At 64.9% G+C, this 55,787-nt stretch carries 54 protein-coding genes and 1 pseudogene (1 of these 55 running past the window's edge); 18 read left to right on the top strand and 37 right to left on the bottom strand.

Annotation, left to right across the window (positions count from 1 at the left end):
- Window positions 1–145: 145 nt before the first annotated feature.
- The 4 genes from AB4037_RS15595 to AB4037_RS15610 all read right to left on the bottom strand — a co-directional run bounded on the left by AB4037_RS15595 (window position 146) and on the right by AB4037_RS15610 (window position 4,848).
- Complete coding sequence (locus AB4037_RS15595; protein ID WP_434959008.1) at window positions 146–1,186, bottom strand: ABC transporter ATP-binding protein; 1,041 nt, start codon at window positions 1,184–1,186, stop codon at window positions 146–148.
- Between the two features lie 13 nt (window positions 1,187–1,199).
- Window positions 1,200–2,693, bottom strand: a complete 1,494-nt coding sequence (locus AB4037_RS15600) for an ABC transporter permease (protein WP_441772270.1) — start codon at window positions 2,691–2,693, stop codon at window positions 1,200–1,202.
- A 184-nt stretch (window positions 2,694–2,877) separates the two neighbouring features.
- The gene (locus AB4037_RS15605) at window positions 2,878–3,903 is read right to left on the bottom strand and encodes an iron ABC transporter substrate-binding protein (RefSeq protein WP_441772136.1); all 1,026 of its coding nucleotides are present in this window, start codon (window positions 3,901–3,903) and stop codon (window positions 2,878–2,880) included.
- A 435-nt stretch (window positions 3,904–4,338) separates the two neighbouring features.
- Window positions 4,339–4,848: a GNAT family N-acetyltransferase gene (locus AB4037_RS15610; RefSeq protein WP_434959006.1), complete on the bottom strand. Its 510-nt coding sequence runs from the start codon at window positions 4,846–4,848 to the stop codon at window positions 4,339–4,341.
- A gap of 236 nt (window positions 4,849–5,084) precedes the next feature.
- Between AB4037_RS15610 and hemH the strand changes: the two genes are divergently transcribed.
- Window positions 5,085–6,128 (top strand): ferrochelatase, encoded by a 1,044-nt coding sequence (gene hemH / locus AB4037_RS15615; RefSeq protein ID WP_441772137.1) that lies wholly within the window; start codon window positions 5,085–5,087, stop codon window positions 6,126–6,128.
- A gap of 32 nt (window positions 6,129–6,160) precedes the next feature.
- Here the strand turns inward: hemH and AB4037_RS15620 are convergent, their stop codons facing one another.
- Window positions 6,161–6,697: an invasion associated locus B family protein gene (locus AB4037_RS15620; RefSeq protein ID WP_434959004.1), complete on the bottom strand. Its 537-nt coding sequence runs from the start codon at window positions 6,695–6,697 to the stop codon at window positions 6,161–6,163.
- A gap of 247 nt (window positions 6,698–6,944) precedes the next feature.
- On the opposite strand from AB4037_RS15620, the gene AB4037_RS15625 reads away from it, so the two are divergent.
- Entirely contained in the window at window positions 6,945–7,157 is a 213-nt protein-coding gene (locus AB4037_RS15625; RefSeq protein WP_434959003.1) for a hypothetical protein, read from the top strand.
- Between the two features lie 45 nt (window positions 7,158–7,202).
- Here the strand turns inward: AB4037_RS15625 and AB4037_RS15630 are convergent, their stop codons facing one another.
- Window positions 7,203–8,387, bottom strand: coding sequence for a cytochrome-c peroxidase (locus tag AB4037_RS15630; protein WP_434959743.1), 1,185 nt, complete (start codon window positions 8,385–8,387; stop codon window positions 7,203–7,205).
- A gap of 185 nt (window positions 8,388–8,572) precedes the next feature.
- Here AB4037_RS15630 and AB4037_RS15635 point away from each other — a divergent pair, with 185 nt between their 5' ends.
- Window positions 8,573–10,144, top strand: a complete 1,572-nt coding sequence (locus tag AB4037_RS15635; protein WP_441772271.1) for an acid phosphatase — start codon at window positions 8,573–8,575, stop codon at window positions 10,142–10,144.
- Window positions 10,145–10,363: 219 nt separating this feature from the next.
- Here the strand turns inward: AB4037_RS15635 and AB4037_RS15640 are convergent, their stop codons facing one another.
- Together AB4037_RS15640 and AB4037_RS15645 are read right to left on the bottom strand one after the other, a co-directional pair.
- A complete protein-coding gene (locus AB4037_RS15640) occupies window positions 10,364–11,425 on the bottom strand; it encodes a threonine aldolase family protein (protein WP_441772138.1) in 1,062 nt (353 codons plus the stop codon).
- 67 nt (window positions 11,426–11,492) lie between these two features.
- Window positions 11,493–12,776, bottom strand: a complete 1,284-nt coding sequence (locus AB4037_RS15645; RefSeq protein WP_441772139.1) for an MFS transporter — start codon at window positions 12,774–12,776, stop codon at window positions 11,493–11,495.
- 172 nt (window positions 12,777–12,948) lie between these two features.
- On the opposite strand from AB4037_RS15645, the gene AB4037_RS15650 reads away from it, so the two are divergent.
- On the top strand, window positions 12,949–13,560 hold the full coding sequence (locus AB4037_RS15650) for a CGNR zinc finger domain-containing protein (protein ID WP_441772140.1): 612 nt from the start codon (window positions 12,949–12,951) through the stop codon (window positions 13,558–13,560).
- A gap of 16 nt (window positions 13,561–13,576) precedes the next feature.
- Here AB4037_RS15650 and AB4037_RS15655 read toward each other — a convergent pair whose 3' ends face one another.
- The 4 genes from AB4037_RS15655 to AB4037_RS15670 form a co-directional block, all read right to left on the bottom strand.
- Window positions 13,577–14,071 (bottom strand): DoxX family protein, encoded by a 495-nt coding sequence (locus tag AB4037_RS15655; protein WP_441772141.1) that lies wholly within the window; start codon window positions 14,069–14,071, stop codon window positions 13,577–13,579.
- A gap of 20 nt (window positions 14,072–14,091) precedes the next feature.
- Window positions 14,092–14,847, bottom strand: coding sequence for an HvfC/BufC family peptide modification chaperone (locus tag AB4037_RS15660; RefSeq protein ID WP_434958998.1), 756 nt, complete (start codon window positions 14,845–14,847; stop codon window positions 14,092–14,094).
- Complete coding sequence (gene bufB, locus AB4037_RS15665; RefSeq protein ID WP_441772142.1) at window positions 14,847–15,710, bottom strand: MNIO family bufferin maturase; 864 nt, start codon at window positions 15,708–15,710, stop codon at window positions 14,847–14,849. Before bufB ends, AB4037_RS15660 begins: the two co-directional genes overlap by 1 nt.
- Window positions 15,711–15,781: 71 nt before the next feature.
- Entirely contained in the window at window positions 15,782–16,063 is a 282-nt protein-coding gene (locus tag AB4037_RS15670; RefSeq protein WP_149252839.1) for a BufA1 family periplasmic bufferin-type metallophore, read from the bottom strand.
- A 330-nt stretch (window positions 16,064–16,393) separates the two neighbouring features.
- Here AB4037_RS15670 and argC point away from each other — a divergent pair, with 330 nt between their 5' ends.
- Entirely contained in the window at window positions 16,394–17,353 is a 960-nt protein-coding gene (gene argC, locus AB4037_RS15675) for an N-acetyl-gamma-glutamyl-phosphate reductase (protein WP_441772143.1), read from the top strand.
- 357 nt (window positions 17,354–17,710) lie between these two features.
- Here argC and AB4037_RS15680 read toward each other — a convergent pair whose 3' ends face one another.
- From AB4037_RS15680 to AB4037_RS15690, 3 genes are read right to left on the bottom strand one after another with little or no spacing between them, the layout of a single operon-like run.
- Window positions 17,711–18,262, bottom strand: a complete 552-nt coding sequence (locus AB4037_RS15680; protein ID WP_441772144.1) for an AAA family ATPase — start codon at window positions 18,260–18,262, stop codon at window positions 17,711–17,713.
- Window positions 18,259–19,152 carry an ROK family protein gene (locus tag AB4037_RS15685; RefSeq protein WP_441772145.1) on the bottom strand — a complete coding sequence of 298 codons (894 nt, stop codon included), beginning with the start codon at window positions 19,150–19,152 and terminating at the stop codon, window positions 18,259–18,261. The genes AB4037_RS15680 and AB4037_RS15685 overlap by 4 nt, the downstream gene beginning before the upstream one ends.
- Window positions 19,153–19,162: 10 nt before the next feature.
- On the bottom strand, window positions 19,163–20,074 hold the full coding sequence (locus AB4037_RS15690) for a tagatose-bisphosphate aldolase (protein WP_441772146.1): 912 nt from the start codon (window positions 20,072–20,074) through the stop codon (window positions 19,163–19,165).
- A 211-nt stretch (window positions 20,075–20,285) separates the two neighbouring features.
- Here AB4037_RS15690 and AB4037_RS15695 point away from each other — a divergent pair, with 211 nt between their 5' ends.
- Complete coding sequence (locus AB4037_RS15695; RefSeq protein ID WP_441772147.1) at window positions 20,286–21,179, top strand: sugar-binding transcriptional regulator; 894 nt, start codon at window positions 20,286–20,288, stop codon at window positions 21,177–21,179.
- 92 nt (window positions 21,180–21,271) lie between these two features.
- On the top strand, window positions 21,272–22,075 hold the full coding sequence (locus tag AB4037_RS15700) for a hypothetical protein (protein ID WP_434958991.1): 804 nt from the start codon (window positions 21,272–21,274) through the stop codon (window positions 22,073–22,075).
- 47 nt (window positions 22,076–22,122) lie between these two features.
- Here AB4037_RS15700 and AB4037_RS15705 read toward each other — a convergent pair whose 3' ends face one another.
- Genes AB4037_RS15705 through AB4037_RS15720 form a run of 4 tightly spaced genes read right to left on the bottom strand, consistent with a single transcriptional unit; the run spans window position 22,123 to window position 27,320 of the window.
- The gene (locus tag AB4037_RS15705) at window positions 22,123–22,686 is read right to left on the bottom strand and encodes a sarcosine oxidase subunit gamma (RefSeq protein WP_441772148.1); all 564 of its coding nucleotides are present in this window, start codon (window positions 22,684–22,686) and stop codon (window positions 22,123–22,125) included.
- Entirely contained in the window at window positions 22,679–25,684 is a 3,006-nt protein-coding gene (locus AB4037_RS15710) for a sarcosine oxidase subunit alpha family protein (RefSeq protein WP_441772149.1), read from the bottom strand. Before AB4037_RS15710 ends, AB4037_RS15705 begins: the two co-directional genes overlap by 8 nt.
- Window positions 25,681–26,016, bottom strand: a complete 336-nt coding sequence (locus tag AB4037_RS15715) for a sarcosine oxidase subunit delta (protein WP_434958988.1) — start codon at window positions 26,014–26,016, stop codon at window positions 25,681–25,683. Before AB4037_RS15715 ends, AB4037_RS15710 begins: the two co-directional genes overlap by 4 nt.
- Window positions 26,017–26,024: 8 nt before the next feature.
- Window positions 26,025–27,320: a sarcosine oxidase subunit beta gene (locus AB4037_RS15720; RefSeq protein ID WP_149255412.1), complete on the bottom strand. Its 1,296-nt coding sequence runs from the start codon at window positions 27,318–27,320 to the stop codon at window positions 26,025–26,027.
- Window positions 27,321–27,725: 405 nt separating this feature from the next.
- On the opposite strand from AB4037_RS15720, the gene AB4037_RS15725 reads away from it, so the two are divergent.
- Together AB4037_RS15725 and AB4037_RS15730 are read left to right on the top strand one after the other, a co-directional pair.
- A complete protein-coding gene (locus AB4037_RS15725; protein ID WP_434958987.1) occupies window positions 27,726–28,724 on the top strand; it encodes a GlxA family transcriptional regulator in 999 nt (332 codons plus the stop codon).
- Window positions 28,725–28,744: 20 nt separating this feature from the next.
- Complete coding sequence (locus AB4037_RS15730; RefSeq protein ID WP_441772150.1) at window positions 28,745–29,200, top strand: hypothetical protein; 456 nt, start codon at window positions 28,745–28,747, stop codon at window positions 29,198–29,200.
- 39 nt (window positions 29,201–29,239) lie between these two features.
- Here AB4037_RS15730 and AB4037_RS15735 read toward each other — a convergent pair whose 3' ends face one another.
- The 4 genes from AB4037_RS15735 to AB4037_RS15750 form a co-directional block, all read right to left on the bottom strand.
- On the bottom strand, window positions 29,240–29,899 hold the full coding sequence (locus tag AB4037_RS15735; protein ID WP_434958985.1) for a DUF1345 domain-containing protein: 660 nt from the start codon (window positions 29,897–29,899) through the stop codon (window positions 29,240–29,242).
- Window positions 29,900–29,945: 46 nt separating this feature from the next.
- On the bottom strand, window positions 29,946–30,857 hold the full coding sequence (locus AB4037_RS15740) for a polyprenyl synthetase family protein (protein ID WP_434958984.1): 912 nt from the start codon (window positions 30,855–30,857) through the stop codon (window positions 29,946–29,948).
- A 280-nt stretch (window positions 30,858–31,137) separates the two neighbouring features.
- Window positions 31,138–31,863, bottom strand: a complete 726-nt coding sequence (gene phbB, locus AB4037_RS15745) for an acetoacetyl-CoA reductase (RefSeq protein WP_441772151.1) — start codon at window positions 31,861–31,863, stop codon at window positions 31,138–31,140.
- 244 nt (window positions 31,864–32,107) lie between these two features.
- Window positions 32,108–33,280, bottom strand: a complete 1,173-nt coding sequence (locus AB4037_RS15750; RefSeq protein ID WP_434958982.1) for an acetyl-CoA C-acetyltransferase — start codon at window positions 33,278–33,280, stop codon at window positions 32,108–32,110.
- Window positions 33,281–33,918: 638 nt separating this feature from the next.
- Here AB4037_RS15750 and phaR point away from each other — a divergent pair.
- Window positions 33,919–34,530, top strand: coding sequence for a polyhydroxyalkanoate synthesis repressor PhaR (gene phaR / locus AB4037_RS15755; protein ID WP_434958981.1), 612 nt, complete (start codon window positions 33,919–33,921; stop codon window positions 34,528–34,530).
- Between the two features lie 45 nt (window positions 34,531–34,575).
- Here phaR and AB4037_RS15760 read toward each other — a convergent pair whose 3' ends face one another.
- From AB4037_RS15760 to AB4037_RS15775, 4 genes are all read right to left on the bottom strand, one after another.
- Entirely contained in the window at window positions 34,576–36,294 is a 1,719-nt protein-coding gene (locus tag AB4037_RS15760) for a bifunctional diguanylate cyclase/phosphodiesterase (protein WP_434958980.1), read from the bottom strand.
- A gap of 305 nt (window positions 36,295–36,599) precedes the next feature.
- Window positions 36,600–37,202: a TetR/AcrR family transcriptional regulator gene (locus tag AB4037_RS15765; protein WP_322432528.1), complete on the bottom strand. Its 603-nt coding sequence runs from the start codon at window positions 37,200–37,202 to the stop codon at window positions 36,600–36,602.
- A 135-nt stretch (window positions 37,203–37,337) separates the two neighbouring features.
- Entirely contained in the window at window positions 37,338–38,516 is a 1,179-nt protein-coding gene (gene zapE / locus AB4037_RS15770) for a cell division protein ZapE (RefSeq protein WP_441772272.1), read from the bottom strand.
- A gap of 21 nt (window positions 38,517–38,537) precedes the next feature.
- The gene (locus AB4037_RS15775; protein ID WP_441772152.1) at window positions 38,538–39,170 is read right to left on the bottom strand and encodes a glutathione S-transferase family protein; all 633 of its coding nucleotides are present in this window, start codon (window positions 39,168–39,170) and stop codon (window positions 38,538–38,540) included.
- A 200-nt stretch (window positions 39,171–39,370) separates the two neighbouring features.
- Here AB4037_RS15775 and ykgO point away from each other — a divergent pair, with 200 nt between their 5' ends.
- From ykgO to AB4037_RS15790, 3 genes are all read left to right on the top strand, one after another.
- Window positions 39,371–39,496: a type B 50S ribosomal protein L36 gene (gene ykgO, locus AB4037_RS15780; protein WP_068283257.1), complete on the top strand. Its 126-nt coding sequence runs from the start codon at window positions 39,371–39,373 to the stop codon at window positions 39,494–39,496.
- A gap of 103 nt (window positions 39,497–39,599) precedes the next feature.
- Window positions 39,600–40,157, top strand: coding sequence for a tetratricopeptide repeat protein (locus AB4037_RS15785; RefSeq protein WP_434958978.1), 558 nt, complete (start codon window positions 39,600–39,602; stop codon window positions 40,155–40,157).
- Between the two features lie 243 nt (window positions 40,158–40,400).
- The gene (locus tag AB4037_RS15790; protein ID WP_441772153.1) at window positions 40,401–41,393 is read left to right on the top strand and encodes an alpha/beta fold hydrolase; all 993 of its coding nucleotides are present in this window, start codon (window positions 40,401–40,403) and stop codon (window positions 41,391–41,393) included.
- A 197-nt stretch (window positions 41,394–41,590) separates the two neighbouring features.
- On the opposite strand, the gene pyk is transcribed toward AB4037_RS15790, so the two are convergent.
- The 3 genes and pseudogenes from pyk to AB4037_RS15805 form a co-directional block, all read right to left on the bottom strand.
- Window positions 41,591–43,027 carry a pyruvate kinase gene (gene pyk / locus AB4037_RS15795; RefSeq protein WP_434958976.1) on the bottom strand — a complete coding sequence of 479 codons (1,437 nt, stop codon included), beginning with the start codon at window positions 43,025–43,027 and terminating at the stop codon, window positions 41,591–41,593.
- Between the two features lie 438 nt (window positions 43,028–43,465).
- Window positions 43,466–44,020 (bottom strand): annotated as a pseudogene (locus AB4037_RS15800) (DUF1036 domain-containing protein); the annotation flags it as partial.
- A gap of 218 nt (window positions 44,021–44,238) precedes the next feature.
- The gene (locus AB4037_RS15805) at window positions 44,239–45,153 is read right to left on the bottom strand and encodes a DMT family transporter (RefSeq protein ID WP_441772154.1); all 915 of its coding nucleotides are present in this window, start codon (window positions 45,151–45,153) and stop codon (window positions 44,239–44,241) included.
- A 218-nt stretch (window positions 45,154–45,371) separates the two neighbouring features.
- Here AB4037_RS15805 and AB4037_RS15810 point away from each other — a divergent pair, with 218 nt between their 5' ends.
- Window positions 45,372–46,193 carry an N-formylglutamate amidohydrolase gene (locus tag AB4037_RS15810; RefSeq protein ID WP_441772155.1) on the top strand — a complete coding sequence of 274 codons (822 nt, stop codon included), beginning with the start codon at window positions 45,372–45,374 and terminating at the stop codon, window positions 46,191–46,193.
- A gap of 197 nt (window positions 46,194–46,390) precedes the next feature.
- Window positions 46,391–46,636, top strand: coding sequence for a DUF2312 domain-containing protein (locus tag AB4037_RS15815; protein WP_149252861.1), 246 nt, complete (start codon window positions 46,391–46,393; stop codon window positions 46,634–46,636).
- A gap of 238 nt (window positions 46,637–46,874) precedes the next feature.
- Here AB4037_RS15815 and soxR read toward each other — a convergent pair whose 3' ends face one another.
- The gene (soxR, locus tag AB4037_RS15820; protein ID WP_434958973.1) at window positions 46,875–47,321 is read right to left on the bottom strand and encodes a redox-sensitive transcriptional activator SoxR; all 447 of its coding nucleotides are present in this window, start codon (window positions 47,319–47,321) and stop codon (window positions 46,875–46,877) included.
- Window positions 47,322–47,506: 185 nt separating this feature from the next.
- Between soxR and AB4037_RS15825 the strand changes: the two genes are divergently transcribed.
- A complete protein-coding gene (locus AB4037_RS15825) occupies window positions 47,507–48,094 on the top strand; it encodes an NADPH-dependent FMN reductase (RefSeq protein ID WP_434958972.1) in 588 nt (195 codons plus the stop codon).
- A 3-nt stretch (window positions 48,095–48,097) separates the two neighbouring features.
- On the opposite strand, the gene AB4037_RS15830 is transcribed toward AB4037_RS15825, so the two are convergent.
- The 3 genes from AB4037_RS15830 to AB4037_RS15840 form a co-directional block, all read right to left on the bottom strand.
- Window positions 48,098–48,343 carry a hypothetical protein gene (locus AB4037_RS15830; protein ID WP_434958971.1) on the bottom strand — a complete coding sequence of 82 codons (246 nt, stop codon included), beginning with the start codon at window positions 48,341–48,343 and terminating at the stop codon, window positions 48,098–48,100.
- Window positions 48,344–48,436: 93 nt separating this feature from the next.
- Window positions 48,437–48,787: a DUF3088 domain-containing protein gene (locus AB4037_RS15835; protein WP_441772156.1), complete on the bottom strand. Its 351-nt coding sequence runs from the start codon at window positions 48,785–48,787 to the stop codon at window positions 48,437–48,439.
- Window positions 48,788–48,800: 13 nt separating this feature from the next.
- Window positions 48,801–50,405 carry an ABC transporter substrate-binding protein gene (locus tag AB4037_RS15840; protein WP_434958969.1) on the bottom strand — a complete coding sequence of 535 codons (1,605 nt, stop codon included), beginning with the start codon at window positions 50,403–50,405 and terminating at the stop codon, window positions 48,801–48,803.
- 162 nt (window positions 50,406–50,567) lie between these two features.
- On the opposite strand from AB4037_RS15840, the gene AB4037_RS15845 reads away from it, so the two are divergent.
- The gene (locus AB4037_RS15845) at window positions 50,568–51,434 is read left to right on the top strand and encodes a sulfurtransferase (RefSeq protein WP_434958968.1); all 867 of its coding nucleotides are present in this window, start codon (window positions 50,568–50,570) and stop codon (window positions 51,432–51,434) included.
- Between the two features lie 38 nt (window positions 51,435–51,472).
- Here the strand turns inward: AB4037_RS15845 and AB4037_RS15850 are convergent, their stop codons facing one another.
- From AB4037_RS15850 to AB4037_RS15860, 3 genes are all read right to left on the bottom strand, one after another.
- Window positions 51,473–53,440 carry a family 2A encapsulin nanocompartment cargo protein cysteine desulfurase gene (locus tag AB4037_RS15850; RefSeq protein WP_441772157.1) on the bottom strand — a complete coding sequence of 656 codons (1,968 nt, stop codon included), beginning with the start codon at window positions 53,438–53,440 and terminating at the stop codon, window positions 51,473–51,475.
- Between the two features lie 323 nt (window positions 53,441–53,763).
- On the bottom strand, window positions 53,764–54,711 hold the full coding sequence (locus AB4037_RS15855) for a family 2A encapsulin nanocompartment shell protein (RefSeq protein WP_434958966.1): 948 nt from the start codon (window positions 54,709–54,711) through the stop codon (window positions 53,764–53,766).
- Window positions 54,712–54,869: 158 nt separating this feature from the next.
- Entirely contained in the window at window positions 54,870–55,280 is a 411-nt protein-coding gene (locus AB4037_RS15860) for a hypothetical protein (protein ID WP_441772158.1), read from the bottom strand.
- Window positions 55,281–55,537: 257 nt separating this feature from the next.
- Here AB4037_RS15860 and epsC point away from each other — a divergent pair, with 257 nt between their 5' ends.
- Window positions 55,538–55,787, top strand: the start of a protein-coding gene (epsC, locus tag AB4037_RS15865; protein ID WP_441772159.1) for a serine O-acetyltransferase EpsC. 713 nt of this gene lie beyond the right edge of the window; only the first 250 of its 963 coding nucleotides appear in the window; its start codon is at window positions 55,538–55,540; the stop codon falls past the right edge of the window.

Genomic DNA, 55,787 nt, shown 5'->3' on the forward strand with positions numbered 1-55,787 from the left:
CGATCAGACTGCAGCCTTATGCGGAACGCGGATGCGTTTCAACCCGAAGATCACAAGAATATGATGCCGGTTTCACGGGAAACACTGACGGAAGCCCCTTCCGTCACGGCAGTGTCACAACGGAAGCTGCCGCGGCAGCATCCCTCTATGCTTCGAAAACATGGGCCGGCCCCGCCACGCTCAGGCGCACGCGCGTGCCGGTCGGCGGCAGATCGAGGCCGGTGCCGGTGATGCGAAGCCGATTGCCATCGGCCAGTTGCACCGTCACGGCCCGCAGAGCACCGCCGAATTCCACGTCCACCACGCTTGCAAAACAGCCCTGCGCGGCCTCGTCCGTGCTCGGCGTGAACTTGACCTGCTCGGGGCGCAGCATCAACTCGACATCGCCGCGCCGGCCATGCGTGCCGGCAGCGAGCCGGCCGAGCACGCAATCGACCCAACCGACCCCGGCCTCCCCCTTCAGCAGGATAGCCTCGCCCAGAAACAGCGCCGTCTCGCGATCGCATGGCCGGCGGTAGAGATCGTGCGGCGCACCGGCCTGCACCAGCCGGCCCTCGCGCAGCACGGCAACCTGGTCGGCGAAGGACAGCGCCTCGGTCTGGTCGTGGGTGACGAGGATGGTGGTGACGCCGGCCTCCTGCAGCAGGGCTGCCACCGCCTTGCGGGTCGCCTCGCGCAGGCCGGTATCGAGGGCGGAGAAGGGCTCATCCAGCAGCATCAGCTTGGGCTGGCGCGCCAGTGCCCGAGCCAGGGCCACGCGCTGCTGCTGCCCGCCGGAAAGCTGGTGCGGCCGGCGCTCCAGCAGGCGCGGATCTAGATCGACGGTGCGCATCAAGGCGCGGATACGCTCGTCCCGATCCCTGGCACCCCGTTCCAGGCCGAAACCGATATTGTCGGCGATGGTGAGGTGGGGAAACAGCGCCCCGTCCTGGGTGACGAAGCCGATGCCGCGGCGATGGGCGGGCACGATGGCAGGGCCATCCGCCAGGACGGTACCGTTCAGGGCGATGCGGCCGGCATCCGGCCCCTCGAAACCGGCGATCAGGCGGAGCAGCGTGGTCTTGCCGGATCCGGAGGGGCCGACGATGGCGGTGCGGCTGCCGGACGCAACCTCCAGGCTGACGCCATCGAGCGCCACCATGGCGCCATAGCGCTTGCCGGCCTTGTCTATGGTCAGGAAACTCATTGGCTCGGGAAACTCATTGGCCGATCGATCGCCTGGACTGATAGTGAAGCAGGAGGGTGAGAGGCAGCGACAGCAGCACCATCAGGAGCGCGAAGGGCGCCGCCGCCACATAGTCGATGTCGTTGGTCAGCGACCAGAACCGCGTCGACAGGGTGACCGTGCCGTTGGGGGCCAGCATCAGGGTCGCCGTCAGCTCCGTGGTGATGCCGAGGGCGACCAGCGCCATGCTTGCAGCGACGCCCGGGGCCGACAGGCGCATGGTCACCTGCCAGATCGCCTTGAGCGGCGGGCGCCCCAGTGCCATCGCGGCCCGTTCGAGCTCGATGGGTGCCTGCGCCAGACTGGCCCGCAGCCCGACCACGGCCCGTGGCAGGAACATCAGGCCATAGGCCAGCAGCAAGGTCGTCATGGTCTGATAGAGCGGCAGGGCGACCCGCACGGTGATCGTCACTAGCGCCAACGCCACCACCACGCCCGGGAGTGAGCCGACATAATAGTGGCAGGCCTCCAGCACCTTCTGCAGGCGGCCCGGTGCGCGGACCGACAGCCAGGCCATCGGCAGGGCGGCCAGCGTGGTCGCGGCCCCGCCGAGCAGGGCGAGGCCGAGGGTCTGGCCGAGGGCTGTGCCGATATCGCCGGACGCCCAGGCCGCCGCGCCGCCGATAGTGAGCCAGCGCGAGAGCGTCAGCAGCGGCACGCCCAGCGAAAGGAGAGCGAGGCCGAGCGGCAGCGCCAGCCAGATCGGAGTGGCCAGGCCGAGCCGCGCACGCGCCGCCGGACGGGCAGCCCCGGAGCCGACGCGGGCATAGCGCTCCTGGCCACGCAGACGGCTTTCCAGCCCCAGCAACACGAGGCAGGCGAGCACCAGCACGCCGGCGAGCATGTTGGCGGCCGGGCCGTTATAGGCCGACTGGAACTGGTCGACGATCGCGGTCGAAAAGGTGTCGAACTCGATCATGGCATAGAGGCCGTATTCGGCGAGGAGATGCAGGCCGACCAGCAGCGAACCGCCGCAGATCGCCAGCCGCAATTGCGGCAGGATCACCCGGAAGAACACGCGCGAGGGCGACTGGCCCAGGCTCGCCGCCACGTCCTCGAGTGCCGGGTCGAGCCGCCGCATCTGGGCAGCCACCGGCAGATAGAGGAAAGGCAGATACGCCATGATCGAGACCAGGACACCGCTCCACAGGCCGCGCATGCCCGGCACCAAGCTGATCCAGGCATAGGAATGCACGAAGGCCGGCACGCCGAGCGGCGCCACCGCGAGCCAGGACCAGATGCGCGCGCCCGGCAGGTCGCTGCGCTCGGTCAGCCAGGCCAGAGCCACCGCCAATACGATGGCGATGGGAATGGTGACGGCCTCGAGCAGGACGGTATTGACCAGCAATTCGCCGACGCGCGGGCGTACCACCAGTTCATAGACGGTCTGCCAGCCGGTCTGAAGAGTGATGAAGATCACGAAGCCGAGCGGCAGCAAGGCGAGCAGGGACACCAGTACCGCAGCCATGGCGACCGCATTGCGCCCGGTGAAGCCGGGTGAAGATACGCGCAAACTGCCGATTTCGGGCTGAGGTGACGTCGATGACACGAGGTGTCCTGAAAAGCGAAGGCCTCCGGCGCAGAGCCGGAGGCGCGATGATGTCAGGTTTATGTCGGCAGCGCCATATCGGCGCGGCGCGGTGTACGGTCGCTCAGAGCAGGCCGGCCGCCGTCATCAGGTCGCTGACCTTCTTGCTGTTGAGCTGGGCCGGGTCGATCTTGGGAGCATTCAGATCGGCCAGCGGCACCAGCTTGGCATTGGAAGCGGCATCCTTGCCGACCGCATATTCGAAGGAATTGCCGGTCTTCAGGATTTCCTGGCCGCCCTTGCCGGCAACCCACTTCACGAAGGCCTCGGCTTCCTTCTTGTGCTTGCTGGAAGCGAGCACGCCACCACCCGAGATGCTGACGAAAGCGCCCGGATCCTGGTTGCGGAAGTAATGCAGCGCAACGTTCTTGGAGTTCTCGCCGGTCTTGGCCTGGTCGCCGAACCAGTAGTACTGGTAGATGATCGCGCCTTCGACCTCACCGTCATTCACACCCTTCATGGCGATACCGTTCTTCTTGAACGGCTTGACGTTGGCCTTCATGCCCTTCAGCCAGGTCGCGGTGGCCTCCTCGCCCTTCAGGGCCAGCAAGGCGCTGACGATGGCCTGGAAGTCGGCGCCGGCCGGCGCTGCACCCCAGCGGCCCTTCCAGGACGGATCGGCCAGATCGAGCAGGGACTTCGGCAGCTTGTCCTCGGTCAGCTTGGTCTTGTTGTAAGCGAACACCGTGGTGCGCGCGGCGATGCCGATCCAGCGACCATGCGAGGGCTTGAAGGCCTCGGGCACCTCGCCCAGCGTCTCGGCCGATAGCGGCGCGAACAGCTTGGCGTTGTCGACCAGCACCATGGCCGGCGAATTCTCGGTGAGGAAGACGTCGGCGGGCGATTTGTCGCCTTCCTGCACCAGCTGGTTGCCGAGTTCGGTGTCTCCGCCATTGCGGAGCGTCACCTTCACGCCGGTTTCCTTGGTGAAAGCCTCGGCCCAGGCCTTGGTCAGGCTTTCATGCTGCGCATTATAGACCGTGATGCCCGCATCCTCGGCCTGGGCGCCCAGGGGAGCAGCGAACAAAGCAGCGGCAAGGGCGACGGCCCCCGCGAGGGCTGCACGGCGATGCGGCAGGAAAACTCTCATCAGAACCTCTATCGGTTGGCTTCAGCCAAGGGATTGATTGAACACCCGATCTCTAGGCTCGCCGAGAAGTTCCCGTCAAACACTTTAGATTAAAATTAGAATTATTAAAAACTAGATATTCATACCATTTATTATAGAAATGGTATCGGTCATCTGAGGAATCTCGAAAGGAGGACTTGCGCCTCTACACGTCCGCAGAACTATACGCTGGATTTTTTATCGACCGCCATGATGATACCGAGGATTACAAATGCGTAACCGGCACCTCGGGCTACCTGATGCCTCGCTCGCACATCCCTGGGCGGTCGTGCCTTCCGGCAATGAAGAAAGTCGACCGCCATCGAATTGATGACCGCGCTCGGAAGGTGATGGGAAACAAGAGGGTCATCGACCGATCGGACCGCTGGCAAAAATGCAAACCAGCCCAGGCCTCGTTCAGGCGGCCCAGCCGAAGGCGATCTTCTGCAGCTTCACGTCGCCGAAGCGCTCCACCATGCTGTCGACGGACTGGCCGCCGAGGCGCCGGTAGAAATCGCAGGCCCGCACATTGTCGGCCAGCGCCCAGACCACCATGCCCTTGACGTCATGGCCGTTGAGATCGCGGCGCACCGCGTTGAACAGCCGCTTGCCCAGGCCGATGCCCTGATATTCCGGACGCAGGTAAAGCTCGAAGATCTCACCCTGATAGGGCAGTCCAACGGCCCGGTTGCGGCCATAGGTGGCATAGCCGGCGATTACGCCGCCAAAGGCCATCACCACGATGCGGGTCTTGCGATCGATGGCATAGCGCCACCATTTGGCACCACGCCGCTCGACCAGGCGCTCGAGCTCACGGCCGGGAATGACGCCACGATAGGCGTAACGCCAAGCGACGTCATGCACATCGGCGATGGCATGGGCGTCGTCCGGGCGAGCCAGACGGATTTCGATGGCGTCGGTCCTCATGGCAGAAAGATAAGCGGGCCTGGCCGGTTCCTGCAAGTGAATTGCTCGTAGGAATGCGGCCGCCAGCGCAATGCGCGTCGGAGCGGCCACGCTGTTTCGCTTCAGCGCCTTGTTTGGACAGGTGTTTGCGATTCCCAGTGGTTTTCACCGGGTCGCCAGGCGCATGGCGTCGCGCCCGCACAAATCTGTTGCAAGCCAGACGCCCAGCCTGTTGAAAGGCCTGGAAAGGATCCGGCATGACTTCTCACCTAGCAAGCGCTCTTCCAGTTCCGGCGGATCATCCCGTCAGGGCCAGCGGAAGGATCGGTGTTCTCCTGGTCAATCTCGGCACCCCGGACGCGCCGACCTACTGGCCGATGCGGCGCTACCTCAAGGAATTCCTGTCCGACCGGCGGGTCATCGAGGTCTCGCGCCTGCTATGGTGGCCGCTGCTCAACGGCATCATCCTGACGACGCGGCCCGGCAAGAGCGGCGCCAAATATGCCTCGATCTGGGACAAAACCGAGAACGCCTCGCCGCTCCTCGTGATCACACGGCGCCAGACCGAAAAGCTGGCCGAGACCTTCGCCGCCGATTCCCGCCTGACGGTGGATTTTGCCATGCGCTACGGCAATCCCTCCATCGCCTCGCGCATCGATGCCCTGCGCGCCAGGGGCTGCGACCGCATCCTGATCGTGCCGCTCTACCCCCAATATGCGGCGGCAACCAGCGCCACGGTGTGCGACAAGGCCTTCGAACATCTGATGACCCTGCGTTGGCAGCCGGCCGTGCGCATCGCGCCGCAATGGCATGACGACCCCGTCTATATCGAGGCCCTGGCCAGCTCCGTGCGCCAGAATCTCGCCAAGCTCGACTTCGAACCGGAGGTGCTGCTGGCCTCCTTCCACGGTGTGCCCAAGACCTATCTGATCCAGGGCGACCCCTATTACTGCTTTGCCATGAAGACGGGGCGGCTCCTGCGCGAGGCGCTCGGCTATGACGAGGCCCGTTTCAAGATCACCTTCCAGTCCCGCTTCGGCAAGGAGGAGTGGCTCAAGCCCTATACGGACGAGACCGTGGAAGGGCTGGCCAAATCCGGCGTGAAGCGCCTCGCCATCGTGGCGCCTGGCTTCGTGGCCGACTGCCTGGAAACGCTGGAAGAGCTCGGCGAGGAGAACAAGGAGATCTTCCAGCACAATGGCGGCGAGCACTTCGCCTATCTGCCCTGCCTCAACGACAGCCCCGAGGGCCAGCGCGTGCTGGAACATGTGGTCACGCGCGAATTGCAGGGCTGGGTCTGACGGGAAAATAGTCGCCCCAATGCGGGCTGGTACTACTTCAAGATGGTAGCCGCCCGATCGAGTGCCGGGCCGAATCCCTTGAGCGAAACCGTGAAGACGAGCGGCTTCACGCTGTCGTCGACCGACTTGGCCGTGAGCTTGAGCTGCTTGCCGGCCTTGAGCGCCGTGATGGTGTTGGCATCGAGTGCCAGGGGCACCAGGCAGCCCGCGGGGATGCAGGTCTTGTAGTTCAGCGGCTTGCCGCTGATCCCGGCATCCAGGGCGAGGGACACGCCGGCATCGAATTGCAGGCCGAACGGCATCACGAGATTGCCGGTGGTACCGCCGTCCGCCGTGGGGTTCAGCTCGACCGCCAGCACGCGCTGGCCGGTCTTGGTATCGCTCTGGACCTGCTGAACCGCGCATTGCTTGGCATTGTTGACGACATTGCAGAGCACGCGCCAGTCCTCATAGCTCTCCTGGATGGAGGAGGCCCCGCCGGGCAGCGGCGATTTGGCAGGCGCTGCATCCTGGGCCTGGGCGGCACTTACCAGAAGGGCAAAAGCGAGACTAAGGCTGGTCTTCAGCATCGATTCCTCACGGCAGAAAGGCGTCATGCCCGGATGAGGGCAATGGCCGCAGCCATGACACGAATATCGCCTTCTGGCGATAGGGCCCTGCCGAAAAACCCGATGCTTTCGACACTTGATATGCCGTTACGGTAGGATGGCACGCCCCAAGCCTCCCAAGGCCGACCCTTTCTCCTTGACTTGCCGCGGCTTCGCGATCCAACTGACCGGGGGAAAGATCCGGGGCATCTTGCACGAGGTGACGACCATGGACATCGACAAGGCCATTGCATTGGTTTCCGCGGCCGGTATCGAACTCACCGACCGACGCCGCAACGACAGCGATGACGGCTGGTCCCTCAGCTTCTCCAACGGCGCAGCGCTGGAAATCCGGGACAATGGCGAAGTCTCCGCCTCCGGCAAGGGCGCCGAGGCGGTCACGGGCCTGCTGGGTCTGCCGGGCCAGTCCGCGGGAAGCTGAACCGCATGAAGCGCAGGCCAGAGGGCCGTCGCTTCGATCCGATACTCACTTTGCCGGCTCATAGCCGTCGGTGAGCGTGCCTAGGAAGACCACGACATCGTCGATCTCCGCCGGTGTCAGCGCCGGTTCGTCGCCGGCCTTGCGGTCGAAGGGCGGGTCGGTGTTGATGTTCGCCTTTGCCGCTTCGGGCAAATCGTCATATTTGTCGATGCTGCCGTCGGCCTTGCGCGGATACCAGCGTTCCGGATGGGTTTCCCGCTCGACATAGAAGCGCACGGCATCGCGCAGGGAATGCATGGTGCCGTTGTGGAAGAAGGTCTTGCGCAGGGCAATGTTGCGCAGGGTCGGCGTACGGAACAGGCCGCAATAATCCTCGCGCTTCAGAAAGTCGGTGCGCAGCGGCCCGCACAGGCCGAGATCGTGATAGGCCGGATCCTTGTTGGCGGGAATGTCGGGGTTGCGCGGCACGGCCAGCGCGATCTGGCCGTAATCGGTGAATTGCGGCGGCGTGCCGTCATTGCCGCGCTGGCTGATATGGCAGGAGGCGCAATTGCCCTTGTCTGCCGCGTTGAACAGGTCCAGTCCCCGAGCCTCCTGGAGCGTAAGCTCGGCCTTGCCGGCCAGAACTGCGTCATATTTGCTTGAATAGGGATAGAAGGTCCGGTAGTCCTGCTGGAACACTTCGAGCGCCTTGAGGGCGGTCTTGTAGACCAGGGCGGGATCGCCGGCCGCCTTCGGCCCGGCAATGGCGGCGATGGCCTTGCCGTGCCCAGCGGCGAGCACGCGGCGGGCCACCTCGGCCCCATCCCGATTACCCATCTCGAAATCCGAGAGCAGCGGAATCCGGGCCTGATCCGCGCCGCGGTCGACACGCCCGTCCCAGGTCAGGCCTCCCGTGGGGCCGTTGTCGACGCTCTCGTCGGCCTCATCCTCCGAATCGTAGAAATGTTCGGTGAAGGGCGGCACCACCTGCAGATATTTCAAGGAGGGCACGGCACGCACACCGGACCGATGCATGTCGCCGCCGCCGAGCTGCACCGCGCGATCGTTTACCGGCCCGAAAGCATGAGCGGGATCGTGACAGGAGGAACAGGCAAGCTTGCCCGACCCCGACAGGGAGGGATCGAAGAAGAGGGAGCGGCCGAGGGCGCCGAGGGCCTGCGCCTGCTGGCGTACTTGCGCGCGCGACATCGCACGGGACACGTCTTGGCCGGCCTGGACCGAGGTCATCGCCAGCAACGGCAGGGCGAGCCCCAGAGCTCCGCCCAACCGCCTCACACGCCTGTTGCAAAGAAAGCTTATGGCTGCATTCCTTCATTGCGATCGGGGGTGGCTTCCGCCGCCAGCCCGGATAAGATGAGGGGCTGAGGGGAACGATAGCAACAAGCAAATCGATGCAGGAGACCCAGATGCGCATGAAACCTGCGGCGGTCGTGTACGCGTTGAGCCTTTCCATCGCGGCGTTCGGGCCGGCGCTGGCTGCCGAAAGCGCTTCAGGCCAGAAAGCCAAGCCTGCGCCCGGAACGTCCGAGGATCTGAAGCTGATCGACACCGTGGTGGTGATCTATGCGGAAAACCGCAGCTTCGACAATCTTTATGGCAGCTTTCCGGGCGCCAACGGCGTGGCGAAAGCACCCGCAAGCGCGCGCACCCAGCGCGACCGCGACGGCAACCCCTTCCGCGAGTTGCCGCCGATCTGGGAAGGTCTGACCGCCAAGGGCGTGACGCCGCCTGTCACCCAGGCCGAGACCGAGCACCTGCCCAACCTCCCCTTCCATGCGGATGACCCCAAGGGTTTCAACCTCAGCTACGGCACGATTACGCGTGACCTCTGGCACCGCTATTACCAGAACCAGATGCAGATCAATGGCGGGCGCAATGACAGATTTGTCGCCTATGCCGATTCCGGCGCCTTGGTGATGAGCCTGTGGGACGGCTCGAAAACGGCGATGTGGCAGGTCGCCCAGAAATATGTCCTGGCCGACAATTTCTTCATGGGCGGCTTCGGCGGTTCGTTCTTCAACCATCAATGGCTGGTCTGCGCCTGCGCGCCCTATTACCCCAACGCCGACACCAGCCCCGCGAAGCCCTCGATCGCGGTGGTCGAGCCCGATGGGGTGACGCTCAAGCCCGCCGCCAACTCGCCGAAATCGGCGATGGACGGCATCCCGAAATATGCCGGCGACGGCAATCTCACGCCTGATTTCTATGCCGTGAACACCATGCAGCCGCCCTATCAGCCGAGCGGCAACGACCCAGTGAAGGGCGGCGACAAGGCGCTGGCCGATCCTGCAAAGCCGACGACGCTGCCGCCCCAGACCGAACCGACCATCGGCGACCTGCTCAGCCTCAAACAGGTGAGCTGGGCCTGGTATGGCGGGGCCTGGCAGGACGTGCTCGACCACGGCAACAAGACGCCGATCCCGAATTTCCAGTATCACCACCAGCCGCTGAATTATTACGCCAGCTTCGCACCGGGCACTGCGGCCCGGGCCGAGCATCTGCGCGACGGCGGCCTGGCGGGCGTGGAATTCATCAAGGCGATCGACGCCGGCAAGCTGCCGCAGGTCTCCTTCTACAAGCCGCAGGGCGACCTCAACGAGCATTCGGGCTATGCCGACATCCAGGCCGGCGACGCCCATATCGCCGATGTGATCGCCCATCTCGAGAAGAGCCCGCAATGGCCGCATATGCTGGTCGTCGTCACCTATGACGAGAATGGCGGCCTGTGGGATCACGTCGCCCCGCCCAAGGGCGATCGCTGGGGTCCCGGCTCGCGCATCCCGGCCATCATCGTCTCGCCCTATGCGCGCCGCGGCATTGTCGACCACACCCCGATGGACACCACCTCGATCCTGCGCTTCATCACGCGCCGCTTCGAGCTGCCGACGCTGCACGGCATCACCGTGCGCGACTCGGCGATGGCCGCCCGCAAGCAGAAGCTGCTTGGCGACCTGACCAGTGCGCTGGTGTTGAAGGATAAGTGAGGCGGACCGCGACAAGCCTTCTCCCCTTGCGGGAGAAGGTGGCATTGCGGAGCAATGACGGATGAAGGGTGTTATCCCCCATCCAAGTCGAGTTTCATCCCTCATCCGCCCTTTCGGGGCACCTTCTCCCGCGAGGGGAGAAGGGGACAACGTTATATTTTGAAGGCTTGAACTCAATGAGCCGGGCGTTATTGGCGGCATTCGCCAATAAAGTTCCCCCTACCCCACCAGCGCCAGGAACTTCTTCACCTCTTCATCCTTCGTCGCGAAGGAGGTGACCAGGCGCACGAGGTCGGTATCGGCGGCGGGCCGCCTGTCGGCCTGTAGGCCGTGAACAGGCCATTCATAGAGGCGGGCACCGGCCTGCCTCAATTGGGCGATCACGGTCTTCGGCAGGATGGCGAAGACTTCGTTGGCCTGCGTCTCATAACCGAGTTGATGACCCGCCGCGACGAGGCCCTCCGACAAAGCCGCCGCCATGCCATTGGCGTGGCGAGCGAGATCGAGCCAGTGATCGTTCTCCAGCATGGCCAGGAACTGCGCGGCGATCGGCCAGGCCTTGGAGACGACATGACCGCTGCGCTTGCGCAGCCATTCGATCTCGGCCGCCTTCTCCGGCTCGAACAGCACGACAGCCTCGGCCATCAGAGCGCCATTCTTGGTGAGGCCGAAGGCCAGGGCATCGACACCCGCCTTCCAGGTGATATCGGCGGGGCTGATGCCATCGGCCTTTGCAAGGAAGGCGAAGGCATTGGCGAAGCGCGCGCCGTCCATATGCACCTTGAGGCCCCGTGCCCGGGCGATCTCGGTCAGGGCGGTGATCTCACCCCGGCGATAGACGGTACCGCTTTCCGTTGCCTGGGTGATCGAGAGCACGGCCGGCTTGGGGATGGCAGAGCCGGAGCCCGAGCCCCGTGCCAGCGTGGCCTCCAGTCCGGCCGGGGTCAGCTTGCCGCCGGCGCCGGCGATCGGCACCAGGCGCGCGCCCTGGGTGAAGAACTCTGGCGCACCGGCCTCGTCGCCGACGATATGCGCCTCTTCATAGGCATAGACAGCGCCATAAGGCGGGCTGAGGGCACTCAGGGCCAGGGAATTGGCGGCGCTGCCGGTGGCAGCGAAGAGCACGCCGACCTCGCAGCCGAACAGATCGGCGAGGCGTGCCTTCAATTCACGGGTAAGATCATCCTGCCCATAGGCAGGGGCGATACCATCGGCGCCGCGGGCAAGCGCCTCGATGATCCTGGGGCTGGCTCCAGCCCAATTGTCGCTGGCGAAATTCATGCCTTGAAGTAGAGCGCTCCAGGCCTGATGCGCAAGGGGGAAGAGGCAAGCTTTCCGGTGCGACGTGTCAGCGCTCCCAACCCTTGCCGCGCGGCCAGGGCAGCAGGACGAAGCTGGCGATGCCGGCGGCCAACAGGACGATGATCACCACAAAGACGGGCGTGAAAGGATCGGCTTCCTGGGCCGCCGCGAAGGATCCCACCAGTCCCGTCAGCCATTGCATCACGGCGACGCCGAGGAAGATGGCGGTGTTGAACACGGCGAAGGCCCGGCCGACGACCTCCTCGACATAGGCGGCGCGGACATCGGCATATTGCAGGATGAAATAGCCGGTCATGAATCCGAGCAAGACCACCGCGATGACATCGACGAGGCTCGACGACTGCCCGGCCAAGGCCGCAAAAGCGGCAATGCAAAAGGCCGCGCTGGCGACGATCCAGTAGCGCCGGCCGCGATTGCCCGGCTTGAGCAGGCCGAAAACGGGTGGACCGAGCAGGGCTGCGACCGAGGTCGCCAGCATGATGTGCCCACTGACGACGAGGCCGAAGCCGTGCCGATCCATCAGCATCGGCACGGCCCACAGACCGCGCAAGGTGAGGAAGGCGGCATAGGAGACACCGCCGAGCAGCAGGATGCCGAGCGTATGCCTCTGCGCGAGAAGGGGACCTATCTCGGCAAAGGCGGCAAGCAGCCCCGGACGTTTGCGCTCACGACCGGGTTCGACCCTCTCGTCCGAAACCAGCAGGACATTCGCGGCCAGGACGATCGCCGACAGGATCGCCAGCACCAGGAAGCCAGCCCGCCAGGACCAGGTTTCGACCACGAAGGCGAGCGGTGTGCCGGTGATCAGCATGCCGATGCCGCTGAAGCTCAGCACCAGGCCGGAGAGCCGCGCAAATTGCGAGGCTGGATAGCGGTTGGTGACGAAGACGATGGCGCCGAGGAAAGCCGGCGCGCAGCCGATGCCGATCAGCACCTGGCTGGCGACGAGCACGGGCAGGTTCGGTGCGAACACGGACAGGAAGGAGCCGGCGCAGGCCAGCAGGAATGCCGCGCTGACGGTACGGCGCGGACCGAAAAGGTCGAGCGCGACGCCGATGGGAATCTGCGCCACCGCGAAGGACAAATGAAAGGCGCCGGCGAACAGCCCGATCTCTTGGGTGGAGGCGCCAAACTCCCGCTGCAACTCGCTGGCGAACAGGGTTGCGACCGTACGAAAGGCCTGGCTCATGGCCGCCACCGCGGAGAGGGCCGCGAGCATCGCCCAGAGCGGAATTGCGGCTTGTGCCCTGGCGTGGGGAACGGATCGCCGTTGGTCTTTCGGCACGGCTTTGCGAGCTTCGGTCAGCATGGCGCCCTCCTCGCATCGGTTTCATCAGGAATTTATAACCATCATGATGGTTATAGCATCGACCTCCTTGCCTTGACCGTCAACCCCCATGGGGGTTAGAAAAACCCAGCAGCCGTCAGCGTTGATCGAAAACCCGGCGGCTAGCCCCAGAGGCCAGAGGGAGGGAGCGAGTTTGCTGATTGCTCCGGTGCGCGCCGATCTCTGCATCGACTATGCCAATACCCGCTCCTGGCGGGGCCGCGAAAAGCCCGTCGAGCGGTTGAACGGCATGGCGGACCTGCTGGCCTGGACGGCGCGGCAGGGTGACGAGGTACCTCGGCTGGCCGAACAGGCGACGCATTGGTCGAAGGCGCATCCCACGGCGGCGGACCGGCTCTTCGACGAAGCCATCAGGCTTCGGGAGACGCTCTACCGCAGCCTCGCAGCGGTTGCGCAGAACCGGGGGGTAGAGGAGCAGGACTTCTTGGACCTGGCGCAGGCGATCGCACAGGCCCCGCCACGAAACCGTCTGGTCCGCTCGCAACAAGGCTATGCCTGGACCATCGGCGCCTTTGAACCAGCCGCCGCTTATCTGCTCGCCCCGGTGCTATGGTCGGCCGGCGATCTCATTCCCGCCGCCGAGCGTTACCGCATCCGGCGCTGCGCCAATCCCGAATGCCGCTTCCTGTTCCTCGACGAAAGCAAGAGCGGTACCCGCCGCTGGTGCGACATGGCCACCTGCGGCAATCGCGCCAAGGCCAGCCGGCATTATGCCAAGGTCAGGCAAAGCGACATCGGCTCATAGGCAACGCCGCCTCACCTCAGGCGAACGCGACCTTGCGGCCGGTCCAGCGGGCGATCAGGGCGTCGAGGGAGAAGAAGCCGCCGCCGAACTTGGCGAGATAGAGGGCGCAGACCATCCAGGGCAGGTGCTCGTTGTAATGGTCGGGATAGACGAAGAGCTGGATCACCAGCGCCATGCCGAACAGGCCGAGGCCGCCGAGCCGCGTCGCCAGCCCGATAAGAACCAGCACGGAGAACACGCTCTCGCCCAGCAGGGCCAGATGGGCGGCGAACTCCGGCGGCAGCAGCGGGAGCTTGTATTCTTCCTGGAAGAGATAGACGGCGCTGTCCGACAGGGAGAACAGCGTGCCGTCAGCCACCTTGGTGCGCGCCGACCACCAGAACACCCGGAACAGGGCGATACGGGCGATCAGGGCGATCAGCCAATGCGGGATCAGCGTGAAGAGGTGGATCAGGCGATCCGCCAATCCCGGTGCTGCCGGGCCGGGGGATGCGAATGTCGTGCGGGTCATGGCAACACTCTCCGGCAGGTTCAGATCTCGAAGCGGCGGGCGATGCCGGCCGCAACCAGCCCCGCAATGGCGGCGGCTAGGTCGAAATCAGGGGTTTCGGCGAAAGCAGCCTCTGCCGCCGCCTCCAAGGGGTGCCGGGCCAGCAGGGTGGCCAGGAAGGCATGGCCGCCCGGCGGCAGGATCTGCACCTCGACATCGAGGCGGGGACGGGTCACCAGCACGTCTTCGCCGGACCAATCCGCGATCTCCCGCGCCTCGCCGCCGGCATTCATCTGCCAGATCGTCGCCACCGGGAAGGCCGAACGCAGGAGACGCGCCGCCGGATGGATCTCGACCCGCACTTCGTGCAGCCGTGCAGGATCGAGGCCGCTGAGGGCGGCCGGCGAGGCAGGCTCGGCATCGGCGGCGTGATAGGCCTGGGCCCGGGCAATCTCCAGGCGCATCACGTCGGGCAGATAGGCGACCGCCCGCGCCGGCTCGAAGGCTTCGGTAAAGGCCGGCAGATGATTGCCGTAATCGAGAAGCAGCGGCGAGCGCGGCGGATGCTCGCGCGCAAAGCGGATGGCGAGGGCCCGGAAGAAGTCGGCGCCGACGATGGCGATCGAGGCCGGAAAGCGGCTCTCCAGTGCCGCGGCGAGGCCGAGCGCGACATTGTCGCGATAGACGGCGAAGCGCCGGTGCGGCGCCACGCCATTATGGGCGGCGAGCCCCTGCGGCAGCGCGGCGGCCGGGTCGAGCACGGCCTGCCGGAACGAGGATTGCATCTTGGCGAGCATCAGGCGGCCCTCGCTCGCATGACCCGTGCCATCGCGGCCTCGGCAAGCGCGGCCTCGCGGGCCAGCACCGGCCAGTCCGGCACGTCATTGTCCCATTCGATCAGGGTCGGCAGCCGCCCGGTCCGGGCGATGACGCGTTCATAGAGCGCCCAGACCGGATCGGCGACCGGCCGGTCATGGGCGTCGATCAAGAGCGGCGCGCCGGCATCGTCGACCGTCTCGGCATGGCCGGCGAGATGGATCTCGCCGACGAGATCAAGCGGGAAGCGATCGAGATAAGCTTCGGGCGAGGTCGCGTGATTGGTAGCGGAGACGAAGACATTGTTGATGTCGAGCAGCAGGCCGCAGCCGGTACGCCCCGCGATCTCGCGCAGGAAATCGGTCTCCTCGATGGTGCTCTCCTCGAACAGGAGATAGGTCGAGGGATTCTCCAGGAGCATGGGCCGCCCCAGCGTCTCCTGCACCTCATCGATATGCGCGCAGATACGCTGCAATGTTTCGGTGGTATAGGGCACCGGCAGGAGATCGTTGAGGAAGACCTCCTCATGGCTCGACCAGGCCAGGTGCTCCGAAAAGCTCGCCGGGCGATAGCGTTGTTCGAGCGCCTTCAGCCGGGCGAGATGATCCTTGTCCAGCGGCCGCGCCGCGCCGATCGACAGGCCGACGCCGTGCAGCGACAGTGAGTAGTTCTCGCAGATGGCCCGAAGCTGGGCATGCGGCGGACCGCCGGCACCCATGTAATTCTCGGCATGAACCTCGAAGAAGCCGATGTCGGGCCGGGTCGCGAGAATGGTCTCGACATGCTCCGGCTTGAGCCCGGCGCCGGCGCGCAATGGCAGGGTCGTGCTGGTTGCTTTGCTCATGGCGTTCTCCGAGATGGGGAGGGCGCGGGAGCCATCGCCGTGAGGCGACGAGAGCCCCCGCGAGCTCGATATCAGCTCTTGACGGGCGTCAGCGAGCCCATGCCCGTCGGGGTCTTCATGGTGACGCAGCTGCCCTTGGGCACCAGCTTGAAGGACTGGCCGTCATAGTCGATCGTCGACGTGCCTGCACAGGAATGGGCACCGGCCGCGCAGTCGTTCTGGCCCTTGAGGGCGACGCCGTAGCACTTCTCCTTGGAATCGTCGGCCCTGGCGGGAGCCGACAGCAAAGCGGCGGCGCTGGCGACGGCGCCGGCGAGAGCGAAGGCGGTGCTGGCCTTGGTGAACACGGACATGGGAGTTTCCTTCTGTTGCTGGATGGCGGAAACGGCCTGTCGCCGCTCCGCATGAACAGGACTATGACCCGCTCCGGCAGCGGAGCCAAATCAAGTGAGCGTGCCGAAAACCACACTTTTTGCGCTAAAACATGTGATTCCAGCCGCTGTAACGATATTCGTCGCCACAGCGTAAGTTGTTACCTCGTCGTTCCGAAGATGAGGATCAGGGTATGATCCGCGCGCGCCGGGAAGGACCTGCCCCATCGATCCGACATTGACAGTGACACCTCTTGCTCCGATATAGCCAGCGTTCCCGACAGCCCGCCTCTCCTCAAAGGAGGATCAGACATGGCCGCCCTCTCCGATCTCGCCGAAAAGCCGCACCAGGCCGGCGCCGTCCGTACCGTCTTCATCGACGGCGAAGCCGGCACCACGGGCCTGGGCATCCGCGAGCGATTGGCGTCGGTGGCGCGCATTGCCCTGCGCAGCATCGCGCCGGAACTGCGCAAGGACGTCGCGGCGAAGAAGGCGCTCCTGGCCGAAGTCGACCTCGTGGTGCTCTGCCTGCCCGATGCCGCCGCCAAGGAAACGGTGGCGCTGATCGGTGAACTCGACGGCCGCAAGCCCAAGGTGCTGGACGCCTCGACCGCCCATCGCGTCGCCCCCGGCTGGGTCTATGGCTTTGCCGAACTGGCGCCGGACCAGGCCGCCAGGATCGCAAGCGCCAGCCACGTCGCCAATCCCGGCTGCTACCCCACCGGGGCGATCGCCCTCCTGCGGCCGCTGGTCGATGCCGGCGTGATCCCGCAGGACTATCCCGTCACCGTCAATGCGGTGAGCGGCTATTCCGGCGGCGGCAAGTCGATGATCGAGGCCTATGAGGCCGGTACCGCGCCGTCCTTCGAACTCTACGGCCTGACACTCGAGCATAAGCATGTGCCGGAACTGCAGGCCTATACCGGCCTGACGCGCCGGCCGATCTTCGTGCCTTCCGTCGGCAATTTCCGCCAAGGCATGCTGGTCTCGGTGCCGCTGCATCTCGACACGCTGACGGGCAAGCCGAAGGCAGCGGAGCTGCATGCGATTCTCGCCGACTATTATGCCCGTGCCAAGTTGGTGAACGTGGAGCCGCTGGACGGTGCCGGCAAGATCGAGGCGGAAGCGCTCAACGACACCGACCGGCTGGAGCTTCGCGTCTTCCCGAACGAAGCCCATCGCCAGGCGGTGCTGGTGGCGCGGCTGGACAATCTCGGCAAGGGCGCTTCCGGCGCGGCCGTGCAGAACATCCAGCTGATGCTGGGCGTCTGAGTACGCCTGCAGTCGGACCGGGCTTCTCGCGCAGGGGCCAGGAGTCCGCATAGCACTCGGCCAGGCCGAATAAAGCCGGATAATCCCTCCCCGGTTTCGGGGAAGGTGGCCTCGCGAAGCGAGGTCGAGTGGGGGCAAGTGGCACGACCTGCCATTCTACTGCCCTCGAAGCGCCCCTCCCCCTTCCGTCACTGCTCCGCAGCGACGACAGGAACATCTTCACTTTCGAAGATGTTCCGGACTTCCCCGCAACCGGGGAAGGATCACCCACGCTTCATTCTCGAAGCATCGGATGTGTATCTGCCCCTGTTCGCGGCGGAGCATGGCGGTCTCATCGCACGATGCGAGGCATACCGCTCACCCGACCAAAACCTGATCCAGCCAGGCCAGCAGTTCCGCTTCGTCGAAGCCTGCTGCGGTGTCGATATCGAACAGCGGACCGCGCCTGAGCGGTTCGGCGCGCTGCGCCAATGCCACCAGCTCGGGCAGGAAGGCCTCACCGGGATGGCCGGCATGGCGGGATGACAGGCGGGCGCGATAGCGTTCCACCAGGATGTCCGGCGGGGCATGGCACCAGATCTCCGCCGTGAGGCCGATCCCGGCCTGGGCAAGATAATCTTCCAGCACCTCGCGGGGCTGGAAGCCGAACCAGGCGTCCACCACGAAGGTCATGCCATCGGGTGCATCGCCGACGATCGACCAGATCGCCTGCGAGCTCGCCCGGCCGAGCTTGCGGTTATAGTCACGATCGCCCACGCCGAGATGGTCGAAGAACGGCTCCTTTACCGTATCGAGGCCGAGAATGGCCCAGCCGCGCGCATCGGCGACGAGGCGGGCAACGGAACTCTTGCCGCTGGCGGGAACGCCGTTGACCAGAACCGCCTTCTTCATGCGCAAGACCTTCTTCATGGACCTGCCTCCCGCCTGCCGGCCAGGGCTGCCCCGATCACGCCGGCATCGTCACCCAACGTCGCGGCGGCAACCGGGCATTGATACCAGGCCGACAAGGCCGGCACGGTCTGCAGGGCAACCTCAGCGGCCTTGCCGAGGCCGCCGCCGAGCAGGACCAGCGCCGGATCGAAGGCCGCCACCAGGCTGTCGATGGCGGCGCGCAGCGGCTCGGCCCAGGCCCTGATGACGGCCTCCGCCTGCCTGTCCCCATCGAGGCGAAGGCCAAGCAACTGGCCGGCCGTGATGTCCGCCGGCAGGCCGGCTTCGCGGATATGCCGCCCCAGCGCCGTGCCGGAACTGGTGGTCTCCACGCAGCCGCGCCGGCCGCAGGCGCAGGGCAGGCCACCGACAACGACGGTGACATGGCCGAACTGGCCGGCGCTGCGCCGGCCGCGTAACACCCTGCCCTCCAGCGCCACGGCGCCGCCGATACCGGTTCCGATCGTCAGCATCGCCACATTGGCGGTTCCCCGCGCCGCGCCGACAGCCATTTCGCCGACCAGCGCCATGTTGCAGTCATTGTCGACGAAGATCCGCTTGCCGGTAAGTTCGGCCAGCACGGACGCGAGCGGCACGCTCGACAGATCGACATAGCCGCCCGAGAGAACCTCGCCGCGCAGCGCATCCACCCGGCCGGGCACGCCGATGCCGATGCTACCCACGGCGGGACTGTCGAGGCGGTCGATCATCTCGGCCAGCCTGTCGACGAGGGCCAGGGGTTCCGCCACGGTGCGCTCGGCGAGCCGTTGCAGGATCTCGCCTCCCGCCGCCACCCGCGCGGCCCTCAGATTGGTGCCGCCGATATCGATGCCGATCGCCTCGGGCTCAACCTCGGACTTGCTTGGCATGACCGGCCTCTCAGGCGGCTTGCGCCTTGACGAAATGTCGCTCGATCACCGCTTGGATCTCGCGCAGGCGTGGCACCGCGACGTTGCGCAGCCTGTCGGCCTGCACCGCGCGGTCGAGCGAGATGCAATCCTTCCATAGCGCCCGGCCGGCAATCACGCCCGAAGCGCCTTTGCGCATCGCGGTCTCGACCTGGCCGAGGAAGGTCGCATGGTCGACGCCGGCCGACAGCACGGCCCAGGGCACGCCACCGGCAAGGCGGGAAACCGCGGCGCAGGCCTCCGCATGGCCGGGAAATGGCAGCTTCAATACTTTCGAACCGAGATCGAGGCAGATGCGGGTGCCCTCCACCACCAGTTCCGGGATCTTGGCCGCATGATCCTCGCGGCTTTCGCCGGGCAGGTCATAGGTGAGGAACTCCACCACCAGCAGCAGGTCCTCGCGGGCGAAATCCTCGATGCAGCGGCGCAGGATCTCGATGTTGTGGGCGTTGGCCTCGGGCCTGTCAGCCCGCAGATAGACCATGATCTTGCCGCCGGTGCCGCCGAGCTCGCGTACGCGGCGGGCATCGATGCCGGGCACCAGGCGCGAGAGGCGATAGCCTTCCGGCGAGCGGTCGAAGCCGGACGCGTCGAGCCCGATCAGCAGCGCCACGTCCCGCGCCAGCACACCATCGTCCACCACCTTGGGCACGGCGCAGAGAGGATCGAGCAGTACGCAGGACGCCTCGTTGGCGAGATGGCGCACGATGTCGGCCTTGGTCTCGCCGAGCATCGCATCGCTGATCGCCGCCTGGTCGGCCGGGTCGCTCGCCAGGATGGTGCGCATGCCGCCGCGCTGGTCGCATGCGATCACCATCATGGCGCCATTGCCACCGCAGATCTGTCGGTAGCCGCGATATTCCGCCGTCGTCATCGCCGCCATGGCGTTCTTCTCCCTTTGCCTCGGCAGCTTCCATCGCGGCCGTTGCTTGTTTCCTGTCGAGCGGGTAGCGATCTTGCGATGGCAGGCCGAGAGACCGGTCAGCGATGTTCTTCCCTCTCTGTCATCATCGATGTAACATATTTCTGAAAGGAATTGCAAACTGTCGGACAGCCTGACCAGCGACGCCTCGGCCACCCGCAAGACGCTGCACATGGTGGCGCGCCTTCACTATGAATCCGACCTGTCGCAGGTCGAGATCGCCCGGCGCCTCGGCCTGTCGACGGCGACCATCTCGCGGCTGCTCCGCCGCGCGCGGGATGAAGGCATCGTCCGCATCGAGATCCGAGATTTCACCGCTCCCGAGGACCTGACCCGCGAGCTCGTCGAGGCCTTAGGCCTGCATAGGGCGGCGCTGGTGGAGACCAGCGAGGTCGGATTGCTGGCGTCGCTGGCCCAGCCCATCGGCACGCTGCTGAAGGAAGCCGGGCTGAAGGACGGCTCGGTGCTCGCCATCGGCTGGGGCCGCGCCATCCGCGAGGTGATCCGCGCCGGGCTGCCCAGCATACCGGGCGTGATCACGGTGCCCGCGACCGGCGGCATGCAGCAGCCGGCCCCCCATTTCCAGATCAGCGAATTCGTGCGGCTGGCGGCCGAGCAACTCGGCGGCACGCCCCAATTCATCCACGCGCCCTATCTGCCGTCGCAGGAATATCGCGACGCCTTCGTCAACGATCCCACCATCCGCGACCAGATCGCGCTGTGGGACCGCATCGATGCCGCGCTGGTGGGTGTCGGCCTGCCGCATGGGGTCGATCCGGTGCACGCCGGCGCCGCCACTTCGAGCGAACGCGCTTTGGTGCAGGCGGCTGGCGACGTGATCCGGCATTATTTCGACGAGGAGGGCAATCTGGTGCCCTGGGACGGCGACGAGCGCCTGATCGCGGTGTCGCCGGAGCAATTGCGGGCCGTCCCTCTCGTCATCGGTGTGGCCGTTTCCCCCGCCAAGGCGAAGTCGATCATCGGCGCCGTACGGGCAAGGCTGATCAACGCCGTCGTGACCGATACCGCGACGGCCGAAGCCATACTTGCTCTGCTGCGGGGATAACCGCTCGAGAAGCCAGCGCCACGCCTTTCCTTCCCCCCGCCATGGAGGCCGGGGCCCTTGCGGTCGGGCTCAAGCTGAATCAGGATGGAAGCATGACCTCCCGTCCAAGCCGCACCGCCTCTCGCCACAACCCGCCCAGGGTTCTCATCCTGACCCCTATCAAGGACGCTGCCGATCTAGCGGAAACCTACCTGCAGAACCTCGAACGCCTGACCTATCCGAGCAAGGCGCTTTCGCTCGGCTTTCTGGAGAGCGACAGCCGCGATGGCACGCAGGAAGCTTTCCGGGCCATCGCCGACAAGCTCTCCAGGCGATTCAGGCGAACCGGCTTCTGGAAGAAGGATTTCGCCTTCCACATTCCCGACAACGTCCCCCGCTGGGCGCCCGACATCCAGACCCAGCGGCGCGCCGTGCTTGCCCGCAGCCGCAACCACCTGCTCTTCAATGCCCTCGCGGACGAGGACTGGGTGCTGTGGCTGGATGTCGACGTGGTCGAGTTTCCCGCCGACCTGATCGAGACGCTGCTATCCTACGACAAGGACATCCTTCAGCCCCATTGCGTGCTGCGCTATGGCGGCCCGACCTTCGACAAGAATGGCTGGCGCGACCACGGCCAATATTATCTGGAGCATCTGCGAGAGGAGGGTGAGATCGTTCCGCTCGACGCGGTCGGCGGCACCGTGCTGCTGGTGAGGGCCGATATCCACCGCGACGGCCTGATCTTTCCGCCCTTCTATTACGGCGAGCGCAATCCACTGGCGCGGGGCACCAAGGCCTATATCGAAACCTCCAGCTTCGGAGAGATCGAAACCGAGGGATTGGGCATGATGGCCGCCGATATGGGCCTGACCTGCTGGGGCCTGCCGCATCTCGAGGTCCGCCATCGCAACAAATAGGCGGTGCGTTTCCAAGAGCCGGCTGAAAGCCGGCGGTCCCAGGAAGGTTACTTCACATATTCCCGCGCGGCCTGCTCGAGCTGGCCATGTAAATAGTCGGTGAAGGAACGCCAGACCTCGACGTGGAAATCGCTCGCCCCCTTGCGCCACAGCACGATCTCCGCCTTGGCGTAGAGCGTGCGCGTGGCGGTGCCGACGGGAAAGGCCTTGGGGTCGAGATCCAGCATGACGCCGGCATTCAGCACATCGGCGGCCAGCGAACCCGAGAGCAGGACGCCGATATTGCGGTGGCTGACATCCACCAGCGAATGGGGCTCCTGGACGGCGGCCTCGATGGCGGCATAGGCCTCGGCCTCGCCATTCTCCGGCGCAAGCAGCAGCCACTCGTCCGGGCCGAGCTTGAAGGCGGTGCGCGTGCCGTCGGTGGTGGCGGTGTTGATTGCCGTCGGCAGGGTCAGTCCGAAGGCCTGGCCGGCCGCGGCCGCAGCGCTGTCCGGTCCGCGCAGCACCAGACGGGCGCCGCGTGGCGCCGCCTCGATGGTGAGGCGGCTGCGGGCGGTGATCGGCGCGATGCCGTCGAGCGGATCGCGGCGGGTTGCAGTATCAGCCATTGAGCCGCGCTCCTTCCTTGTCGATGAAGATAGGGTCGACCACCGTCACGGCGATCGAGCCGCCGGGCATCGGCACATAGACCGTCTCGCCATAGCGCGAACGGCCACGCTCGAGATTGGCGAGGGCGATGGAGCGGCCGAGATTGGCGCTCCAATAGGCCGAGGTGACATGGCCGAGGGCATGCTCGCCGAGGGCGGGCTGCGCCACCTCGGTGATCTGGGCGCCCTCTTCCAGCACCACGCCGGGATCGACGGTGGCGAGTCCGACGAACTGCTTGCGGTTGGGATCCTGCAAATCAGGCCGCATCAGGCCGCGCTTGCCGACAAAGTCCGCCTTGGCCTTGCCCACGGCCCAGCCGACGCCAGCTTCGTCCGGGGTCAGCGTGCCGTCGGTATCCTGGCCGACGATGATGTAGCCCTTCTCGGCGCGCAGCACATGCATCGCCTCGGTGCCATAGGCGCAGCCATCATATTTGACGACCTCGGCATGGATGGCTTGCCACACCGCACGGCCATAGGCCGCCGGCACGTTCACCTCGAAGCCAGCCTCGCCGGTGAAGCTCATGCGGAACAGCCGGGTGGGAACGCCGCAGATGCGGCCCTCCTTCACCGACATGTGCGGCATGCCGTCCTTGGAGATGTCAATACCCTCGACCAGGGGCGCCAGCACGTCGCGGGCATGCGGCCCCTGCACGGCGATGACGGCCCATTGCTCGGTGGTGGAGGTGAACCAGACCTTGAGGTCGGTCCACTCGGTCTGGAGATAGTCCTCCATATGCGAAAGCACGCGAGGCGCCCCGCCCGTGGTGGTGGTGACATGGAAGCGGTCCGGAGCCATGCGGCCGACCACGCCGTCGTCATAGACGAAGCCGTCGTCGCGGGTCATGATGCCGTAGCGCAGGCGGCCCGGCTCCAGCTTCATGAACGGGTTGACATAGATGCGGTGCATGAACTCCGCCGCATCCGGGCCGACGACCTCGATCTTGCCAAGCGTGGTCGCGTCGAACATGCCGACCTTGTCGCGCACCGTCTTGCACTCGCGATTGACCGCGTCATGCATGCTCTCCCCGGCGCGAGGATAATACCAGGCGCGTTTCCACAGGCCGACATCCTCGAACACTGCGCCCAGTTCGACCTCGGCCTCGTGCATCGGGGTCTTGCGCACGGGATCGAAAAGGTCCCCGCGCGCCGTGCCGGCGAACAGGCCGAAGCTGGTCGGGGTATAGGGTGGGCGGAAAGTTGTCAGGCCGACCTGCGGCACCTTCTTGTCAATAGCCTTGGCGGCGATCGCCAGCGCATTGATGTTGGAGGTCTTGCCCTGGTCGGTCGCCATGCCCGTGGTGGTGTAGCGCTTGACATGCTCGATCGAGCGAAAGCCCTCGCGCGTCGCCAGCTTGATGTCCTTGGCGGTGACATCGTGCTGGAAGTCGACGAAGGCCTTGACCTTGGCGGCATTGCGGTCATGCGGCAAGGCGCCGGTGTAGAACCCTTCGGGAGAGGTCTCGCCATCGACGTCGAAGGTCTTGAGCGCGCCCCTGTCGAAACCGGCATCGCGCCCGGCCTCGTGGCCGGCGGCAAAGCCGTCATTGATCACCGCGCCGAAGTCGAACACGCCGCGGCAGGCGCCGGCGGAGCGCTCCTCGTCGCGGGCAAAGCCCGGCACGAAGATCTGCTTGGCTTCGTCATAACGCAGCTTGCCGCGCGACTGCGAGAACAGGTGCACCGTCGGCGTCCAGCCGCCCGACATCAGCACAAGATCGCAGGAGACGGTCTCACGATCACTGACGCTGACGCCATCCGTGGCGACCCGGCCAAGCCTGACCGCATTGACACGCAAGCGCCCGCTGGTGCCCATCATCGTCGCGCCGAGGTTGACGCGGATGCCGGCCTCCCGGGCAGCACCGACCAGCGCGCCGCCATCGGTCCTGATATCGGCGATCACGGCGATCTCGACGCCGGCGGCCTTGAGGTCGAGCGCGGCCTGGTAGGCGGTGTCGCAGGCGGTAAACACCACCGCGCGGTTGCCCGGCTTGACGCCGTAGCGGTTGACATAGGTGCGGGCCGCATCGGCCAGCATGATGCCCGGACGGTCGTTCTCCGGGAACACCAGGGGACGCTCGATCGCACCGGCTGCGATGACGACCTGTTTGGCGCGCACCTGCCAGAGCCGTTCGCGCGGCGTGCGGGCTTCCGGCTGGGCCACATGGTCGGTCAGCCTTTCGGCCAGCGCGACGAAATTGTCCGAATACCAGCCGAAGGCGGTGGTGCGCGGCATCAGCCGGACACGATCGTTGAGGGCCAGCGACATGATGATGTCGGTGGCCCAGTCGCGCGCCGCCCGGCCTTCGATGGTGGCCGTGGTCTCCGTCAGCAGCGAGCCGCCGAGCTCGGCTTGCTCGTCGACCAGGATCACCGAGGCGCCGGTCTCGGCCGCGGCGATGGTGGCCGCCAGGCCCGCCGGCCCGGAGCCCACCACCAGCACGTCGCAATGGGCATAGCGGTTGAGGTAGCGGTCGGGATCGGCCACCTTGGGCGCCTCGCCGAAGCCGGCGGCAGCGCGGATCCTGGGCTCGTAGACCTTCTTCCAGAAGCTCTGCGGCCACATGAAGGTCTTGTAGTAGAAGCCCGAGGCCAGGAAGGGCGACATCGCGTCGTTGACGGCGCCGGCATCGAATTTCAGCGAAGGCCAGCGATTCTGGCTTGTCGCGACGAGGCCTTCATAGAGCTCGACCTGCGTGGCGCGCAGATTGGGCGTGGTGCGTCCGGCATCCCGGATCACCGTCACCATCGCATTCGCCTCTTCCGAACCTGATGACATGATGCCGCGCGGCCGGTGATATTTGAAGGAGCGGCCGATCAGGTGCACGCCATTGGCGAGCAAAGCGGAGGCGAGCGTATCGCCACGCACGCCCTGATAGGCGATGCCGTCGAAGGTGAAGTTGATCGGCTTGGCGCGATCGATGCGGCCGCCGGCCGCCGTACGGAGAGAGGCGGTCACGCGCGCGCCTCCTTATTGGAGGGCGTGGCGGCGGCAAGCTCGGCGGCGAGCGCCGCCAGATCGGGCTTGGGCTCGCCCTGCTTGTAGGTCTTCACGAACTTGTCGGTCACGGTATGGCGCACGGCGTTGAAGAAGCGTGCGCAGCCATGCACATGGCGCCAGCGCTCGGCGATCAGCCCCTTGGGATTGGAGCGTGTGTAGAGGAAGCCTTCCCAGACCTCGTCCGTCGGATTGTCGGCGAAGGCGGGGCGGGCGATATGCGCCTCGCCCATGTTGCGGAACTCCAGTTCCGGGCGATCCTGTTCGCAATAAGGGCAGCGAATGAGCAGCATGACGGTCCTCAGTGCGCGACGGCGGCGGCGGCCGCTTCGTCGATCAGGCGTCCGGTGCGGAAGCGATCGAGAGTGAAGGGAGCGGCGATCGGATGGGGTTCGCCTGTCGCCACCGTATGGGCGAAGACGTGGCCCGAGCCCGGCGTCGCCTTGAAGCCGCCCGTGCCCCAGCCGCAATTGACGAACAGGCCAGGTACCGGGGTCTTCGAGAGGATGGGCGAGCGATCGGGCGTGACGTCGACGATACCGCCCCAGTTGCGCATCATGCGGGTGCGGCGAACCACCGGGAAAAGCTCGCAGATCGCGTCCAGCGTGTGGGCCGCGATGTGCAGGCCGCCCGTCTGCGAATAGGAGACATATTGGTCGGTTCCGGCACCGATGACGAGGTCGCCCTTGTCCGATTGCGACATATAGGCATGCACGGTGTTCGACATCACCACGCAGGGCATGATCGGCTTCAACGGCTCCGACACCAACGCCTGCAGAGGATAGCTTTCCAGCGGCATGCGCACGCCGGCCATGTCCATCACCACCGAGGTGTGGCCAGCGGCGACGACGCCGAGCTTCTTGGTCCGGATCGTGCCCCTGGAGGTCTCCACCCCGGAGACGGCGCCTGAGGCATCGCGCAGGATGCCGGTAACCTCGCAGTTCTGGATGATGTCGACGCCCAGCGCATCGGCGGCGCGGGCATAGCCCCAAGCCACCGCGTCGTGGCGAGCGACGCCGCCGCGCCTTTGCAGGGCGGCGCCCATGATCGGATAGCGGATGTCCTTGGAGATGTTGAGGATCGGACAGAATTCCTTCGCCTCTTCCGGCGTCAGCCATTCATTGTCGATGCCGGCCAGGCGATTGGCATGGATATGGCGCTTGAATACCTGGATGTCGTGCACATTGTGCGCCAGCATCATCACGCCGCGGGCCGAATACATCACGTTGTAGTTCAGCACCTGGGACAGGTTCTGCCACAGCTTCATCGCGTGGTCGTAGAGCTTGCCGCTCTCCTCCCACAGATAGTTGGAGCGGATGATGGTGGTGTTGCGGCCGGTATTGCCGCCGCCCAGCCAGCCCTTTTCGAGCACGGCGATATTGGTCATGCCATGCTCGGCAGCCATGTAATAGGCGGTGGCGAGGCCATGCCCGCCGGCGCCGATGATGATGGCGTCGTAGCTGGCCTTCGGTTCGGGCGAGCGCCATTGCTCGGGCCAGTCCTGATGACCACGCAGCGCATTGCGCGCCAGGGAAAAGACAGAAAACCGCACGTGTTGCCGCCCGTTGGATGGAGTCTTGAATGGGGCGACTATCATCACCCCGGCCGGGGCCAGTCTAGCACGGAAGCGACGCGCCTTTTGTCGCATTGGAAGAAATTGCACAAAAGGCGCTATCTTCCATGCCCCGTAAAGGACGCATTTGGGATAGTATTTGACCATTGGGTCGCATCCGAATATCTCATACTTGTCAATTTACGACATTAAACGCGACATATGGTCGGCCCCACATCAGAATTCTTCAAAAAATGTCGCAATATCGTCTCGGTTCGTCGTTTCGAAGAACGCGGTACAAACCGCCCCGCAACCGACGCTTTTGACCACAATGGGCGCGTAGATGCCCGATGCCATCATGAGGGCGAGCGCTCCGTCTGGTGCGCTTTCCCGCCTCCGTCACGCTTCGTACCGCCGGCCCCCCGGCGGAGGTCCCAGGGAGAATCGCGTATGAATATCCGGCCGGATATCGGCGCCACGCATACCGTCGGCCTTCTGCTCACCCCCAACTTCTCGATGATCGCTTTCGCGGCGGCTGTGGAGGTCCTGCGCCTGACGAATTACGTCACCGGCGCCAAGGCCTTCGCCTGGCGGCTCTATTCGCCTGACGGCCAGCCGATCGAGGCGTCGAACGGGGTGGCATTGGCGGTCGACGGTTCCTATGCCGATGTCGGGCCGATGCCGGAGATCATCGTGTGCTCCGGCATGGACGTGCAGAAATACGATCACGGCTCGCTGATCGCCAAGCTGCGCAAGCTCGCCTTCTACGGCGTCTCGATCGGCGCCGTATGCACGGGCACCTATATCCTTGCCAAGGCCGGTCTGCTCGACGGCCATCGCTGCGCCATCCATTGGGAAAACTACGACAGCTTCCGCGAGGAATTCCCTGAGATCGATGCCACGCAGGAACTGTTCGAGATCGACCGCAATCGCTTCACCTGCGCGGGCGGCACCGCCTCGATCGACATGATGCTGGCGCTGATCACCGCCAAGAAAGGTGCTGTCATCAGCGCCCTCGTTACCGACGAACTCATCCATCATCGCATGCGCGATTCCCACGAGCGCCAGCGCATGGAACTGCGCGCGCGTTTGGGCGTCTCCCATCCCAAGCTCCTCGCCGTGATCGGCGAGATGGACAAGCGCCTGGAACGTCCGGTGTCCTGCGCCCAACTCGCCCGGACCGTGCGCCTGTCGCCACGCCAGCTCGAACGGCTGTTCCAGCGCTATCTCGATACCACGCCGACCCGCTACTATCTCGAAATGCGCCTCAACCGCGCCCGCCAGCTCCTGCGCCAGACCTCGATGCCGATCCTTTCGGTGGGCCTGGCCTGCGGCTTCGTCTCCGCCTCGCACTTCTCCAAATGCTATTCCGAGCATTTCGACCGCACGCCGTCCGAGGAGCGCAAGGGCATGCGGGTGGAACGCAACGTGGCGACCGCCATCGCCTGACCGCGCGCATGCAAAGCCGAATGGTTCTGATCGTCAGGCTCGCTATCGCCACGGCAATGCTGGTGGCGATGCCGGCTGCCGCGATTGCCATGGCTGAGGACTCCGATGGACCGACGGCCATGCTCAAGGTCGGCGGCAAGGCCGGCCCCCTGAGTTGCTGGTCCAGGCCCATCCCCTGCCGGACGGCATCCGGCGAGCCGGATTACTGTTCCAAGCCCGCTCCTTGTCCTGCAGGGACCAGGACCATTCAGCTCGAAGGCGGGGAGGGCAAGCCGGCGATCTACGCCGGCGTCGCGCCGCCCCCCATCGCGGCGGCGGATGGAAACCATGAGGTAATGCGGCACGCGGTCGGCCGGGCCTGGAAGGCCGGACGATGCCTTGTCGTGTTCGGTCGCTTTACGCGCAGTGGTGCCGTTGCCGCACCACTCCTATCGGTCGAACGCGTTGTCGGTCCCTGCAGCAGTCCGCAACGCTAATGGAGGCAGGCTTTTCCTGGAAAGGCTGCGACGCCGCCGTCAGTTCCCACCCAGCAACCCGGCCGCGATGTTGATCGCCAGGGCCAGGATGGTGGCGTTGAAGAAGAACGAGAACACCGCATGGGCGGCGACGATGCGGCGCATCGGCCGCGAACGCAGATTGGTGTCCGACGTCGCCGAGGAAGCCCCGATCGCTACGGAAAAATAGACGAAATCCCAATAATCCGGCGGTTCGGGGTCACCGCCGAAATCCAGGCTCGGTTTACCCGGCCGGCCGCCGTCATTGTAATAGATATGGGCGTAATGGATGGCGAAGATGGTATGGATGAAGAACCAGGAACAGACGATGGTCGCCACCATCAGCGGCAATGACAGGCTATCGCTGTCAGCCTGGTTCTTGGTTGCCTGAAGCTCGAAGATCACCCCGGCAAAGCTGGTGGCGGCGGCCAGCATCGACAGGATCAGAATGGTCACGGCACCTTCGTCAAGGGAATCAGCCCGGTGGCTGAAGCGATCCGGTGGCAGGCGCGACAGCTTGTAGCTGACGATGACGACGAAAATCGCGGTGGCTAGGCACCACCCTGCCAACAGGCGTTCGAGCCAGGGCAGGCCCGGTATGACGAGACCAAGAGCCATGCCAGCGACGAGGCTCCAGAGCAGGACCGGCCTGGCGGTCAGCGGACGTAGGAAATGCCTCACCTCAGTGGTCTCGCTCGCCGTCTCGCGTGGAGCCCCACTTGGAATCTCACTTGCGCCTGTCCGCCGTGAAGCGGGCGGCGGCGCGCAGGATATCCGCCTCGGCACCAAAACCGGCAAGGGCGCCGAGGGCATCGCCGGTAAGACGCTCGAGCTCGGCCCGTGCCTTGTCCACGCCCCACAGGCTGACCAATGTCGCCTTGCCGCGGTCGGCATCCTTGCCGGTGGCCTTGCCAAGCTCCGCGCTCGAGGCTTCGATGTCGAGAATGTCGTCGGCGATCTGGAAGGCGGCGCCCAGAGCGCGTCCATAGGACAGCAGGGTCTGATAAACCGGCGCATCGGCACGCCCGATGACCGCACCCATCTCCACCGCGCACGACAGGATCGCGCCCGTTTTCATCGCCTGGAGCTGGGCGATGGCCTGCGCCGAGAGCTCGGCTGTTCCTTCGAAACGCCCTTCCGCCTCGAGGTCCAGCATCTGGCCACCGGCCATGCCCGCACCGCCGGCGGCCTTGGCCAGCAGGCGCACCAGTTCGGCCCGCATGCCCGCATCGGTGCCGGTCGCGGCATCCGCAAGGGTCTCGAAGGCCAGGGTCTGCAACGCATCCCCGGCCAGGATGGCGGTGGCCTCGTCATAGGCAAGATGCAGCGTCGGCTTGCCACGCCGCAACGCGTCGTCATCCATCGCCGGCAGATCGTCATGAGCGAGGCTATAGACATGCACAAGCTCGATCGCCGCACCCGCACGCAGAGCGGTAGTCTGATCGCCCTTCAGGAGGCGAGCCGTTTCGACCACCAGGAAGGGGCGCAGCCGCTTGCCACCGCCCAGAACCGCATAGCGCATCGCGCCCAGCAGCCGTGCCGGCACCGGCGGCGTGGTGGCGACGTCGAAGATCGCCACCAGCACATCTTCGATCTCACTGGCGACGGAGGCGAGGCGGTGATGGAAATCGATGGTCATGGATTGCTCATAGGAACTTTCCTCTCCTAGAGCAAAGCGCGTTTAGATGGAAACGCTTGTTTGCTCTAACTCCTTGGTTCCAAGCCAATCCAATGGATTGGCTAGAGCGTCTTTGCGATTCTTGGCGATTCCGCCAAATCGCAAAACGCTTTAGCCCGGGAAAGGATGACGCAAGATTATCGGCAAGCAGTTTCTGACGGCTGCGCTGATGGAACGCGAAACGGGTCGCCGCGTTCCATCGATCGTCTCACATCCCACTGGAGAGTTGCGCTGCCCTGCCTCAGGCCAGGTACTGCCCGCCATTGATGCTGAGCGTCGAACCGGTGATATAGCCGGCATCGTCGGAGGCCAGGAACACCACGGCGCGGGCGATTTCGTCAGGCTGACCCAGCCGACCTGTCGGAATCAGCGGCAGAATGCGCGTTTCCAGCACTTTGGGATCGATCGCCTGCACCATCTCGGTGCCGATATAGCCGGGCGCGATCACATTGGCGGTGATGCCCTTGGCCGCGCCTTCCAGGGCCAGTGCCTTGACGAAGCCGATATCGCCGGCCTTGGCCGCGGAATAATTGACCTGCCCCGCCTGCCCCTTCTGGCCGTTGATCGAGGAGATCACGACCACCCGGCCAAAACCGCGATTGCGCATGCCTTCGATGACCGGGCGGGTCATGTTGAACAGGCTGTCGAGATTGGTGCGGATGACGGCGGACCACTGATCCTTGCTCATCTTGTGAAAGAAGCCGTCGCGGGTAATGCCGGCATTGTTGACCAGGATGTCGACCGGACCGAGATCCTTCTCCACCTGTGCCACGCCGGCAGCACAGGCATCGAAATCGCCGACGTCCCACTTGTAGGTTGCAATGCCGGTTTCGGCCTTGAACTTGGCCGCTGCCTCGTCATTGCCGGCATAACTGGCGGCAACCGTGTGGCCGGCTGCCTTGAGCGCCCTGGAGATGGCCGCGCCGATGCCACGCGTTCCGCCGGTGACGATTGCAACTCTGGTCATGGTGCCTCCTTGGTAACGATGGTGTTCTTCATTGGACTAAGGCGTTTTGCGATTTTAGGGAGTCACGAACCGGCCTTCGCCCCTAAGGACCTGCCCGACGCGTACCTCCCCTCCCCTGCACGGGAAGGGGCCGAGGTCGAGGGCATCCCCCGTTCCTCCAACGGAGAAAGCCCTTGTTTCCAGCGTCTCGACGATCCGATGAATTCTCCGGATCGCAAAACGCTTCGGTATCGCCGTGAACCGATCAGCGCTCGACGGTCAGGGCGATGCCCATGCCGCCGCCGATGCACAGCGTGGCGATGCCCTTCTTGCCGCCACGGCGAGCAAGCTCATGCAGCAGCGTGACCAGCACGCGGGCGCCGGAGGCACCGATCGGATGGCCGATGGCGATGGCGCCGCCATTGACGTTCACGATGGCGGGATCCCAGCCCATGTCCTTGTTGACGGCCAGGGCCTGCGCCGCGAAGGCTTCGTTGGCCTCGACCAGGTCGAGATCCTTGACGCTCCAGCCCGCCTTTTCGAGCGCCTTGCGCGAGGCTGGGATCGGCCCGGTGCCCATGATGGCGGGATCGACGCCAGCGGTAGCCCAGGAAGCGATGCGGGCGAGCGGGGTGAGGCCGCGACGCTCGGCATCCTTGGCGCTCATCAGCACCACGGCGGCCGCGCCGTCATTGAGGCCGGAGGCGTTGCCGGCAGTCACCGTGCCGTCCTTGCTGAAGGCCGGGCGCAGCTTGGCCATGCCGTCGAGCGTGGCACCGTGGCGGGGATATTCGTCGGTATCCACGATGACGTCGCCCTTGCGGCCGGGAATCGTGATCGCGACGATCTCATCCTTGAAGCGCCCCGCGTTCTGGGCGGCCTCGGCCTTGTTCTGGGAGGCGACGGCGAAAGCGTCCTGTTCCTCGCGGGTGAGTTGCCAGCGTGCCGCGATATTCTCGGCGGTCGTGCCCATATGATAGCCCTGGAAAGCGTCGAGCAGGCCGTCCTTGAGCATGGAATCCAGGAACTTCACGTCACCCATCTTGGCGCCGGCGCGCAGATGCGCGACATGCGGCGCCAGCGACATCGATTCCTGGCCGCCAGCCACGATGACCGAGGCATCGCCATTGGCGATCTGCTGCAGGCCGAGGCCGACCGCGCGCAGACCCGAGCCGCAGAGTTGGTTGAGGCCGAAAGCGGTCTTCTCCTGGGGCACGCCAGCCGCCATCGCCGCCTGTCGAGCCGGATTCTGGCCGCCACCCGCGCTCAGCACCTGGCCGAGGATGACTTCGTCGACCTCGCCGGCCTCTACCTTGGCACGGGCCAACGCTTCCTTGACGGCCGCCGCACCGAGCGTGTGAGCCGGTGTTGCCGCGAAGGCGCCGTTGAAGGAGCCGACCGGTGTGCGTGCGGCGCTGACGATGACGACATCACTCATGGCAATTTCACTCCTCTAATGTTCCGTTTTGCAGCGGCCCGATGGACCAACTCTTTCCGAAGCAGAATTTACCTGCTTCATCCCCGCTGGGATGAAGCAGGTAAATTCTGCAAATCTCCCAAGTCCTGGAGATTGCGCCTGCAGATTACGGTTGAGCGGATCTGTGATCCGCTCAACCGTAATCTGCCTGGGCATATGGGACGCTTGGCGCGCCGCCGTCAATGCGCCAGGTGAGTTTACCGCGCTTGCACAAAGATGTTTTCGCGACCGCGAAAAGAGCCTAGATTTGTCAGACCGTGGGGGTGATCATCCCTCCAGGAGAGGGGTTCCGGAACGGGATACCGCCCCCGGGCCGGAGGCCGTCACGGGAATACCGGGGTGGTTCGGAATTTCCAGGCTTGCCCAGGCGGGCCGGTTCGGAAATTCTCCGTGATCGATTTCGAGGCAAACTCTCCGGCATCGCCGTCACGGGCCTGCCCGGGGGGATTTGTCCAGGCAGATTGAGTTTGATCTGGTCTCGGAACCGACCAAACTCAATCTGCAGGATCGGAAACGTTTGCAGAGTCCGCACGCTTCCCCCACAGATGGGGCAAGCATGTGAATTGTGCAAGGCAGGGACGAGCGTAAGGGGCAGTAGGATGGCGAAAGCTAAAGAGCCGACCACGATCAAGAAATACGCCAATCGGCGCCTCTACAACACGGGTACCTCGACCTATGTCACGCTCGAAGATCTCGGCACCATGGTCAAGGCCGGCGAGGATTTCGTGGTCCACGACGCCAAGACCAATGAGGACATCACCCGCCAGGTCCTCACCCAGATCATCTTCGAGCAGGAGAACAAGGGCCAGAACCTGCTGCCGATCACCTTCCTGCGCCAGTTGATCCGCTTCTATGGCGACAGCATGCAGGCGCTGGTGCCGAGCTTCCTCGAATTCTCCATCGACAATCTCACGCGCGACCAGCAGAAGCTGCGCGAGCAGATGACGCAGCATCTTACCAGCGGCTGGGGCCAGGCGCCCTGGGTCAATGGCGGTTTCGGCGCGCTCGAGGAACAGGCCCGCAACAATATGGTGGCCTTCCAGCGCGCCTTCCGCCTGTTCTCGCCTTTCACGCAGCAGGCCGGCGGCGAAGACGCGAAGGAGCCGGCCGCGACCGCGACCTCCAAGAGCAGCGACGATCTCGACACGCTGAAGAAGGAACTGGCGGAGATGAAGTCGCGCCTCGACCGCATCAGCGACGAGAAGAAGTAGGGCAATACTTCCCTTCTCTCCTTATGAGAGAAGGAAGGCCGTGCCTCAGGTTCCGGTCAGCGCCATTGGCGCTTGGCGGCCAGCATCGCGCAGGCGCGGCAATTCCAGCCGGAGCGTGCCCGCCACCGTCCCCATCAGGCGGCTACAACCCCAGTTCAGGAGCTGGCGTGCGATGACCTCGTCATCCACCCATTCGGCCGCCATGTCGAAGCCATGCCGCGCGCCGGCCTCGATCAGGCTGCGCAGTGCGAAACGGCCCTGCGCGACCTGATCGGCCATTTCGACCAGCACGCCGTTGAGCGTCACCTGGCCGACTTCGAGAGCCTGGAGTTCGGCGAAATCGAGATGGCCGCCGCCGAAGCCGCCAATGCCGAGTCGCGCGCCGGAGGCGCGGATCGCCCGGCAATAGCGACCATTATTGTCGAGGTCGGCCTTGGCCAGCGCCTCGTCGAGTTCGATGGTCAAACGCTGGAAGCTGTCGCCCGGTCCCCGGCGCGGATCGACGACGACCGGCAGGGGCAGGATCAATTCGACGCCGGGATGGCGGTCGAGCACCACGCCGGCAAGGTCCACCAGCCGCAAGGCGAGCCGGCGAGCGAGCGCACGGTCGCAGGCCGGGGTCAGCCAAGCCGGTTGCAAAGACGCCGGTTGCAATGTGGTGGACGCCGCCGCCTCGGCATTGCCAGGCAGCCGGATGAAGGCGCGGGCCCGGAATAACTGCCGTCCTGCCGGCTGGGCCGCCAGCACCGGCTCGAAACCGAGGAAGATGCGGTCTTCGTTGAGTGCCAGCGCCAAGCGTTGCGCCGCATTCGCCGAAGCGACCTGATGGTCGCCTTCCGCGAAGATCGCGATACCGCCCGGTGTCTCGCGCTCGCAGCGGTCGAGGGCCTGCTGGGCCGCGTGCAAGGCCGTGCCGGCGGTCTCCGTCGCGGGCGCGATATGGACGGCCCCGATCGACACCGTCGGCTGGATCGCGCCCTCTTCCGCCTCGACGGTCACGCGCTCGACCACCTGCTGGAAGCGTTCGGCCGCCGCCCGCACGTCCCCGGCCTGGCAACCGGGCAACATCAAAGCGAATTTGCCGTCCGCAATGCTGGTAAGGCTGTCGCCGATGCGCAGCACGCTGCGCAAGCCGCGCATCACCTGGGCGCAGACGCGATCCGCCACCACGGCGCCGAAGGCACCGTGAATGGCACCGAGCCGGTCGACGGTCGCCAGGAACAACCCGGCCTGCCGGCCCTCGGCACAGGCGGTGGCCAGGGCGGTGGCGAAAAAGCGGTCGTGAATGCCGATCACCGCCTGGGCTGATGCCGCCGCCTCGTCTTCCGGGCATTCAGCCACGACACGCACCAGGCCGCGCGCGACCACCGGGCGCCCATCCGGCCCGGCGAACCAGCGCCCACGATCCTCGATCCAGCGTTTCCGGCCGGCCGCATGCGGACGATAGCTGTAGCGCAGGCAGTAGGGCGCGCCCTCTCCCGTTCCCCCATGCGGGCTCTGGAGGATGGCTTCATGCCGGCCGCCGGGCCGGTCGAGATCGATCAGGAGGGCAAAAGCCTTGCCGTCGGCAATGTCGGCGGCGGCACGCACGCCCAGCACGGCGGACGCTCCGGCTCCCCACGCGAGGCGGTCGGTCTCCAGGCACCATTCGTAACTGGCCTGGCCAAGAGCGCCGAGAAGGGTCTGGGGCGCGAGAAGAACCTGGGGATCGAGGGTCGGCTGATCGACACAAGTGCCGGAAACCGGCACGGCACTATCATACATGCTTCGCGTCCTGCGCCCACTGCATCGGGCGTGAAAGGGGAAGCAAGATCAATGCCATTGAATGATTAATAGGTCGGAAAGAGGGAGCTGGGGAGGGCAGACTTCTAGCCTATAGGTGCCTAGGTCGAGCAAACAGGCGCGATTACGGAGGGTCGATCCCCCGAGCTCCATCAAGGGAGGAAGCGAGATCGACATCTGGGAAACGTCATGTGCAATGGCAGGCGAAAATGGTCGATCTGGAAATCGCCCCTCCATGCTGCCTGCGTTTCGACTCGCAAAGCTAGCGCCTGTGGGCCTCCAGGACCCTATACACTGCCGGCCACCATGGCGCGGATCACCACGCGCAGCAACCGGGCAAGACGCTGGTCGAGCTCGAGCCGATTGGCGTCGCGATCAGCAGCGATCGCCGCCGGATCGATGAAGCGGTGCAGGGCGTCACCAAGAAAGGCGATCAACCTCTCGTTCGAGCGGGCGCGAAAGAGTTCGATGGAACGCCCTTCGTCGACGACACGCTCGATCAGGCTGCGGATGCGGCGGCGATGCTTGCGCACCACCGCGCGGTTCTCGCCGATCGCCGACAGCCAGGCTGCATAGAGATTGGGCTCCTGGTCGAGGCGCTCGCGATAAAGCCGCGCCAGCAACAGCATCATGCGCTCCAACTTGTCGTCGGCCGGGTCGGGGGCGTCGGCGACCACGGCGAGCTGGGTCTCCACCGCCTTGTGCCAATCGGCGGTAACGGCATCGATCAGCGCGTCCTTGGAGGCGAAATAGCGATAGACAGCGGCATGGCTGACCTGAGCCTCGCGCGCGACCGACACCACCGAGGTCCGCTCAAGCCCGTGCTTGCGGACATGATCGGTGGCGATGTCCAAAAGGCGCGCGCCGGTCGGTTCGCTCTTGCCGCCCATGCCCTACCTCCGATGCAGCTTCCTCTTGATCGCGCCCATGGCACGAACAAGAGGAAGCTGCAAGATATCAAACATTTGCAGAGTTTCCCGGCAAAGCTCCCGGCGGGGCCTCGCCGGGAAACTCTGCTTGCCGGCTCAGCCGTCCACCAGTGAGGTCTTGGGCGGCGCCCGATGCGGCTGGGCAAGATAGACCTCCGAACGCATCTCGATCAGGCGCGAGATGGTGCGTTGGAATTCGAAGGCCTCGCGCCCCTCCTGATAGGGATAGAGCCCGGTCGGCTCCGCCGCCGCGGAAGCCACGAGCTTGGCACCGCGATCATAGAGGCAGTCGATCAACAAAATGAAGCGCTTGGCCTCGTTGCGCTGCTCCTGCCTGAGCACCGGGATGTCGTCGACCAGCAGCGTGTGGAAATGTTCGGCAAGGGCCAGATAGTCGGCCGAGCCCAAAGGCTGGCCGCAGAGTTCGGCAAAGGAAAAACGGGCGACGCCCATGGCGGCCTGCGGCACTTTCAAGGCCCGGCCCTTGACCGTCAACACCAGCGGCAGGCCCTCTTTCCGCCCGGTGAGGCGCTCGAAGGCTGCATCCATCCCGGCGCGAACGTCCGGCCCGCCACCGACGAGATAGGTCTCCCCGCCGGAGAGCTTCTCGAGACGATAATCCGTACGCGCCTCCAGCTTCACCACCTCCATATGCTGCTGGAGCAGCGCGATGAAGGGCAGGAACAGGGCGCGGTTCAGACCATCCTCATAGAGCCGGTCGGGCACCACGTTGGAGGTGGCAACCACCACCACCCCATGCGCGAACAACTGGGTAAAGAGGCGCCCGAGGATCATGGCGTCGGCGATGTCGGTGACGGAGAATTCGTCGAAGCACAGGAGCCTGGCTTCCCTGGCCAGCACCTCGGCAACCGGGCCGATCGGATCATCGCCCTTGACCCGCCCGGCCCGGATCTCGCTGCGATAGTGGAAGATGCGCTCATGCACATCGTTCATGAAGGCATTGAAATGCACGCGGCGATGGCTGACGCCAGCTGGTACGGCTTCGTGGAACAGGTCCATCAGCATGGTCTTGCCGCGCCCGACCTCGCCCCAGATATAGAGGCCCTTCGGCCCCGGCCTGGGCTTGGCCCGCCCGAACAGCCAGCCGAGGGCACCAGGCTTGCGCGCCACCGACATCTCGCCCAGCTCGTCCAGAACGATCTGCAGGCGGGCGAGGACGGCCTCCTGGGCCGCGTCGCGTTCGAGCCCGCCGGCGGCGACGAGGGCACGGTAGCGATCGAGCAGGGAAATCGGGGCGGGTGCGTGCAAGGAAATGTCCCGTATCGTCAGTTTCGATCAGGCGCGCGCCGGCGGGGCGTGTGGCACCATCTCATAAGGCAGCTTCCATCCCGGCATGGCCGCGATGCGGGCCCGCCAGGCCAAGATGTTGGAATAAGCCTGGAATGGCAGGCCCGTCTCCTCTTCGAAGAAGACATAGCCGGCCAGGGACAGGTCGGCGATGGTCAGACGATCTGCAACCAGGAAATCCCGGCCGGCCAGATGCTTGTCGACGATGGCAAAGGCACTCTTGGCCCGCCCGCGCAGAAATTCGGTGACCGGGCTCTCGCCGCTCTTCTGCAGGCCTACGATGAAGCGAAGGGTGGCGTAATAGCTGGTGAATTTATGATTGTCGAACAGGATCCAGCGCAGGATCTCGCGCCGTTCATCGGCAGTGTCGGCTCCGAACCGGCCGGTCTGCTCGGCGAGATAATCGAGAATCACGCCGGACTGGCTCAGCACCTTGCCGTCATGCAGCAGCACCGGCGCTTCGCCCATCTCGTTGACCGTGCGAAAATTGTCGGTCCGCGTCTCGCCATTGAAGAAATCGACCGGGAGGCGCTCCCACGGCGTGCCGGTCAGGGCCAGCATCAGCGCCACCTTGTAGCAATTGCCTGATTCACCGAAGGCGTAAAGCTTGTAGTCGGCCATGCGGATCTCCTCATTGCGGCCAAGTCATAGACAATAGAGCCGCAATGGCATAGGCCTGCCGGCGCAGTTCTGGTGCGACGAAGCGGCAACATGGCTCGCAACCATGTTGACATCCCCGCCCCTCGTCGCTAGAACCCCGCATCTTTCGAATTTGGGAGCTCCTGCGTCTTCTCGCGTGCTCCAATAGAGGCACGAGTACCATGAAGATCCGCAATTCGCTCAAGTCGCTGCGTACGCGCCATCGCGACAATCAGCTGGTCCGCCGCAAGGGCCGCGTCTACATCATCAACAAGACCCAGAAGCGCTACAAGGCCCGCCAGGGCTGATTTGGCGCCGAATTATCGGGTCTGCCGCGTTTGAACCCGGCCGCAGCGATGCGGTCGGGTTTTTGTCTTTGAATCCGCCACAATCTCGCGCCACTATCCAAGCATGAGGATCGCGATTCTGGCCCTGATCGGCATGCTTGCCGTACCCGTCGCCGCCCTGGCCGAGACCCGGCCGGCCGGCGATCCCGAACTCGACCGCCTGTATGAGCGCCTTGCCAAGGCCGAGTCGGAGAAGGAAGCCGACAATATCGCGGTCGCCATCGAACGTGTGGAGCTACGCTCGGGCAGCGACACCACCGACCTCTTGATGGACCGGGCGCTGACGGCGATCAAAGCTTCGAATACCGACAAGGCCATCAAGATCCTGAATGCCGTCATCCATCTCAGGCCCGGTTACGCCGAGGCATGGAACCGGCGCGCCACCGCCTATTACCTGAAAAAGGACTATGTGCGCTCGATCGCCGACGTCGCCGAGACGCTGCGGCGTAATCCGCGCGAATATGGCGCCTGGAACGGCCTGGCCATGATGCTGGTCGACATGGGCGACAAGAAGAACGCCTATGAGGCGCTCAAACACGCTCTGGCGATCAATCCTCATATGGCCGGCGCCCGCAAGATGATGGACGAGCTCAAGCCCGAGGTCGAAGGGCGCGATATCTAAGATTCGGGAATCGCAGGTGGGAGGGTCGATCTCCTCAGCTCCATCATTTGATGGAGCGGGATCGACCACCTTGGAAATGCCGAGCGGGATAGAGGACTAAGACGGTCGATCGGGAGATCGACCCTCCCACCCGCTCCTGCCTGCGGCCCCAGGAAAGGCCGCAGCGCGCGGGGACTTTCGAGCCGGTTGCAAAACGGCTAGAAGCATATTTTTCCACCGGCTCCAGCACGCCAAAGGCCGCGATTGACCCTCTTTCTGCTCTTCATCGGCATTCTCCTTCTTGCGCATGGGCTCGGAGCCATCCAGGCCACCAATGTCATCGCCGCCCGCATCGCCGAAGAAAATCCGCCCGAAGGCATCTTCGTGCCCGTACCTGGCGGACGGCTGCATCTGATCGATCTCGGTGCCGGTCACGGCGGCGAAAAGCTGCCTGTGCTGCTGTTGCATGGCGCCACCTCCAATGCCCGCGACATCGTCTATGGCATCGGCGAGGATCTGGCGCGCCAGCGCCGCGTGATCGCCGTGGACCGGCCGGGGCATGGCTGGAGCGGCCGGCCGAACGGGCGCGGCGACGCTACCACCGCGGCGCAAGCCAAGCTGGTCATGGCAGCCCTGGATGGCCACGGCATCGACCGTTTCATCGTCGTCGGCCATTCCCTGGCCGGGTCGCTCGCCACGCTGCTGGCCGTCGAACACAGGGATCGGGTCGCCGGTCTGGTGGTGCTGGCCGGGGCCACCCATCCCTGGCCGGGCGGCATCGCCTGGTACTACCGCCTCGCCGCCCTGCCCGTGCTGGGGCGGCTCTTCGTGCACACCGTGATGACCCCGGTCGGAAGCTGGAGCCTAAGGAAGTCGGTCGAGGACTCCTTCCGGCCGGGCGAGGCGCCGGCCGACTATGTGCGCAAGGCCAGCGCGGCCCTGGTGCTGCGGCCAGACGAGTTCCGCTGGAACGGGCAGGACGTCGCCGCTCTCAAAGCCTGTCTGACGAGCCAGTCTCCTCGCTATCACGAGATCACTGCCGCCACCGCCATCGTCGCCGATCCCGCTGATCACGTGGTGTCGACAAGCATCCATGCCGAGACGCTGCACCGGCAGGTGCAGGGGTCTCGGCTGGTCCTGGTGCCCGGCGCCGGCCATCAGATCCACTACACAGCCAGGCAGGTGGTGCTGGAGGAGATCAACCGCCTCGCCCAGGTTGCCGACGACCGTGGCTCGGCGCGGCAGGCCGCACAGTAATTAGCCAACTATTTGAAATGGGTTCGGTGTGGCGTTTTTGCGGAAGTATGGGCGCCCGCAAATTGGACCCGCCCGGTGTCCGCCCTCTTTTGCGAGCTTTCATCCCGAATTCCAGGGTTCACGCCATAAACGCAAAATATTAGCCGGCAACCATATTGCCGGCTAATATGTCTACGGCATTGTCGTAACAGGAACCGTCAGACCGCCTCGCCACCGTCGGCGCCGATCACGGCGATGCGCACCATGTTGGTCGCGCCCGGCGTGCCGAAGGGAATGCCGGCCATGATCAGCACACGCTGGCCGGTCTGCGCGAAGCCGTCTTGCGAGGCATGGCGGCAAGCACGATCGACCATGTCGCTGATGTCGCGGGCGTCGTCGGTGAGCACGGCGTGCACGCCCCAGACCAAGGCGAGCCGGCGCGCCGTGCCGACATTGGGCGTGAGCGCCAGCAAGGGCTTCTCCGCGCGTTCGCGGGCGATACGGATGCCGGTCGAGCCCGAGGCCGTCCAGGCGATCAGGGCGGCGAGATCGAGCGTTTCGGAGATGGTGCGCGCGGCCGCCGCTATGGCGTCGGCACCGGTCTGCTCGGGCTCGCTGCGCTGGGCGTTGATGATGGTGCGGTGCAGGGCGTCGCGCTCCACTTCCTCGGCGATGCGGTTCATCGTCGCCACCGCCTCGCGCGGGAATTCGCCGGCGGCACTCTCGGCCGAGAGCATGACCGCATCCGCCCCTTCATAGACCGCCGTGGCGACGTCCGAGACTTCGGCGCGCGTCGGCACCGGAGAGGTGATCATCGATTCCAGCATCTGGGTCGCCACCACGACCGGCTTGCCAAGCTTGCGCGCGCCGCGCACGATCCGCTTTTGCAGGCCGGGCACCCTTTCGAGCGGCAGTTCGACGCCAAGGTCGCCGCGTGCCACCATCAGGGAGTCGGAAGCAGCGAAAATTTCGTCGAGACGCAGGATCGCCTGCGGCTTTTCGATCTTCGACATCACCAGCGCACGACCCTGGATGATCTCGCGCGCTTCCAGAACATCCTCGGGACGCTGCACGAAGGAGAGAGCGACGATGTCGACGCCCGCACCGAGTCCGGCCTCCAGGTCGGCATGATCCTTTGGCGTCATCGCCGAGACGGCGATCTCGGTATCGGGCAGCGAAACGCCCTTGCGGTTCGACATCTTGCCGCCGACGATGACCTCGGTGACAGCGCGATCGCCGGTCGCCTCAGTGGTCTTCAGCCGCACCTTGCCATCATCGAGCAGTAGCGTATGGCCGGGCCGCAGGGCCGACAGGATTTCCGGATGAGGCAAATAGACCCGGCTGGCATCGCCCGGCGTCGGATCGGAATCGAGGGTAAAGCTGGCCCCATTGGCCAGTTTCACCGCACCGCCGACAAACTCGCCGATCCGCAGCTTGGGGCCCTGGAGATCGAGCAGGATGCCGATCGGCCGGCCGCATTCCTTCTCGACATCGCGGATCAGGCCGACCATTTCGCGCATGCGGTCATGCGAGGTGTGGCTCATATTGATGCGGAACAAATCCGCACCGGCGCGGAACAAATGGGCGATCATCTCCCGCGACGAAGAGGCAGGTCCCAAGGTGGCGAGAATTTTTACTTTTCGCTGGCGTCGCATACGACCGTTTCTTTCTTATCTTGGTATTTTGCGCGGATCTTGGCGCGCTGGCACAGCGCATCCGCAAGGATGAGATGGCACTCTAGTCCGATTTTCGCGCCAGTTAAGTGACATATATGCCACGCTGGCCCGCTAATTCGCGGAGGGTGCCGAGGCCGGTCGTTCAGGGGGCAAAGGCGGAGCGGGCGTGGTTGGCGTGCCTTCCGCAGGGGGAGGTGCCTCCGTCCCGGACTGCGGGGCGACCGTATCCTGCGGCGGCTTATCCAGCTCGGGTTTGTCCGGAGCGGGCGGGCTTGGGGCGGGCTGGTTCGGCGGCTGCGTGCCTTCGCCGGAGGGCTGGGCCGGCGCAGCGGGCGCCGGTGCTGCGGGAACGGGTGCATCTTGCGGCGTCAATGGCGACGGCGTCGCAGGCGAGACCACCGGCGGCGTGGTCACGACCGGCGGATTGGCTGGCGTGGGCGCCGCGCCGGAGGCTGGCGGAACCGCGGGTGCTGGCGCATTGGGCGCCGAAGGCCCCTGGGCTGGGGGCGTGTCGGACGGGGCGTTCGACTTGGGCTTTGCCCCATTCTGGGCCTGCTCGGAAAGCTGGACCGTCCAGGCTTTCTGCTCGCTGGTGTCGATCTCGAAATAGCCGGTGCGGTTATAGCCGCGCGCCAGGCAGTTCTCGAAACCGCGAATGGTGAATTCCTTGTCGCGCGAGCACATGAAGGCGTTGCCGCTCCATTCCCCGCCCTGGTCGTAGTCGACCGCATAGACATAGTAGAATCGTGCCGCCAGCGGGCCCTTCAGGATGGACTCGCAGCTGCGCGCCGCGACGTTCCACCAGCCCTCGGTGAGCCAGCCCTGCTTGTCGCGATAGCCGACGGCGACGCCCACCCGGCTCGAGGTGTTGTTGCACAGGCGAAAATCGGCCTTGGCCGGGCTGGCGGCGAGCAGCGGCGCCACGCAGATCACGGTCGCGGCGAGCGGGAGGCGAAGAGAGGAAGAGATCATCCGGAACGATTCGACCTTGAGGGCCTTCTTGATACCGTTTCGTTCGGGCGCAAGGAAGGCAGCAAAGCGTTTTGCGATTTAACAAAATCGCCAGGAATCACAAAGGCGCGTCGAAACAAGGCACCAGAGCAAAGCGCGTTCAGGTCCGAACGCGCTTTGCTCTGGAGGGTGTAAACCCCGATTGTCTTTGCCGATATCCTCAACCTTTCACCCTTGTCTCAGGCCGGCCGCGGACGCGAGACCCAGATGCCGGTGATGATGACCAGGCCGCCGAGCCCCTGCAGAAGCGAGACCGGTTCGTCCAGGATCACCCAGCCAAGCGCTGCGGCAGCCACCGCCTCCAGGAAGATCACCAGCGAGGAGAACACCACCGGCAGCGAGCCGAGCGCGACCGACAGCAGGCCCTGTCCGCCGGCATGGCTGACCCAGGCCAGGGCGATCAGCACGAGCCAGCCCGTCGCTCCGGCCGGCAGGAAGCGCTGGCCCAGACTCTGGGTCGCCCATAGCGCTGCCACGGCCAGGATCGCCACCGTCACCACCGACATGTAGAAGGTGAGCCGCGCGGCGCGGTGGCGCAGCCTTGCTTTCTCCACCGCCAGGAAATAGGCGCCGAAGAAGATTCCCGTCACCCCGGCAAAGCCGTCGCCGACGAGATGGCCCGGGGCGAAGCCGAGAGACTGGGCGACCAGCGCCAGCCCGCCCAGCAGGCACAGGCCGAGGCCGATCAGGGCGGCGCGGCTTGCCTTGCGCCGGTAGACCAGCCATCCCAGGATCACCACCCACAGGGGCGCCATGGTGGCGAAGAAAGTGGCATTGGCTACCGTGGTATTGGTAATGGCGAGGTGCCAGAAGAAGAGGTCGCCGGCAAAAAACACGCCGGTGGCGATCACCGGCAAGGAGAAGGCCGGGCCGGTGTCAGGCGTATCAGCCTTGCTTTCTTCCAGGCGCATCCAGGCATAGAGCACCGGCAGCGCCAGCAGCACCCGGTAGAAGGCGCTGGCGAAGGGTCCGACATCCGTCAGCCGCACCAGGATCGGCGAGATGCCCATCGCCATGGCACCGGCGATCAGCGCGGCGAAAGCAGGCCAGAAGGCGCTTGGCGCCGGTGCCGCGGATGGGGCTGCAGAGCTCATCGGAAATGGTTCCTGGCAGGTCATTCGAACAAAGCGCAGTTTCTTCGAATGGTGGTTTTTCTAACTCTTTGTTTTGACGCTATTTTTAATAGAAAAGTCCATCGACTTTTCTGTAAAACGCTTTCGTGCGCCTGCATTGCGAAAGTCCGAAGCGGGACGTCGCATTGGCTGTGGCGCCGGCCTCCGCTCGTCTTTATGCTGCCCGCTTCGATACCACAATGTCAGTATCCCCCTTGCAGTCTGATTTCTCACCTATCGAAAGGCTGGATGGCCAGCCCGACTCCGGTCTCATCCTGCTGTGCGACCACGCCTCCAACGCCCTGCCCGCCGAATATGGCACGTTGGGGCTGCCGCCGGCCCAGCTCGAGCGCCATATCGGCTACGACATCGGGGCGCGGGCTGTTACGCTCGCCTTGTCAGCGCGACTTCGGGCTCCTGCCTTGCTCACACGCTTCTCGCGCCTGCTGATCGACCCCAATCGCGGCGCGGATGATCCCACTTTGGTGATGCGCCTGTCCGATGGCGCGCTGATACCTGGCAATGCCCGTGCCGACCACGCCGACATCGCCCAGCGGATCGAACGCTTCCACCGCCCCTATCATCGGGCGATCGGCGAACTCGTGAACGAGAAGCTCGCCAGCGGCATCGTACCGGTGCTGTTTTCGGTGCATTCCTTCACGCCGGTCTGGCGCGGCGTGCCGCGTCCCTGGCACGTCACCCTGCTCTGGGACAAGGATCCGCGCATCATCCGGCCGATGATCGAGGCCTTCAAGCGCGACACGGCCCTGGTCGTGGGCGACAACGAGCCCTATGATGGCGCCCTGGAAGGCGATACGCTTTATCAGCACGCCACGCTGCGCGGCCTGCCCCATGCCTTGATCGAATTGCGCCAGGACCTGATCGGCACCCAGGAAGGAGCACAGGATTGGGCCGACCGTATCGCCCGCGCCCTGTCGCCCCTGATCATCGATCCCGCCGTCCGGCGCATCGAACATTGGGGATCGCGCACCGGGACCCAGGCCCAGTCCTCGCATCGATGAAGGCGAATGCCGAAACAGATACGCCTTCCGCAAGACAGGTGAGCAAATCCCTAACCTTTATCGGAAACCCTAGAGGCTGTTTTCGAAGCGCCTTTGCGATTCCCGGCAGTTCCGCCAAATCGCAAGACGCTCTGGGACTTGACCCGACTCGGCTTTATCAGCCACATCCGCCCCCAAATTTGTCTCAGGAGTAAGCAATGACGGACGCAACCTCGGTCGCCGCCGACCAGCTCAAGTCGATCATCGAGCGCATCGAGCGCCTCGAAGAGGACAAGAAGGCGATCGCCGACGACATCAAGGAAGTCTATGGCGAGGCCAAGGCCAACGGCTTCGACGCCGCCATCCTGCGCAAGATCGTGTCGCTGCGCAAAAAGCCAGCGGCCGAGCGCGCCGAGGAAGACGCCATCCTGGAGCTCTACCTCCAGGCCCTCGGCATGGAGTAAGGATTCGTCCGTCAACAAACGGATCGATTTGGCTCGACTTTTGTCATTGCCGGACTTGACTCGGCAATCCAGCTCGCTTCCTGGCCTCGAAGACGGGGCCGCTGGATGCCCGGGTCGAGCCCTGGCATGACAAAGGCAGCGCATCCGTCATTTCCGGACAATGGCTAAAGCCAAGCTGCTTGGTGATCAGGCGGGTATCGGCGGGATGTACCCTGGCGATGCCCGCTGATCGGCGACCTCAATTGTTGCGCGTCGTCACCCAATATCGAGGCCCGGGGCCAAGGCGGCCGGCGCGGTCGTCCGGATTGGCGAGCTGGCAGAATTCCAGCGACAGGCAGCCGCAGCTGATGCAGCGCGTAAGACCGCTCTTCAGCCGCTGCAATTCGGCAATCCTGGCATCGATCCGCTCGGTCCAGGGCTGGGATAATTGTGCCCAATCCTCTCCCCCCGGCACGTGATCGGTGGGCAGCCGGGCGAGCTCCTCCCCGATCTCCTCCAATGACATGCCCAGACGCTGGGCGAAGACGATGAAAGCGATGCGCCGCAGCGTCGAACGCGCAAAGCGCCGATGCCCGGAACCGGCGCGTTCGGACCGGATCAGGCCGCGCTCTTCGTAATAGCGCAGAGCCGACGCCGCGACGCCCGATCGGCGTGAAATCTGATTGATGGTGAGGGTCGGATCCATGCCCGCCATCAAAGCATATTTGCCGCTTGATCTCAAGTTCACTTGAACTTGTATAAGGACTCATCCTTTGCATGGAGGCTGAGTTCGATGACAAACCGAGCGACCGACCGACGTACCGAACCATCAAAAATCCCAAAGTGTTCCGGCTTTCTGCGCATTGAGTTGGCAGACTGTGGGAGCCCAACATGAGCCGGGCTCCGTTCCGCCTCGGCCTGATCTATGGCAGCAGCCGTCGCGGCCGCTTCTGCGATATCATGGGCCATTGGGTGCAACTGCGGCTCGCCCAATCAGGGATGTTCGACATCGACCTCGTCGATCCCCAGCAGATCGACCTTGCGGCACTGCTGCATCAGGAGGATTGCCCAACGAGACAGGCGTTGCGCCGCCGGCTGGCCGACGCCGATTGCTTCATCCTGGTAACGCCGGAATACAATCATGGCTATACGGCAGCCACCAAGCTGATCATCGATGCGGCCAGTCGCGAATGGGCGGAAAAGCCGATCGCCTTCGTCTCCTATGGCGGCATTTCCGGGGGGCTACGGGCGGTCGAGCAATTGAGGCTGGTCTTCGCCGAGCTGCATGCGATCGCCCTACGCGATAGCGTGAGCCTGGCCAATGCCTGGCGGGCGACCGATGCCGATGGCCGCCTTGTGCCCGGCTCCGAGACCAGTCAGGCCATGGATGTCCTGATCGGCCAATTGCACCGCTGGGCGCGCACGCTCAGGCAAGTCCGGCAGGTGGATACCGCCATGGCCTCGACGCAAACCCAGTGAACTTCAGCCGTGCCGGAACGACCCGGTGCCGGCCTGCCGCAATTGCAGCCCGTTCAGGGCGAGCCAGCGCTCGACCTCGAGGGCCGTGACCTGCCCGATGCCGCGTTCGGCAAGCAATTCGTCCCAGGAATAGGCCGTTGCGATCGTGGTCAGGTTGCGAGCGCGCTGCGCCAGCGTGCGCCCTCCCTTGTGAGCATGGCGCCCTTGCAAGAGCTGATCCAGAGCCCGCCGCCTCAAGCGCATGGCCATGTCCTCCTTTCCAAGAGTCTCATTGCTTCGACGCGCCGTTGCGATTTGAAGCGGTCTATTCAAACCACACGGCGCTTTGGCGCCCGGCCGCCGTCAGCCATGCAGGCGCGGAAAGCCGTGACGCTCGGCCAGCAGTTCGAGAATGCGCTGGGTCGGCTTGACGAAGGCAGCGTCGCCGAAGTGCTCCGCATCGTCGGGAACCGGTCCCTCCCGCAGGACCAGCGCTGGCAGGGACTGGTTGACCTCGCCCAGTTCGGCGATCACCGCCCGGCGCGGCCGGGCGAAGGGCACGCGTTCGATGTCGAGATGCCCGGCCAGTTCGGGAAAGCTCGCCAGCACACCTTCGATCTGGTTGCTGTGCGGGCAGACAAAGCGCTGCCCTGGATAGTTGGGATCCTCGAATCCGGGTTCAAGCAGAAACAACTTGTCGCGGCTGCGGCTCATGCCTGGTCTCCTGTCAGTTCGTGTCGGCGCGCACGGGCGCCGGGCGCTTCTCGACGCGATCGTAGAACACGTCGCCATAGGGGCTCTGGAAATAGCCGGTGACGCCCTTGGCGAGCACGATCTGGTCGCTGTCCTGCAGGATCACGACATAGGGTGAGCTTTTCTGGATCTTGCGCTGCAACTCCTCATAGAGGGCGATGCGCCTGGCCGGATCCTGCTCCTTGACGGCCGCGGCCGTCTCGTCGCTGAGCTCGGGGATGACCCAGCCGGCCTGCTTGGCGACGGTGTTGCGCTTGTTGTCGCGATTGACGGCGAAGGCGCCGGCATTGGAATGCGGGTCGAAATAATCCGGGCCCCAATAGCGCAGGGTCACCTCATATTGCCCGGAGCGTGCCTTGGCGAAGATCTCGCTGCTCACACCCGGCTGGATGTCGAGCGTGAGGCCGGCCTGGCCGAAGCTCTGCTGCAGGGATTGGGCGATGGTGAGAAAGAGCGGCTCGTTGAAGACCGGGAAACTGATTCTCGTCGGGCCGATGCCGGCATCGGCCAGGATCTTCTTGGCCTTCTCGACATCAAGCTTGTAGGGGGTATCGCCCAAGGCGCCCGGGAATCCGGCGGGCAGGAAAGCCTGGTGCACGCGATACTGGCCGCGCAGCAGGTTCTTGGCGATGCCCTCATAGTCGACGAGATAGCGCGCTGCCTTCCAGAAGGCCGGATTGCCGAGGGTCGGATTGGCCTTGGTGTTGATCAGGAGATATTCGAGCCGCGCCGAAGGCGTTGCATAAATGCTGACCTGGCTCTTGTCCCTGAGCGTCTCGACCTGGTCGATGCCGAGGCCACGGGCGATGTCGACGTCACCCTGCTCCACCAGCAGGCGGCGGGCCGCCGGATCCGGGACATTGCGGAAGATGAGCCCCTGCAGTTTGGGTGCGCCGCCAGGCGAAGCTGGGTTGGCGTCCAGCACCAGCGCCTCATGCGCGGTATAGGAGTTGATCTTGAAGGCGCCGCTGCCGGCCGAATGTGATTTGAGCCAGCCATTGCCGAAGTCGCCATTGCTGGCTTGCGGCGCGAGCACCGCTTCGTCGAGAACCGAGGCGACGTTGGCGGTGAGGATGGCAAGCACGAAGGACGGAGCGACATCAGCTTGCCAGGTCAGCTTGACTTTGCCGTCATCGACCTTGCTGATGGCAGCTTCGACATTGTCGGCAGTCCAGCCGAGTTCGTTCAGGATAAAGGCGGGTGCCTTGTTGAGCTTCACGGCGCGGCTGAGGGAGAAGATCACGTCTTCCGGCCGGACGGGATTGCCGGAGGCGAATTTGGCGTCCCTGGCCAAGGTAAAGGTCAGGCTCTTGCCATCGCTGCCCGCTTCCCAGCTCGACGCCAACGCCGGCTTGATGCTGGCGCTGGCATCGCGATCGGCTTGTACCAGGCGCTGATAGAGGGCGTTGGCCACCTGCCCCGTCGTCGACTCGAAGGCCTCGGCCGGGTCGAAGCTGGTGACGTCGTCGATGGATTGCGCCACCACGGCGATTCCCGGCGGCGTTTCCGCCCATGCCGCAGGCGCCTGCAGGGCGAGAGCGAGGGCCGTAAAGCCGAAAAGTCCGATCTTGCTTCGCATGCCACTTGCTCCGAATTCAAAGGAAAGGATGCGTCTTTCGAGCGATATGGCTGAATAATGACAGGGAACAGAGCTTGGTCAAGATTATTATATAAAAATTATGGACTAAGTGTATTTATGAATTAAGCTCGCCTTCCGGACACTCCTGCAACGAGGCAAGCGATGACGACACCAGCTTCCACATCCCTGGTTACGGCGGACTGGCTTCTCGAAAATCTGGACAATCCCAAGGTGCGGATCTTCGAGGTCAGCGTCGATCCGACCGTCTATGAGCGCGGCCATATCCCCGGAGCAGTCAATCTCGACTGGCATCGGGACCTGGTCGACACCGTCAACCGCGATATCGCCTCGCGCGAGAAGCTGCAGGACACCCTGCGCAAGGCCGGTGTGGGGGACGACACCACCGTGATCGTCTATGGCGACAACAACAATTGGTTCGCCGCCTGGGGCGTATGGGTGCTTGACGTCTATGGCTTCGGCGAGCGCGCCAAGCTGGTGGACGGCGGGCGCAAGCTCTGGGAAGCCCGCGGCCTCGCCCTCACCGCCGACGTGCCTGATCTTTCAGCCTCCGCGCTCACTTTGCCGGACCGCAACGAAGCCCTGCGCGCCCGGCTTCCCGACGTGCTCGGCTTTGCCCAGGGCAAGGTCGACGGACAGCTGGTCGACATCCGCTCGCCCGACGAATATGCCGGCAAGATCTTCGCCCCCGAAGGCGTGAAGGAACTCGCGATCCGGGCCGGCCACGTACCGGGCGCCGAGAACGTGCCCTGGGCCACCATCGTCAACGAGGACGGCACCTACAAGCCCGTCGAGGAGATCCGCGGCATCTATGCCGCCAAGGGCATCGACGGAACCAGGCCGATCATCACTTATTGCCGCATCGGCGAGCGCTCGAGCCATAGCTGGTTCGCCCTCAAGCGCATCCTCGGCTATGACGCCCGCAACTATGACGGCTCCTGGACCGAATATGGCAATGCCGTCGGCGTTCCCGTCGACAATCCGTCGGGCACGATCTGGCTGGGCAAATAGGTTTTTGGAGCGCGGACTGGAAGTCCGCGCTCCAAGGATCAGCGATAGCCCCGCCCGCTCTGGATCTTTCTCAGCGCCGCCACCAGCGCATCGACATCGTCATACGTATTGTAGAAGGCCAGCGACGGCCGCACCGTGCTTTCCAGGCCGAAGCGGCGCAGGATCGGCTGGGCACAGTGATGGCCGGCGCGCACCGCGATGCCCTCGCGATCGAGCGCCACGCCGACATCCTGGGTCCGGCAGCCATCCAGCACGAAGGAGAGCACGCTCGCCTTTTCCTTGGCGGTGCCGATCAGCTTGAGGCCGGGCACGCTAAGCATATGCTCGGTGGCGTAGACCAGGAGTTCATGCTCATAGCGGCCGATCACATCCATGCCGATCGTCTCGACATAGTCGAGCGCCGCGCCGAGCCCCACCGCGTCGGCGATGTTGCCGGTACCAGCCTCGAAGCGTTCGGGCGGGCCATGATAGATCGTCTTCTCGAAGGTGACGTCGGCGATCATATTGCCGCCACCCTGCCAGGGCGGCAGATGGGCGAGCACGTCGGGCTTGCCATGCACCACACCGATGCCGGTCGGGCCGAACACCTTGTGACCCGAGAACACGAAGAAATCGGCATCGAGAGCCTGCACGTCGGTGCGCATATGCGAGACGGACTGGGCGCCATCGACAACCACCGTAGCGCCGTGGCGCTTGGCGATGGCGACCATCTCCCGCGCTGGCGTCACCGTGCCGAGTGCGTTGGAGACCTGCGTGATCGAGACGATGCGCGTGCGCGGATTGATGAGCTTCTCATATTCCTCGAGAATCACCTGCCCGGTGTCATCGACCGGGGCGACACGCAGCTTGGCGCCCTTCTCGGCGGCGAGCATCTGCCAGGGCACGATATTGGCGTGGTGCTCCAGCCAGGTGACCAGGATCTCGTCGCCTTCCCCGACATGGCGGCGTCCGAAGGCCTGCGCGATCAGGTTGATGCCCTCGGTGGTGCCGCGCACGAAGATGATGTCGCGGGTCGAGCCGGCATTGAGGAAGCGCCGCACTTTTTCGCGCGCGCCCTCATAGGCGTCGGTTGCCCGCGCCGCCAGCGCATGGGCCGCGCGATGGATGTTGGAATTCTCATGCTCGTAGAAATGGCTGAGGCGGTCGATCACCGCCTGCGGCTTCTGAGTGGTTGCCGCATTGTCGAGCCAGATCAACGGCTTGCCATGCACCTGCGTCTGCAGGATCGGGAAGTCGCGTTTGACCGATTGCGCATCGAAGGGGCGGCCCGATGGGGCAAGATCCGGCACTGCGTCGGGACGCAGTTCCAGGGAAATCGCACTGAAATCAGGAAGGCGCGGGGCAGCCGGAACGGCGGGCGAGCCCACCTGCGGCGCGACCGACGGAATTTGCGGACTAGGTGGCGCCACCGGAACGGCTGGCGGGGTGGCGAGAGGCGGCGCAGGCGGTTGCGAGGGAGCGAGGGATTGTCCGTCGCGCAGGAAATAATAGCCATCCTCGGACGGCTGGGCGATCGAGCCGGGAACGGAGGCCGTGGACGGAGCCTGCAAAGGTGCGGCGGCGGCCACGTCGGGACGCAACAGCGATAGAAACTCGGCAAGACCCGGCGGCAGGACGGAGAAGTCGACCTGGGTCGGCACACTGGGCACGAAGGGGCCGGCCGAGCCACCGGGCTGCGGCACGTCCGAGGGGACTGCCGACGCACCCGATAGCGGCTGCGGAGCGGTGGCAGGCGCGATCGGGATGGTCGGTGTCGGCACGATCGAGGGAATGGTCACGGGCGGCAGGTCCGGCGGGCCGACAGGCGGGCGTGCCGGCACCTGCGGGGCGACGCTGGTGGTGATGGAAGGCGCCGGCGCCAGCGTCGGGCTCGGCGGGACCGCCGGCACGGTTGGCGCCAGCGGCACGGTGCCCTGGCCGGGGGGCGCCTGGAACAGGGCATTGGCGAGATCTGCCAGCACCGTCGGATCCGGCCAGGTCGGGCTTGAGGTAAGGCCTGATGTCATCGAGCGGGAGCTCCTTAAAAAGGGCGGTCGTCATGGCGGGGAATGGCTCCTATCCCTGCCCAGAGAAGCGCGGCTTGCCTTCCACACGAAGCTGGGGAAGGTGCCCAAACGAAGTTTGGGCGGATGGGGTGTGGCGGGCAGCGCGGTGTACTTGACGAGATGGCACCACGGTCGCCCGAGCTTCGGAGATGGCGTCACGCCGCCCTCCACACCCCTTCCGACTCGACTTCGTCGGGCCACCCCTCCCCACTTCGTGGAGAGGGCCGATCGCACCATACTCGGTATGGTCGAGATAAAGGCTCGCCTGTCGGCATCAGCCCCGATCAGACATATTTGTCGGGATAGTCGTGATATTTGCCCACCTCGACGCCTTCCAGCACGGCCAGGGCATCATGGGTGAGGATGGCCGAGGAGCAGTAGAGCGAGATCAGGTAGGAGGCGATGGCCTTGCGGTTGATGCCCATGAAGCGCACCGACAGGCTGGGCTGCACCTCGCCGGGCACGCCGGGCTGGAACAGGCCGATGACGCCTTGCTTCTTCTCGCCGGTGCGCAGCAGCAGGATGTTGCTCTTGCCCTTGGCGTCGACCTCCAGCTTGTCGCTCGGCACCAGCGGCAGGCCACGCCAGGTCAGGAAGGGCGTGCCGAACAAGGTAACGGTCGGCGGCGGCACGCCGCGGCGGGTGCATTCGCGGCCGAAGGCGGCGATGGCGCGCGGATGGGCCAGGAAGAAGGAAGGTTCCTTCCAGACTTTGGTGATCAGCTCGTCCAGATCGTCGGGCGTGGGAGCGCCGGTACGGGTCTTGATGCGCTGGCTGGCCTGCGCATTGGGCAGGAGCCCATATTCCTTGTTGTTGACCAGCTCGTTCTCCTGCTTCTCCTTCACCTTCTCGATGAGGAGCCGCAGCTGTTCCTGGATCTGGTCGTAGGGATGGCTGTAGAGATCGGAGACGCGGGTCTGCACGTCGAGCACCGTGGTGACGGCATTCAACGAATATTCGCGCGGCGCCTCCTCATAGTCGACGAAGGTCTCCGGCAGGTCCGGATCCTGGTCGCGGCGGGGCGAGCACTCGACTTCGGCGCTGATGTCACCCTGGTCTTCCTTGACCCGGTTGAGGCGATAGATGCCGGCTTCCACCGGTGTCCAGGGCAGGAAGGAAACCAGCCAGCGCGGCGTGATGCCGGACCACTGGGCCCTGGTCTTGGTGGCATTGGCAAGCTGTCTTGCCGCCGCTTCGTTCAATGTTCGGCGAACGGCGGGTTCATCGGCCATACGGTGCTCCTTGTCTGGTTCATGGCGCGGAAGAAGATCTGGATTTGCCCTGTATCGAGGCCGGCAAGGCTCCGGACAAATGGGCTAACAACCGACGTGTCACGTGGCTTTGGCAAACCCCGCGAGCAACGCGTGAAATAGGCTCGAACCTCGCCATTTCAGGCCCTTTCCCCGGCCACGGTGTCGACGAGCGGGGCTGGCGCCGTCGGCGCAACTGAGTAGGGACGCTGGGCGTCCCGGTAGAAGTCGAGAGCCTTGTCGATGAGGCCGGCCGAACGGTGGAAGCGGTCGGACAGGATCAGGATGGTCTGGTCGCGGGTGAAACCGTCTTCGCGTATGGCGTCGAAGGCTTCGCCGATATCGAGCCATTGCGCCGGCGGCCGCCGGTTGCGGCGGTCACGGTCGGGCTTGGCGGGATCGAGCAGTTCGGCGATCAGGCTGAGGAATTGCGGCGAGGCATAGGCTTCGCGCAGCCACGCGCCCGCCTGCTGCTTGGCGGCGATGATGCGGCCCTGCTCGATCAGCCTGCGCAGATAGGCCGTACGGGGGCAATAGCGCGCCTTAGCCACGGCCGGCCTCTGTCGCTGGCGCAAGACCGGCTGGCCCAGTATCGGGACGGAAGCGGATCGCGGGCAACGACGGGGCAAAGGCAGGTCTCATGAGGCGTTCCGTGTGGCGAGTTCGATCTTGAGAACACAGCTTCGATTGAAATTTACAATTTGTCTATAGAAATAGTAGATAATTAAATTTAGAACGACGGGGGCGATGCATGGCGGAGCATCTCCGCCGGTTTTCCCGACCCCTGCCGCCGAGAAGAGGCCGTGCCATGAACGAGATCGCACAGCATGCCATCGCCTTGCAGGAAGAGGCATCGACCGCCACGCGGCCGCCCACGCCGGGCTGGAATCTCGATGCCCTGGTGGCGCAACTCAGGCTCTCTCGTGAGATCACCCACAATATCCGCCATCAGGGCCGCATCCGCCGCACGCCTTCGCGCGAGACGGTGACGACCATTCTCGACGGGCTGAAGGCCGCCCTCTTTCCCAGCCATTACGGCCAGTCGGAAATCGGTGCCG

Source organism: Labrys sp. KB_33_2 (assembly GCF_052114505.1).
Classification (GTDB): domain Bacteria; phylum Pseudomonadota; class Alphaproteobacteria; order Rhizobiales; family Labraceae; genus Labrys.

Coding starts and splice junctions, on each gene's coding strand:
- AB4037_RS15595 (WP_434959008.1), bottom strand. CDS start 1,186: ATGAGTTTCCTGACCATAGACAAGGCCGGCAAGCGCTATGGCGCCATG.
- AB4037_RS15600 (WP_441772270.1), bottom strand. CDS start 2,693: ATGGCTGCGGTACTGGTGTCCCTGCTCGCCTTGCTGCCGCTCGGCTTC.
- AB4037_RS15605 (WP_441772136.1), bottom strand. CDS start 3,903: ATGAGAGTTTTCCTGCCGCATCGCCGTGCAGCCCTCGCGGGGGCCGTC.
- AB4037_RS15610 (WP_434959006.1), bottom strand. CDS start 4,848: ATGAGGACCGACGCCATCGAAATCCGTCTGGCTCGCCCGGACGACGCC.
- hemH (WP_441772137.1), top strand. CDS start 5,085: ATGACTTCTCACCTAGCAAGCGCTCTTCCAGTTCCGGCGGATCATCCC.
- AB4037_RS15620 (WP_434959004.1), bottom strand. CDS start 6,697: ATGCTGAAGACCAGCCTTAGTCTCGCTTTTGCCCTTCTGGTAAGTGCC.
- AB4037_RS15625 (WP_434959003.1), top strand. CDS start 6,945: ATGGACATCGACAAGGCCATTGCATTGGTTTCCGCGGCCGGTATCGAA.
- AB4037_RS15630 (WP_434959743.1), bottom strand. CDS start 8,387: ATGACCTCGGTCCAGGCCGGCCAAGACGTGTCCCGTGCGATGTCGCGC.
- AB4037_RS15635 (WP_441772271.1), top strand. CDS start 8,573: ATGAAACCTGCGGCGGTCGTGTACGCGTTGAGCCTTTCCATCGCGGCG.
- AB4037_RS15640 (WP_441772138.1), bottom strand. CDS start 11,425: ATGAATTTCGCCAGCGACAATTGGGCTGGAGCCAGCCCCAGGATCATC.
- AB4037_RS15645 (WP_441772139.1), bottom strand. CDS start 12,776: ATGCTGACCGAAGCTCGCAAAGCCGTGCCGAAAGACCAACGGCGATCC.
- AB4037_RS15655 (WP_441772141.1), bottom strand. CDS start 14,071: ATGACCCGCACGACATTCGCATCCCCCGGCCCGGCAGCACCGGGATTG.
- AB4037_RS15660 (WP_434958998.1), bottom strand. CDS start 14,847: ATGCTCGCCAAGATGCAATCCTCGTTCCGGCAGGCCGTGCTCGACCCG.
- bufB (WP_441772142.1), bottom strand. CDS start 15,710: ATGAGCAAAGCAACCAGCACGACCCTGCCATTGCGCGCCGGCGCCGGG.
- AB4037_RS15670 (WP_149252839.1), bottom strand. CDS start 16,063: ATGTCCGTGTTCACCAAGGCCAGCACCGCCTTCGCTCTCGCCGGCGCC.
- argC (WP_441772143.1), top strand. CDS start 16,394: ATGGCCGCCCTCTCCGATCTCGCCGAAAAGCCGCACCAGGCCGGCGCC.
- AB4037_RS15680 (WP_441772144.1), bottom strand. CDS start 18,262: ATGAAGAAGGTCTTGCGCATGAAGAAGGCGGTTCTGGTCAACGGCGTT.
- AB4037_RS15685 (WP_441772145.1), bottom strand. CDS start 19,152: ATGCCAAGCAAGTCCGAGGTTGAGCCCGAGGCGATCGGCATCGATATC.
- AB4037_RS15690 (WP_441772146.1), bottom strand. CDS start 20,074: ATGGCGGCGATGACGACGGCGGAATATCGCGGCTACCGACAGATCTGC.
- AB4037_RS15695 (WP_441772147.1), top strand. CDS start 20,286: ATGGTGGCGCGCCTTCACTATGAATCCGACCTGTCGCAGGTCGAGATC.
- AB4037_RS15700 (WP_434958991.1), top strand. CDS start 21,272: ATGACCTCCCGTCCAAGCCGCACCGCCTCTCGCCACAACCCGCCCAGG.
- AB4037_RS15705 (WP_441772148.1), bottom strand. CDS start 22,686: ATGGCTGATACTGCAACCCGCCGCGATCCGCTCGACGGCATCGCGCCG.
- AB4037_RS15715 (WP_434958988.1), bottom strand. CDS start 26,016: ATGCTGCTCATTCGCTGCCCTTATTGCGAACAGGATCGCCCGGAACTG.
- AB4037_RS15720 (WP_149255412.1), bottom strand. CDS start 27,320: ATGATAGTCGCCCCATTCAAGACTCCATCCAACGGGCGGCAACACGTG.
- AB4037_RS15725 (WP_434958987.1), top strand. CDS start 27,726: ATGAATATCCGGCCGGATATCGGCGCCACGCATACCGTCGGCCTTCTG.
- AB4037_RS15730 (WP_441772150.1), top strand. CDS start 28,745: ATGGTTCTGATCGTCAGGCTCGCTATCGCCACGGCAATGCTGGTGGCG.
- AB4037_RS15740 (WP_434958984.1), bottom strand. CDS start 30,857: ATGACCATCGATTTCCATCACCGCCTCGCCTCCGTCGCCAGTGAGATC.
- phbB (WP_441772151.1), bottom strand. CDS start 31,863: ATGACCAGAGTTGCAATCGTCACCGGCGGAACGCGTGGCATCGGCGCG.
- AB4037_RS15750 (WP_434958982.1), bottom strand. CDS start 33,280: ATGAGTGATGTCGTCATCGTCAGCGCCGCACGCACACCGGTCGGCTCC.
- phaR (WP_434958981.1), top strand. CDS start 33,919: ATGGCGAAAGCTAAAGAGCCGACCACGATCAAGAAATACGCCAATCGG.
- AB4037_RS15760 (WP_434958980.1), bottom strand. CDS start 36,294: ATGTATGATAGTGCCGTGCCGGTTTCCGGCACTTGTGTCGATCAGCCG.
- AB4037_RS15765 (WP_322432528.1), bottom strand. CDS start 37,202: ATGGGCGGCAAGAGCGAACCGACCGGCGCGCGCCTTTTGGACATCGCC.
- AB4037_RS15775 (WP_441772152.1), bottom strand. CDS start 39,170: ATGGCCGACTACAAGCTTTACGCCTTCGGTGAATCAGGCAATTGCTAC.
- ykgO (WP_068283257.1), top strand. CDS start 39,371: ATGAAGATCCGCAATTCGCTCAAGTCGCTGCGTACGCGCCATCGCGAC.
- AB4037_RS15785 (WP_434958978.1), top strand. CDS start 39,600: ATGAGGATCGCGATTCTGGCCCTGATCGGCATGCTTGCCGTACCCGTC.
- pyk (WP_434958976.1), bottom strand. CDS start 43,027: ATGCGACGCCAGCGAAAAGTAAAAATTCTCGCCACCTTGGGACCTGCC.
- AB4037_RS15805 (WP_441772154.1), bottom strand. CDS start 45,153: ATGAGCTCTGCAGCCCCATCCGCGGCACCGGCGCCAAGCGCCTTCTGG.
- AB4037_RS15810 (WP_441772155.1), top strand. CDS start 45,372: ATGTCAGTATCCCCCTTGCAGTCTGATTTCTCACCTATCGAAAGGCTG.
- AB4037_RS15815 (WP_149252861.1), top strand. CDS start 46,391: ATGACGGACGCAACCTCGGTCGCCGCCGACCAGCTCAAGTCGATCATC.
- soxR (WP_434958973.1), bottom strand. CDS start 47,321: ATGGATCCGACCCTCACCATCAATCAGATTTCACGCCGATCGGGCGTC.
- AB4037_RS15825 (WP_434958972.1), top strand. CDS start 47,507: ATGAGCCGGGCTCCGTTCCGCCTCGGCCTGATCTATGGCAGCAGCCGT.
- AB4037_RS15830 (WP_434958971.1), bottom strand. CDS start 48,343: ATGGCCATGCGCTTGAGGCGGCGGGCTCTGGATCAGCTCTTGCAAGGG.
- AB4037_RS15835 (WP_441772156.1), bottom strand. CDS start 48,787: ATGAGCCGCAGCCGCGACAAGTTGTTTCTGCTTGAACCCGGATTCGAG.
- AB4037_RS15840 (WP_434958969.1), bottom strand. CDS start 50,405: ATGCGAAGCAAGATCGGACTTTTCGGCTTTACGGCCCTCGCTCTCGCC.
- AB4037_RS15845 (WP_434958968.1), top strand. CDS start 50,568: ATGACGACACCAGCTTCCACATCCCTGGTTACGGCGGACTGGCTTCTC.
- AB4037_RS15850 (WP_441772157.1), bottom strand. CDS start 53,440: ATGACATCAGGCCTTACCTCAAGCCCGACCTGGCCGGATCCGACGGTG.
- AB4037_RS15855 (WP_434958966.1), bottom strand. CDS start 54,711: ATGGCCGATGAACCCGCCGTTCGCCGAACATTGAACGAAGCGGCGGCA.